This is a genomic window from Mesorhizobium sp. M1312, from assembly GCF_040318115.1.
In the GTDB taxonomy this organism is placed as follows: domain Bacteria; phylum Pseudomonadota; class Alphaproteobacteria; order Rhizobiales; family Rhizobiaceae; genus Mesorhizobium.
Genome location: NZ_JAMYLQ010000001.1, coordinates 509,447 through 561,627, shown reverse-complemented (window position 1 = coordinate 561,627; position 52,181 = coordinate 509,447). Strand labels below are relative to the sequence as shown.

52 protein-coding genes and 2 pseudogenes (1 of these 54 cut by a window edge) are annotated in these 52,181 nt (G+C 61.2%); 27 read left to right on the top strand and 27 right to left on the bottom strand.

Going from position 1 to position 52,181, the window contains the following annotated elements:
- Positions 1 to 264: 264 nt before the first annotated feature.
- A complete protein-coding gene (locus NKH36_RS02705) occupies positions 265 to 429 on the bottom strand; it encodes a hypothetical protein (RefSeq protein WP_352958476.1) in 165 nt (54 codons plus the stop codon).
- Between the two features lie 102 nt (positions 430 to 531).
- On the opposite strand from NKH36_RS02705, the gene NKH36_RS02700 reads away from it, so the two are divergent.
- From NKH36_RS02700 to NKH36_RS02690, 3 genes are all read left to right on the top strand, one after another.
- On the top strand, positions 532 to 825 hold the full coding sequence (locus NKH36_RS02700) for a DUF6894 family protein (RefSeq protein WP_352958478.1): 294 nt from the start codon (positions 532 to 534) through the stop codon (positions 823 to 825).
- A gap of 240 nt (positions 826 to 1,065) precedes the next feature.
- A complete protein-coding gene (locus NKH36_RS02695; RefSeq protein WP_352958480.1) occupies positions 1,066 to 1,362 on the top strand; it encodes a PRC-barrel domain-containing protein in 297 nt (98 codons plus the stop codon).
- Between the two features lie 271 nt (positions 1,363 to 1,633).
- On the top strand, positions 1,634 to 1,945 hold the full coding sequence (locus NKH36_RS02690; RefSeq protein ID WP_352958481.1) for a hypothetical protein: 312 nt from the start codon (positions 1,634 to 1,636) through the stop codon (positions 1,943 to 1,945).
- A 167-nt stretch (positions 1,946 to 2,112) separates the two neighbouring features.
- On the opposite strand, the gene NKH36_RS02685 is transcribed toward NKH36_RS02690, so the two are convergent.
- Entirely contained in the window at positions 2,113 to 3,021 is a 909-nt protein-coding gene (locus NKH36_RS02685) for a PhnA-like protein (protein ID WP_352958482.1), read from the bottom strand.
- 138 nt (positions 3,022 to 3,159) lie between these two features.
- On the opposite strand from NKH36_RS02685, the gene NKH36_RS02680 reads away from it, so the two are divergent.
- Positions 3,160 to 3,675 carry a hypothetical protein gene (locus NKH36_RS02680; RefSeq protein ID WP_352958483.1) on the top strand — a complete coding sequence of 172 codons (516 nt, stop codon included), beginning with the start codon at positions 3,160 to 3,162 and terminating at the stop codon, positions 3,673 to 3,675.
- Positions 3,676 to 4,180: 505 nt separating this feature from the next.
- Here the strand turns inward: NKH36_RS02680 and NKH36_RS02675 are convergent.
- From NKH36_RS02675 to NKH36_RS02665, 3 genes and pseudogenes are all read right to left on the bottom strand, one after another.
- Positions 4,181 to 5,251, bottom strand: a complete 1,071-nt coding sequence (locus NKH36_RS02675; protein WP_352958485.1) for a sensor histidine kinase — start codon at positions 5,249 to 5,251, stop codon at positions 4,181 to 4,183.
- A gap of 287 nt (positions 5,252 to 5,538) precedes the next feature.
- Positions 5,539 to 5,828: pseudogene (locus NKH36_RS02670) on the bottom strand (hypothetical protein).
- Positions 5,829 to 6,029, bottom strand: coding sequence for a hypothetical protein (locus NKH36_RS02665; protein ID WP_287179188.1), 201 nt, complete (start codon positions 6,027 to 6,029; stop codon positions 5,829 to 5,831).
- Positions 6,030 to 6,454: 425 nt separating this feature from the next.
- On the opposite strand from NKH36_RS02665, the gene NKH36_RS02660 reads away from it, so the two are divergent.
- Together NKH36_RS02660 and NKH36_RS02655 are read left to right on the top strand one after the other, a co-directional pair.
- Positions 6,455 to 6,787: a hypothetical protein gene (locus NKH36_RS02660; RefSeq protein ID WP_352958487.1), complete on the top strand. Its 333-nt coding sequence runs from the start codon at positions 6,455 to 6,457 to the stop codon at positions 6,785 to 6,787.
- A gap of 770 nt (positions 6,788 to 7,557) precedes the next feature.
- Positions 7,558 to 7,647: pseudogene (locus tag NKH36_RS02655) on the top strand (formate dehydrogenase); the annotation flags it as partial.
- Positions 7,648 to 7,949: 302 nt separating this feature from the next.
- Here the strand turns inward: NKH36_RS02655 and NKH36_RS02650 are convergent.
- On the bottom strand, positions 7,950 to 8,573 hold the full coding sequence (locus NKH36_RS02650) for a LysE family translocator (protein ID WP_352958489.1): 624 nt from the start codon (positions 8,571 to 8,573) through the stop codon (positions 7,950 to 7,952).
- Positions 8,574 to 8,690: 117 nt separating this feature from the next.
- Between NKH36_RS02650 and NKH36_RS02645 the strand changes: the two genes are divergently transcribed.
- Positions 8,691 to 9,140 carry a pyridoxamine 5'-phosphate oxidase family protein gene (locus NKH36_RS02645; protein WP_352958490.1) on the top strand — a complete coding sequence of 150 codons (450 nt, stop codon included), beginning with the start codon at positions 8,691 to 8,693 and terminating at the stop codon, positions 9,138 to 9,140.
- A gap of 30 nt (positions 9,141 to 9,170) precedes the next feature.
- The gene (locus NKH36_RS02640) at positions 9,171 to 9,539 is read left to right on the top strand and encodes a hypothetical protein (RefSeq protein ID WP_352958492.1); all 369 of its coding nucleotides are present in this window, start codon (positions 9,171 to 9,173) and stop codon (positions 9,537 to 9,539) included.
- A 455-nt stretch (positions 9,540 to 9,994) separates the two neighbouring features.
- On the opposite strand, the gene NKH36_RS02635 is transcribed toward NKH36_RS02640, so the two are convergent.
- The 5 genes from NKH36_RS02635 to NKH36_RS02615 form a co-directional block, all read right to left on the bottom strand.
- A complete protein-coding gene (locus tag NKH36_RS02635; RefSeq protein ID WP_352958494.1) occupies positions 9,995 to 10,489 on the bottom strand; it encodes a group III truncated hemoglobin in 495 nt (164 codons plus the stop codon).
- A gap of 7 nt (positions 10,490 to 10,496) precedes the next feature.
- Positions 10,497 to 11,363, bottom strand: a complete 867-nt coding sequence (locus NKH36_RS02630; RefSeq protein ID WP_352958495.1) for an SUMF1/EgtB/PvdO family nonheme iron enzyme — start codon at positions 11,361 to 11,363, stop codon at positions 10,497 to 10,499.
- Positions 11,364 to 11,440: 77 nt separating this feature from the next.
- The gene (nirK, locus tag NKH36_RS02625) at positions 11,441 to 12,544 is read right to left on the bottom strand and encodes a copper-containing nitrite reductase (protein ID WP_352958496.1); all 1,104 of its coding nucleotides are present in this window, start codon (positions 12,542 to 12,544) and stop codon (positions 11,441 to 11,443) included.
- A 140-nt stretch (positions 12,545 to 12,684) separates the two neighbouring features.
- A complete protein-coding gene (locus NKH36_RS02620; RefSeq protein WP_352959845.1) occupies positions 12,685 to 12,921 on the bottom strand; it encodes an NnrS family protein in 237 nt (78 codons plus the stop codon).
- Positions 12,922 to 13,333: 412 nt separating this feature from the next.
- The gene (locus NKH36_RS02615) at positions 13,334 to 13,780 is read right to left on the bottom strand and encodes a pseudoazurin (protein ID WP_352958498.1); all 447 of its coding nucleotides are present in this window, start codon (positions 13,778 to 13,780) and stop codon (positions 13,334 to 13,336) included.
- Positions 13,781 to 14,057: 277 nt separating this feature from the next.
- On the opposite strand from NKH36_RS02615, the gene NKH36_RS02610 reads away from it, so the two are divergent.
- The 7 genes from NKH36_RS02610 to NKH36_RS02580 all read left to right on the top strand — a co-directional run bounded on the left by NKH36_RS02610 (position 14,058) and on the right by NKH36_RS02580 (position 19,531).
- A complete protein-coding gene (locus NKH36_RS02610; protein WP_352958499.1) occupies positions 14,058 to 15,578 on the top strand; it encodes a PAS domain S-box protein in 1,521 nt (506 codons plus the stop codon).
- Positions 15,565 to 16,182 carry a response regulator FixJ gene (gene fixJ / locus NKH36_RS02605; protein ID WP_352958500.1) on the top strand — a complete coding sequence of 206 codons (618 nt, stop codon included), beginning with the start codon at positions 15,565 to 15,567 and terminating at the stop codon, positions 16,180 to 16,182. The genes NKH36_RS02610 and fixJ overlap by 14 nt, the downstream gene beginning before the upstream one ends.
- 105 nt (positions 16,183 to 16,287) lie before the next feature.
- Positions 16,288 to 16,632 carry a transcriptional regulator gene (locus NKH36_RS02600; protein ID WP_352958501.1) on the top strand — a complete coding sequence of 115 codons (345 nt, stop codon included), beginning with the start codon at positions 16,288 to 16,290 and terminating at the stop codon, positions 16,630 to 16,632.
- 93 nt (positions 16,633 to 16,725) lie between these two features.
- On the top strand, positions 16,726 to 17,382 hold the full coding sequence (locus NKH36_RS02595) for a helix-turn-helix domain-containing protein (RefSeq protein ID WP_352958502.1): 657 nt from the start codon (positions 16,726 to 16,728) through the stop codon (positions 17,380 to 17,382).
- 89 nt (positions 17,383 to 17,471) lie between these two features.
- A complete protein-coding gene (copM, locus tag NKH36_RS02590; RefSeq protein ID WP_352958503.1) occupies positions 17,472 to 19,025 on the top strand; it encodes a CopM family metallochaperone in 1,554 nt (517 codons plus the stop codon).
- Positions 19,026 to 19,082: 57 nt separating this feature from the next.
- Positions 19,083 to 19,370, top strand: a complete 288-nt coding sequence (locus tag NKH36_RS02585) for a CBS domain-containing protein (protein WP_352958504.1) — start codon at positions 19,083 to 19,085, stop codon at positions 19,368 to 19,370.
- Complete coding sequence (locus NKH36_RS02580; protein ID WP_352958506.1) at positions 19,367 to 19,531, top strand: histidine kinase; 165 nt, start codon at positions 19,367 to 19,369, stop codon at positions 19,529 to 19,531. The genes NKH36_RS02585 and NKH36_RS02580 overlap by 4 nt, the downstream gene beginning before the upstream one ends.
- Positions 19,532 to 19,876: 345 nt before the next feature.
- Here NKH36_RS02580 and NKH36_RS02575 read toward each other — a convergent pair whose 3' ends face one another.
- From NKH36_RS02575 to NKH36_RS02525, 11 genes are all read right to left on the bottom strand, one after another.
- On the bottom strand, positions 19,877 to 21,193 hold the full coding sequence (locus NKH36_RS02575; protein WP_352958507.1) for a tyrosine-type recombinase/integrase: 1,317 nt from the start codon (positions 21,191 to 21,193) through the stop codon (positions 19,877 to 19,879).
- 383 nt (positions 21,194 to 21,576) lie between these two features.
- Positions 21,577 to 22,803: a TadE/TadG family type IV pilus assembly protein gene (locus NKH36_RS02570; RefSeq protein WP_352959844.1), complete on the bottom strand. Its 1,227-nt coding sequence runs from the start codon at positions 22,801 to 22,803 to the stop codon at positions 21,577 to 21,579.
- A 450-nt stretch (positions 22,804 to 23,253) separates the two neighbouring features.
- On the bottom strand, positions 23,254 to 23,724 hold the full coding sequence (locus NKH36_RS02565; protein WP_352958511.1) for a tetratricopeptide repeat protein: 471 nt from the start codon (positions 23,722 to 23,724) through the stop codon (positions 23,254 to 23,256).
- Between the two features lie 134 nt (positions 23,725 to 23,858).
- Complete coding sequence (locus NKH36_RS02560; protein ID WP_352958513.1) at positions 23,859 to 24,827, bottom strand: type II secretion system F family protein; 969 nt, start codon at positions 24,825 to 24,827, stop codon at positions 23,859 to 23,861.
- 1 nt (position 24,828) lies between these two features.
- The gene (locus tag NKH36_RS02555; RefSeq protein ID WP_352958515.1) at positions 24,829 to 25,794 is read right to left on the bottom strand and encodes a type II secretion system F family protein; all 966 of its coding nucleotides are present in this window, start codon (positions 25,792 to 25,794) and stop codon (positions 24,829 to 24,831) included.
- Positions 25,795 to 25,797: 3 nt separating this feature from the next.
- Complete coding sequence (locus tag NKH36_RS02550) at positions 25,798 to 27,216, bottom strand: TadA family conjugal transfer-associated ATPase (RefSeq protein WP_352958516.1); 1,419 nt, start codon at positions 27,214 to 27,216, stop codon at positions 25,798 to 25,800.
- Positions 27,213 to 28,424: a CpaE/TadZ family protein gene (locus NKH36_RS02545; protein ID WP_352958517.1), complete on the bottom strand. Its 1,212-nt coding sequence runs from the start codon at positions 28,422 to 28,424 to the stop codon at positions 27,213 to 27,215. Before NKH36_RS02545 ends, NKH36_RS02550 begins: the two co-directional genes overlap by 4 nt.
- A 29-nt stretch (positions 28,425 to 28,453) precedes the next feature.
- A complete protein-coding gene (locus NKH36_RS02540; protein WP_352959827.1) occupies positions 28,454 to 28,684 on the bottom strand; it encodes a hypothetical protein in 231 nt (76 codons plus the stop codon).
- 35 nt (positions 28,685 to 28,719) lie between these two features.
- Entirely contained in the window at positions 28,720 to 30,156 is a 1,437-nt protein-coding gene (locus NKH36_RS02535) for a type II and III secretion system protein family protein (protein WP_352959826.1), read from the bottom strand.
- Positions 30,157 to 30,196: 40 nt separating this feature from the next.
- The gene (gene cpaB, locus NKH36_RS02530; RefSeq protein WP_352958521.1) at positions 30,197 to 31,123 is read right to left on the bottom strand and encodes a Flp pilus assembly protein CpaB; all 927 of its coding nucleotides are present in this window, start codon (positions 31,121 to 31,123) and stop codon (positions 30,197 to 30,199) included.
- A gap of 804 nt (positions 31,124 to 31,927) precedes the next feature.
- Positions 31,928 to 33,055 (bottom strand): PQQ-dependent sugar dehydrogenase, encoded by a 1,128-nt coding sequence (locus NKH36_RS02525; RefSeq protein WP_352958523.1) that lies wholly within the window; start codon positions 33,053 to 33,055, stop codon positions 31,928 to 31,930.
- Positions 33,056 to 33,344: 289 nt separating this feature from the next.
- On the opposite strand from NKH36_RS02525, the gene NKH36_RS02520 reads away from it, so the two are divergent.
- From NKH36_RS02520 to NKH36_RS02510, 3 genes are all read left to right on the top strand, one after another.
- A complete protein-coding gene (locus NKH36_RS02520) occupies positions 33,345 to 33,770 on the top strand; it encodes a globin family protein (RefSeq protein WP_352958524.1) in 426 nt (141 codons plus the stop codon).
- Between the two features lie 65 nt (positions 33,771 to 33,835).
- Entirely contained in the window at positions 33,836 to 34,162 is a 327-nt protein-coding gene (locus NKH36_RS02515) for a hypothetical protein (RefSeq protein WP_352958526.1), read from the top strand.
- 242 nt (positions 34,163 to 34,404) lie between these two features.
- Positions 34,405 to 34,944 (top strand): DUF2380 domain-containing protein, encoded by a 540-nt coding sequence (locus tag NKH36_RS02510; protein ID WP_352958527.1) that lies wholly within the window; start codon positions 34,405 to 34,407, stop codon positions 34,942 to 34,944.
- A gap of 123 nt (positions 34,945 to 35,067) precedes the next feature.
- On the opposite strand, the gene NKH36_RS02505 is transcribed toward NKH36_RS02510, so the two are convergent.
- The 5 genes from NKH36_RS02505 to NKH36_RS02485 form a co-directional block, all read right to left on the bottom strand.
- Complete coding sequence (locus tag NKH36_RS02505) at positions 35,068 to 36,666, bottom strand: indolepyruvate oxidoreductase subunit beta family protein (RefSeq protein WP_352959825.1); 1,599 nt, start codon at positions 36,664 to 36,666, stop codon at positions 35,068 to 35,070.
- Positions 36,659 to 38,812, bottom strand: coding sequence for a thiamine pyrophosphate-dependent enzyme (locus NKH36_RS02500; protein WP_352958529.1), 2,154 nt, complete (start codon positions 38,810 to 38,812; stop codon positions 36,659 to 36,661). Before NKH36_RS02500 ends, NKH36_RS02505 begins: the two co-directional genes overlap by 8 nt.
- A 46-nt stretch (positions 38,813 to 38,858) precedes the next feature.
- On the bottom strand, positions 38,859 to 39,338 hold the full coding sequence (locus NKH36_RS02495) for a MarR family winged helix-turn-helix transcriptional regulator (protein ID WP_352958530.1): 480 nt from the start codon (positions 39,336 to 39,338) through the stop codon (positions 38,859 to 38,861).
- The gene (locus NKH36_RS02490; RefSeq protein WP_352958531.1) at positions 39,338 to 40,909 is read right to left on the bottom strand and encodes a phytoene desaturase family protein; all 1,572 of its coding nucleotides are present in this window, start codon (positions 40,907 to 40,909) and stop codon (positions 39,338 to 39,340) included. The genes NKH36_RS02495 and NKH36_RS02490 overlap by 1 nt, the downstream gene beginning before the upstream one ends.
- A 313-nt stretch (positions 40,910 to 41,222) precedes the next feature.
- Entirely contained in the window at positions 41,223 to 42,014 is a 792-nt protein-coding gene (locus NKH36_RS02485) for a cyclase family protein (protein ID WP_095487752.1), read from the bottom strand.
- Positions 42,015 to 42,136: 122 nt separating this feature from the next.
- Here NKH36_RS02485 and NKH36_RS02480 point away from each other — a divergent pair, with 122 nt between their 5' ends.
- The 9 genes from NKH36_RS02480 to NKH36_RS02440 all read left to right on the top strand — a co-directional run.
- A complete protein-coding gene (locus NKH36_RS02480; protein WP_352958533.1) occupies positions 42,137 to 43,711 on the top strand; it encodes a phytoene desaturase family protein in 1,575 nt (524 codons plus the stop codon).
- 109 nt (positions 43,712 to 43,820) lie between these two features.
- Positions 43,821 to 45,347, top strand: coding sequence for an ABC transporter substrate-binding protein (locus tag NKH36_RS02475; protein WP_352958535.1), 1,527 nt, complete (start codon positions 43,821 to 43,823; stop codon positions 45,345 to 45,347).
- 70 nt (positions 45,348 to 45,417) lie between these two features.
- Positions 45,418 to 46,425 (top strand): ABC transporter permease, encoded by a 1,008-nt coding sequence (locus tag NKH36_RS02470; RefSeq protein ID WP_352958536.1) that lies wholly within the window; start codon positions 45,418 to 45,420, stop codon positions 46,423 to 46,425.
- Positions 46,418 to 47,266 (top strand): ABC transporter permease, encoded by an 849-nt coding sequence (locus NKH36_RS02465; protein WP_352958538.1) that lies wholly within the window; start codon positions 46,418 to 46,420, stop codon positions 47,264 to 47,266. The genes NKH36_RS02470 and NKH36_RS02465 overlap by 8 nt, the downstream gene beginning before the upstream one ends.
- Positions 47,263 to 48,153, top strand: coding sequence for an ABC transporter ATP-binding protein (locus NKH36_RS02460; protein WP_352958539.1), 891 nt, complete (start codon positions 47,263 to 47,265; stop codon positions 48,151 to 48,153). The genes NKH36_RS02465 and NKH36_RS02460 overlap by 4 nt, the downstream gene beginning before the upstream one ends.
- The gene (locus tag NKH36_RS02455; protein WP_352958540.1) at positions 48,146 to 48,976 is read left to right on the top strand and encodes an ATP-binding cassette domain-containing protein; all 831 of its coding nucleotides are present in this window, start codon (positions 48,146 to 48,148) and stop codon (positions 48,974 to 48,976) included. Before NKH36_RS02460 ends, NKH36_RS02455 begins: the two co-directional genes overlap by 8 nt.
- A 106-nt stretch (positions 48,977 to 49,082) precedes the next feature.
- Positions 49,083 to 49,694, top strand: a complete 612-nt coding sequence (locus tag NKH36_RS02450) for a VOC family protein (protein ID WP_352958542.1) — start codon at positions 49,083 to 49,085, stop codon at positions 49,692 to 49,694.
- A 109-nt stretch (positions 49,695 to 49,803) separates the two neighbouring features.
- Positions 49,804 to 52,098: a bifunctional salicylyl-CoA 5-hydroxylase/oxidoreductase gene (locus NKH36_RS02445; RefSeq protein WP_352958543.1), complete on the top strand. Its 2,295-nt coding sequence runs from the start codon at positions 49,804 to 49,806 to the stop codon at positions 52,096 to 52,098.
- Positions 52,095 to 52,181, top strand: partial view of an SDR family NAD(P)-dependent oxidoreductase gene (locus NKH36_RS02440; RefSeq protein WP_352958544.1) — the start only. It continues 687 nt past the right edge of the window; only the first 87 of its 774 coding nucleotides appear in the window; the start codon lies at positions 52,095 to 52,097; the stop codon falls past the right edge of the window. Before NKH36_RS02445 ends, NKH36_RS02440 begins: the two co-directional genes overlap by 4 nt.

Genomic DNA, 52,181 nt, shown 5'->3' with positions numbered 1-52,181 from the left:
CTTCAGGTCTCCCTCAATGCTGGGACACCCACTTAAGTTCCTGGTGGGTGTCACGTGGCCCGCATTTCGAAGAATAGCACTCGGCCGCCGGAACATCGGGCCCGCGCTCCGCCAGAGTGGTTCGGGCTTTCGCGCTGATGCCTCTTGGGCAAGTCGTGCCTCCCGCAACCGAGCTGTCTTTGCCTCGCGCGCTGCGCGCTCCAGACCCATGACACCCGTTTGGCGCGCTCGTCCCTGTCTTTGTCAAACCTCCTGGTGTTCACATCAGCCCTCCGCCTTGAAGTTCTTGGCTTCCTTCTCAGCCTTGGCCTTCCCGTGCTTCTCAGCCAGGTCTTTGGCCTGCCTTGGCGAAACGTCGGTGGTTTCCGCTAGATGCATCGCCTCCTTGTCAGAGAGGCGATTGTCCTTCTTGCTTTGCTTGATGGCCATATCCGTATCTCCAAATTTGTGGAGACAAAACGGCTGGAATGGGAGTGCGTCCCGGAACGGAACGTTTGCCTCGGCATTCCTGTCTCGAATGGGGAGACAACGATGCCAAAGTTCCGCTTCGAATTCCATGAGTTCGCCAAGACCGAGACGCTGGAGGTCGAGTTGCCGGATGTGGACGCTGCACGTAATCAGGCCATTCAAGAAGCACGCGAGGCCCTGGTCGACGGTGCAATCGAGGGCGTGGACCGAACTGGCTCAATTACGAAGGTATATGACGAGGCTGGCTATCTGGTTGCTACGGTCAATTTCGCCGATCTGATGAGCAATGAGCCGGAGTTGGAGCCCACACGCGACGAGCCGCCGCCGGAAGAGCCGGGCGTGATCCGATCGGGTTGACCTCGCGCAGCAGTGATGATCGATCCGTTCCTAGCAATTCTATAAGCGTGAGAGCCTGATCCCGGGTGTCGGCTGTAGTACGCTGATGCGAGCCTGCGGCTGGTGCTTCCATTGAAGGCCGCAGCTATAATCTCACGCAGCTTCACCAGCGTACTGTTACTCTCCATAAAGCCGCAATAGTCGTCGGAACGGTTGGCCCGGTCGGCGGTTACCTCAGACTAAATAAGAGGAGACCCCACAATGGACCACACCAATCACGTACGGCTTACGAATGCGGAACTGCGCGCTGACTTGATTGAGGGAGCGACTATCTACGGTCGCGATGATGAGGAAATCAGTTCGGTAGACCACATCCATGGAACCGGGGACGACGCCCAGGTCGTTTTCGATGTTGGCGGCTTCCTCGGCATCGGCTCAAAGCGCGTGGCGCTGTATGCCAGTCAGCTCGATTTTATGCGGGATGCAGACGGCAATGTGCATGCCATCACGCAAATGACCACCGACCAGTTGAAAGACTTGCCCGAGCACTTTGACTGACGTGAACTCCTAATGTGCCTCGCCCGCCGTGCCGAAAGGAGCGGCGGGCTTTTTTGTCTCCGGATGGAACAACTTGGCCATGTTCGGTCCCTGCAGCATCCAAGCCCGCTGCGAGATCGGATTGCGCCCTCCGATCCGATCGGCCCGCGTCTTCCGAGGGGCGCGGGCTTCTGCATGGGTTTTGCGTTATCGACTGGCGAGCGACAGCCTTGGTCAAAATTTTACATTAGAAACTTGGAACATAAGTGAGGCGGAAAACATAGTTGGCGCCATGGACAAGAACGACGGCGATAATCTTCCTGAGTGGTTTCCGGGCAACCTGCCCGAGGATCCAGTGATCCGAGCCGATATCGCGAAAAGGATTTCGAGAGAGACCGACGGTAAAATTGGGCCGGACGGTTTGGTGGTCACAAAGGCCAGGCGGGATCGCAATCTGGTTGAGGAACTGGAAAAAGCTGACGCCGCCCTCGACAGCCAACCGCCCGTTGTTCCCTTTTTCCTGGTTCTGTGTTGGGCTTGGCAGGGTACACCCTTGCTGGTTGGTATTTTCAATGGCGTGCTTGAGTTCCCTTCTCTCATTTAACTGACAGGCTCGATCGGTTGGTGCTCCGGTTTCGCATGGTGAAGCACCTGGCCGAGATCGCGCATGTCGAAATTTTGTCCGCACACTGGGCAATGCTCGAAGTGTTCCGCCTCGGGCTTGATTGGCTCGGAAGGGTTGCCGGTGTCTATCGTCCCCTGCTCGTTACGTTACAAACCGCGCCGCGAAGGTATGAGACGGTCTGCAAAGACTGGGTGAACCACCCCGGAACGGCCACCAAACCAGCCCGCAATCGCGCCAAGCACAAGGGAGACGAATGCCAGAAGCGCGCCGGTCGATGCGACCGAAGCAGCGGTGTCTGCGGCTTCCGCCGCTTGTTGCTTCGCCTGCTCGACGGCTTGATGATATTGCTGTTCCATCTGCGTCACCTGTTCCGTGGCTTGTTCGAGAGGGATACCACGTGCCGTCGCCAGTGCTTGTGCTGCGTTTTGACGGGCTGAATTGACATCCGCCTCGTTGCCCATGACGAGCGCACGCATTGCACTGATGGCCGCACTGTTAAGCGCCTCCGGGTCCGTACCGGTCGAGCGCACCTGAGCCTCAATGGCTTCCAGAGGATTGGCCTCTGCGACAATCGGGGCCGCAGTCTGCGCCACGGTCTCGCCCAAGCCGCCGACGGCGCTTGCGATACCGCTAAAAGCTCCGCCAACAATCATGCCAACGGTGCTGGTGAGGAAATATAGCACCAGCAAGGTTGTGAGTGCCCAGGTTGTCAGCCCATGGAGCGCGCCCGTGGTGGGGAGCGTCTTGCCGGACATCCGAGCCGCGATGTAGCCGCCGACGAACGCAGCAACAATGCCAGACAGGACGTACCAGATACCGGCTACAATAGAAAACGTCGATGCCTCGGGATTGTCACCGGTCCCGGGATCGAGCGTGGCGATGCCGATACCAGCACCCAGCATCGTCAGCAGGACTTGCGTCACGAGAGCCACAACCACTCCGGCGAGAATGGCCCCCCAACTGACTTCGTTCAGAAAGATCGCGTGAGCATCATCATTTGCGGTCGAGTAAGCCAAATTTTCTTCTTGGCGGGGGTTGGGAATTGTGTCGCTCATCACTGTTGTCCTTATTATTGCGGCAAGCTCCTAGAACCAGCGCTGCGATGATGGCCTTCATTGCTGGGGCTGACGGCCCTCGGCTCCCTAACCGCAGGGAGAGAGAAAGGTTCCGATTTGCCGTGCGGACAAATGATCATGAAACGCGCATTGAGTATCCTATGCCCGTTGCTGGTCTCGTTCGAGGCGCAGGCGATTTCGCGTTACAACTCGACCAGCATGAGCTGTGACGAGGTCAGGGCAACGATCGCCGGCGACGGCGAGGCGATAACGCGCTATCTCTCGAGGCGCGACCCGAGCCTGCAGCTTTACGGCCGCTATGTGCGCAACAGGCTGTTCTGCAACACGATTCGCTGCACAGCCGATAGGTTCAAAGCATGGCCCGCGCTCAGGCTTTTTTCCCAAGGGCACAAGGTCTGCGAGTTAGCTTGCCCGCCAATGACGAAGCGCCCTCTACTGACGAAGGCGCTCCCGCGGCAGCTCAGCAGCCCGATCGCGGGGCGTCGGCTGATTAGTCTAGTCGGGCGCTACTTTTTGACGGAGCGCATCGCAAATCTGGAAAGCCGCATCGCCAGCCGGGATGAGGAGATTACGGCGCTCAAAGGCCAGGGCTTCATTTTGCCGTCGTCGAATCTCTACTCTGCAAGTGGCTGACGAGCAGGACAGAACACCCAGCGCACCTGACTACGCTGTCGTCCGGCGCTTGAAGCCCGAATTCTAACTCGAAAACGCTAGTCCTGGTCTGTGCGGTCGAGCGTTCGCAACCGGCGCCTATCCAAATTTGCAGAATGGCCGGCGCCGCTTTGGGGGGCGGGGTAGATTGCCTGATTAGGGCGCCGGCCGGGCGGGTTGGGGTCCGCCGCCGTTGGATATTCTGATTTTGGCAAATCAAGTAATTTCGTTATCGCGGAATGTCAGGGACCCGGTCGACAACGCTCAGTCCTTTGCTCGTCACCGTCTTGCACAGAGCCATCTGCTGGGCTTTCTAACCCGGCCGTGGCCGGCGCCACTGTGGAGCGGTGCCTCATGTTTGCTGCGAGAGCAATGCCCGTTTCCATGCTAGTCCACCATGTCACGCAACGGCTTTTTGCGCTTCGGTGGCCTGTACTTCTCGACTAGCCTGACCTTGTCAAGTCACCAGTGGTCCCAGGTCGATCGTCTACGCCGCCCGTGGCACGCGCGAGGTGAACGTCGCCCTGGTCACCGACACGCTGGTGCCCTTGGTGTCGCTGATGACCTCGATCCTGGCCTCCAGCTGCTTGACCAGCGCCTCGATGATGGCTGTCCCCAAGCCCGCGCTCGACGGCTCGCTGGTGAGTTTGCCGGTGCCGTTGTCCGACACTGTCAGCTTCCAGTCGCCGCCGTCGGTTTCGTAAGACACCTGGATCAGCGCCTTGGCCTTCTCCATCGGAAAGGCATATTTGATCGCGTTCAGAACGAGCTCGGTGACGATCAGGCCGAGGCTCACCGCCTTTTGCGAGTCTATCCTGCCGCCTTGTGCCGTGACGTTAACCGCGATCGGCTGGTGTTCACCAACCATCGAGACGGCCAGGCTGCTGCACAGCTTCGACAGATAGGACACGACGTCGATCTCTTCGACGCCGGTCGTGGTGTGGAGGTGGCGCTGCACTTCGGCGACCGACAGAACCCGCTGATGGGCATCCTTCAAATGCTGACGAGTTTCCTCTGATGTGACGGAGCGGGCCTTCAACAAAAGGATGCTGGCGATGATCTGCAGGCTGTTTGCGACCCGGTGCTCCATTTCGCGCAGCAGCACATCCTTTTGCCGCAGCAGGTCTTCGGTGCGGCCGAGAAGCTCTTCCTTTTCCCTCTCGATGGTACGGCGGGCCGTGATGTCGTTGAAGGCGAGCAGGATGGTCACGGCTGAACTGTGGTCGTAGAGAACCTTTCGGGCGTTGAGCAGCATTGTTCGCGGTCCGATATTCGGGAAATCATGCTCGACCTCAAAACCGTCCATGGCGGTCTTCTCGGGGATGATCGTCTCCAGGAGCAGGCGCAGTGCCGGAATGTCCCACTGGCCGTCGCCGAGCGCATAGAGCAGCGAGCCGCGCGTCTGCTCGGGGTCGACCTTGAAGGTCTGGTAGAAGGAGCGGCTGGCCGCCAGCACGCGAAACTTCTCGTCAAGGACGACGAAGGGCTCGGCGATCGTGTTGACGATGGCCTGCGCTAGCGTCTGCACATCTTCGATATTGGCAATGGGATGAAACAAGGCTTGCAGCCGATCCGGGGATTTTGCCCCTCTTGAGGGCCTATACACTGTTGCCGGGCCGATGTCGCGAAATGAATCAGCCGCCAAGCGGCCGGCATCGATCAGGCTGGAGGTCCACAAGCTGCCGAGGAACTGAAGCGCTCGCCTTGCGGGAAAGTGGCCGGCGCCACTTGGGGGGCGTTGGGGTAGATTGCCTTGTCGGGCGCCGGCCTAGCGGATTGGGGTCCGCCGCACGAACTAGCTAACAGAGGTTGGGGCGGGCGGTAGGTACGCGATCGCGGAAGTCCCTAGGCGCTGCCGTCCGTCTCGCTTTCTTCATCGATCGTTCGGACTGGCAGATAAGCGTTTGTCTCCAGCCATTCGCGCAGCACGATCTGAATCAGGTCGGATCTGCCAATTTTCATTTCAGCCGCAATGGACTTCAGAGCGTCCTCCGTTGCGGGCTCCAGCGGCACGCCGGACACGTTTCTAAGCATCAATGCAGCGCGACGTAGGATGATCTGCAGATCCGCTCGTGACATGTCGCGATGCGATCGGCGGCGCTTTCAAGCTCTTCCGAAACAGATAGGCGGGTCATTCAGGGGGCGCTGTCGCTGGCTAGCGCCTTCTTCAGATCTTCCAATGTCGTCACGCCCTGACCGAATAGCGCCAGAACGCGGCTTGCTAGGTTCTCGCGCTCCACACTGTCGGGCGGGATGCCTATGGTCTGGCAGTGCTCGTCAAGCGCTCTGGTGATGATAGAGAGCTGGTCTGGGTCGACTGTACCAAGGAACGGCATTTGACACCTCACAGGCGAAAGCGCTGTCCTCTTCCAATCATCCGTATGCCCCTCAGAGAGCGGATGACCATTTCAAAATAAATCGCTCCAAAAACTTCGCAACAAAAATTATTTGAATGAATTAGTACGATCTGTCAGACGCGCGGCGCCGCACCTGAGTTGATGAACATTAGCGAGTTATTAGCGACGGAACCATAGCCGGATGGTTGCGTTACCCCGCTAGTGTGGACTCTGCAAGTGACTGACGAGCAGGACAGAACCCCCAGCGCACCAGACGCCGCTGTCGTCCGGCGCTTGGTCAGAGAGGCGAATATAACCGAAGAGCAGGCTCGCGAGCTTATCGCTCTTCTGGGGACCGACTGGCCGTCACTTATGCGGGAAGCCCGATTCTAACTCGAAAACGCTAGTCGCAGTGAGTTACGGCAATGGACCCGTGGCAAATCGATAACGTGTACGTTGAGAGTGTGCGGTTGCAGGCTAAAGCCACGCGGACCTCGATTGCGGGCCTGCGCTCCACCATGGAAGAGAGCCGGCGCATTCTCGCTCGATCCCAAGAACTGTTGCGCCGCATCCATCAACAGGAAAGTTGCGCCATACAGATGCAGGCGACGACAACCTACATAGTTAGCGTATTCGAAAAGCCGCATTGGCGCACGGTCTACACCACCAAGGTCAAGGCCAAGGCAGAAGCCATGGCAAAAGAGATCGGCGAGGGCGCGCAGATCGAAGAGATCACGCCGAAGGTGAAGAAGTGCTAAGCGGCCGGATATATCTTTCAGCCGACGGAACGTTTGTACCCGCCCGCCGTTATTGCCATGATACCCGCATAGGGATCATAAAGGGCCTTGCCCCTCTTGGCCCTAGTTTGAGTCCGCTGTCTCCCGGAACTGTCCAGTTGCGCAACGTTCGCGCTTTGGATCCGTCGACAGCGGACCCGACGATCCTGTCAGCTAAGTCGTTGTGTTTTCGCCGACGACCGCTGGTCTGCCCGTTCGATCTGATCCTGGCAAGATATTGTCGCACAGACGGTCATCGGACGATAGTTTGGGCGGTATGAAAGGACCCGTTGCGCCGATCTCGCCTAGCCAATCCTCATGGCCATCGTTCAGCTTGGCTTTCAGAGCGTCAGGCTCAATTACCCGGATTGGAACAGGCTCATAAGCCACCGCCCGAAGTGTTCCCTTGCCGGGTGCCATTCGGTGATTCCTGCTTCGTCGCAGTAGCCTTTGAGTACGGCAGCGAGCATTGAAAGCTGCTTGGAATCGATTGAAGTCTGTCGTGTGACATTCGCTTTTCCCTTATTATGGGCGAAAGCGTGATCGACTCTTCCAAGTCGCCAGCGCCCGTTCTGAAGTCAAAGAAAAAGCGCGGCATTGGCTTTAACTCTGCCGTCCCGCTGAGCGAAGCGCATTGTCTCTCTTCACCAAGACCTCGCGCGCACCGCTCAAACGAATGGCAATTTTCTGTCTGAATGCGCTTAGGGTCATTCTCGGAAACCCACGCATTGTGTCGCGTGGGAGACATAGTCAAGCTCGCCGGCGCCGGCGCGCATTCCTATAGCGCGAGAGACGCCACGCGCGGTTCGGAAGAAGCGGCACGCTTCAAGGCCAAGACGTGAGGCAAAGAACGGAACGAGCCGAGCTGGAACGGCAAGAACGTTCCGAGATGATCCGGACCGCAGAAGACATTAGTCTCGCGGGATAGTTGATGAGGAGTCCTCCAACCAGGGTTGAGACGCGCGGAATCTGGATGCCAAACCAAAGAAGCCGAAGGAAGATTTCTGTGACAGAGATCGCCGCGGTCAGGACAGACCAACGATTCCGCCTAGTGCGAAAGCAATACGGGAAGTCCATTGGGAGATAGGCGAGACGGATGGTCACGGCTTTCTCACTGTTGTCCGAAAGAACGTTTGCACTAGCATCAGCGCGCTGTGGAGTAGGCGAACCAAATAGCTACTACCGCAAGAACGCCTGATAGGAAACGCCGCACGATCTTTTCCAGCCGTGGATCGTTGAGAACTGGCTCGAGCGCACCGGCGAGTATGACAATCGCGGAGTGCACAAAAGTCGCAACCCCCACGTAGATCGCGGTCAATGCTTGCATCATCAATGGGAGGCTTTGGTCGATAAATGTGGGAAGGACGGCCACATAGAAGATGCCCGCCTTGGGATTCAGCAGGTTCGTGACGAGACCACGAGTGAAATGCTTGCGCTGCACCTCATGAGGTTCGGCAACCAAATCGGTTCCGGATATCCAACCCTCCCAGGCAAGATAGAGGAGGAACATGACGCCCGCCCACCGGAGACCTTCATACAGGAGATCCGACGCTTGAATGGCTTCGGCCACGCCAACTGCTGCAATGACTCCGATGATCGCGAGTCCCAATGCGACCCCGGCGACTGTGGCAAAACCCGCACGCCGTCCATCACTAGCGGCAACAAGGGCCAGGTAGGTCATGTTGGGTCCCGGCGTCACTTCGATAAGCAGTGACGTGAATAGGAAAGAGAGGGCAGAACTGGGCTGGATTATCGATGCATCCATCATCGGATAGCGCGTATCGCGTTTTGGAGAGCACAGGAAGCGGGACGATGCGCGTTGGTTGCGATTGCATTACTATCGGTTCGGCCCACTAGATCCGGCGCAAACTGCGGAGCATGAATTGTGATCATCAGGGAATTGACGCTGCAGGAATGCAGAACGCTCTTGTCGTCCTCGCGGTTGGGGCGTCTAGCATGCACGAAAGATAACGTACCGTACGTGGTACCAATCTATTTCGCCTTCTCCGGAACGCATCTCTACAGCTTTTCGATGCCGGGACAAAAAATAGACTGGATGCGCACGAACCCCAACGTTTGCTTGCAGGTCGATGTATTCACGGACGGCAGGCAATGGACGAGCGTTGTGGTTAATGGTGTATTTGAAGAACTTCCCGACAGGATTGGTTCAAAGCAGGAGCGGGAACATGCGTGGTCGCTTCTCAAGCCCCATGCGAATTGGTGGGAGCCGGGTGGGCTAAAGCCAATTGCCCAGCCTGTTGCAGGCGCCTCACCGCATCTGTTCTACCGTATTTGGATCAGCAGCATGACGGGTAGACAGGCTGTCGATGGATAAGCTCACCAAGGAGAAGGGTATGGCGGAGACGTGCGGGTCGCGTTCTTCCCGACCATAAAAGCCTGCGGCTGTGTTCAGCTCGCCGTTCGGGCAAGCAGGTTCCTGACATTGGAGACTTGCCAGCGTCCGCCGCGCGCTGTGCAAACGCCGCGATTGTTCAAGGGCGATTGCCATGCCACGCAGGCTGGTGATGCCAGACCGCTGAATGGACGCGATGATCGGCAGTACGGTCTGGGCAAATCGGTCAGCTTCGTGAATCGATATCTGTCGGCCCTTCGCCGCAGCTTCCGCGGTATTAGTTGGTTGCCGAGTTTCATGCCGGTGGTCTTGCGAGAGGCGAGGGCGGCTTCGGTGCGCTCCGAGATCAGCCGAAGCTCTTTCTCGGCCAAGGCGGCGTAAAGGTGGAGCATGAACGGGTCGGCATCGGCGCCGAGTTCGGCCACGATAAACGGCACCCGTGCACCATCAGGCCGGCAATGAAAGCGACGTCTCGGGATAGCCGATCGAGCTTGGCCACGACGACGGGACATTTGGCCTGGCGGCAAGGGCGAGGGCGGCCGTGAGTTGCGGGCGTCGATCGAGAGCATCCGCGCCCTTTCCGGTTTCGTGCGGCAGAGAGATACCACGACCGAAGGACCGGTCTTTGCGCCAACGCAAATAGTGGCCTCAATCTTTCTGTTGGCCGATTGTCGGTGAGGGATGACCGTTCGGCCGCAGTTCAACCGCGATCAAATCGCGGTTTGCGCGAGCATGAGGCGGGAGCGAAGGTTTGCGATCTGTCCCCCGCAACCACGGGATCTCGGAAGCGGCGCTGTATCCTGGAGGGCGAAGCATGGTGGGATTCGTTTCGGCTTCTAAGGTGTCCGGTCGAAGGATTCGGCCGGGTCCGGAAGGCGGAAGAACATGGCAATCTTCAGGCTTCTCGCGATGCGTTCGGCGCGCTCGACGAAGACGGCCGCGGTATCCTGAGAGAAGAGTTCCCCGGCGGTCTTGCCGAAGATGCGGAGCCAGATGTCGAAGTCCTGTTCGGTCACGTCCTTGAGCTTAATATGAACAGGGACGGGCCGACCCTGGTAGTCGCCTGATTTCAGGATGACCGAGCACCAGAAGTCCGTCATCTTCTCCAGATGCGGCTCCCAGTCGCCAGGAATCTCACGCGCGAAGATCGGGCCGAGCCGCTCGTTCCGGCGGAGCCTCGTGTAGAACACCCTTACCAATATCCCGATGGTCGTCCGGGTGACGTCGGCGTCTGCGAGAGCCTTCTCGGCGACGGGCCGGGCTTTATCGATAGACTGGTTCATGAGTGACCCTGTGCAATGTCCGTGGCGTCGAAGGGCGACATAGTTCACGCGGCTTTCAGGAAATTCCAAGGAACCGAAGAACGACCCGGCCCAACCCGGGCTCCTGGCGTACGAGACGGAAACCGAGATTGTCAGGCGGTGTCCCGACGGCGCAGCCGCCGCTTTTCCCATCCCGGATGAAGTTCGACATGTAGGTCCGGTGAAACCCTTCGACAACGTGGACCCCGCAATTCTCAACCACGCTGTCGACGCCCTCGCCGTCGGTGCTCAACGTCGCGTTGGCGTAGCAGGTCGAGGTCCATTCCCAAACATTTCCCGCGATATCGGCCACGCCCTTCGAGTTGGTGCCGAACGATCCGGGCGCTCTTGCCTCCGGGTCCGGCCTGCGGTCGAGTTCCGATTCGGCCCGGTAAAGTGCCAGCCACCGCTGCGCGGGATTGGAAGGATCGGCTTCGCCGGCTTCGATGTCTCCGCGGAAGCGTTCGCTCGCGGCGAATGCCCATTCCAGGTCCGTTGGCAGCCTCCATGTGTCGCCTGTCACGTCTGAATACCAGGCGGCATATGCTTCGGCATCGATATGGCTCACGCCTGTAACGGGACGATCTCCACCCTTGGCGGCGTCTGCCGGCCCGCATCCCAGTGCCTCGACGCAGCGCCCGTAGGCAGTAGAGCTCACCTGATATTTCATGATCTCAAACGGATGCGGGATTTTGGCGAGGGCTTGCGGCGCCGCTGCTGGATGGCCATCCCTCAGGAATTCCCCGGGCTGAGGATGCCGGAACGAGCCTGGCGTGATCATTACGGTCTCGACCATCGCGATGGGCGGCTGGCGGTCTTCAGCGCGGTCCGCTCCGCCTGCGGACGCAACCGTAATAACTGCTGCTGCGACACACGACATGACGGCGAGCTGGCGAAACGACATGGACCTCCTCCTGAACTCAGACGCGACCTTGTGGGTTTTCCTCGAGATCGCGTCTGCCGTCATTTTCCCGGCTTCCGTCAGTTGGTCGGGATCGGGCCCGGAGCGGCAACCTGCTTCATGAGGTCATCATCCCATTCTCCTTCGACCGTGAAATGCGCGGTCGCGCCGAGCTCGACGGCCTCGATCAGATTGTGGTTCACGTAGGCGTAGATGCCCGGCTGCAGGAAGGTATAGAGGGCGGCGCCCGCCGACCCGCCGCGGATGAACCATGTCTCCAGGTCCTTGGCGGGCGGGTTTGCGAACTTGCCCTGTTCCCAGACATAGTCGCCATGCCCGCCGATCAAATGCGGCCGCGTATCGCGGTTGGCTTGCGAATGGACCATGAGAACGGTTTCGCCGACCTTGGCCTTCAGGGCGTTCTCGCCTGTCAGCGAGCCGACCGCGCCGTTGAACACGACGTGGGTCGGGATCAGGCCGCGCATCACGGTCATGGTCTCGTCATAGCTTTCGCCCAGGGATTCGTACTTCTTGAAGGCCCCGGTTTCGTGGCGCGGAATGTAGAACTCGTTCTCTCCGACGTAATAAATCCGGTCGTAGCGGACGGGTTCGCCCTCGTCGTTCTTCAGGCCGTCGCGGGGCAGCACCATGACGGTTCCGCTCATGCCGGAGATAACATGCCAGGGGATCATGCCCTCCGGCGCGCAGTGGTACACGAAGGTTCCCGTCCGTGTGGCCTTGAAGCGCAAGGTGACCTGTTCGCCGGGATTGACGTTGGTCAGTGCGCCGCCGCCGAGAGCGCCGGTCGCTGCGTGGAAATCGATGTTGTGCGGCATCTCGTTGGTCTCGGGGTTGACCAGCGTCAGTTCGAGATAGTCGCCCTCGTGCACGACCATCATCGGACCAGGGATGGAGCCATCGAAGGTCATGCCCCGCAGCGTCGTGCCTTCGCCATCGATGACGACAGGCTTTTCCTCGATCTTCATGGTGAACTCGACGACCGTGGGTCCGCCTTTGGCGACCTGGTCATGGGCGTGCACGAAGGGCGGCGCAATGAGGTTTACCTTCACGCGCGGAAGTCCTGTCACGTCTTTTGCTGCGGCCATGGCCGGAAGAACCGAAACGGTGGCTGCGGCAGCGGCGGCCATTGCGGTTCCCATGAGGGCTTCGCGTCTCGTAAGCATTTCGATCTCCTTCGCGCATCGGCTTCTTTGATGCATGCACGATTACATCGTTGGCGGGCTTCGTCTTTGCGCTGGCGCAAACCTTCGACGATTGTGCGATCCTATTTGCAGAATGCCGCAGGGTCGGCATCATCAATCCGCTAGCGCAACTTGGCACCGAGCAGCGCTCTTCCGTGGACAGCCGCGAAACCAAGGAATGCCGTGGCCCACAGGATGCCCGCGACAGCGATCATCTCGGCATGCGGAGTCAGGGCTCCAAGGACTCGGACCGACCCGGCAAGAAAGATCGCCGCGAACAGGACCACTGTGCCGGCTCCGGCTTTCAACTTCCGTCCGGTATGTCCGAGCGTTGCCCTGACCATCACCGCCATTGTCATCGACCCGACGGCCCCGCCGCCGAAGGCGTGGATTCCGGCAGCCTGGGGCACGGCATCCGGGGAGAAGGCGACCGGACAGTCAAGGACCCGTTGGTCGCCATCCTTGCATCCTATGGTTTCGTGCCGCTCGGCTTCCTCCTGCTCGCGCTGTCGGTCTTCAGCCCGACGCGCAATCGGATCGACTGGCAGGGCGCCGCGACGGAAAGCAGTGCCCCAGAAACGAGGTTCCCCGGCAGGACCGTCCACGAGGCGAGCGACGCGGCCGACGAAGCTATCGTGAGAATGAGGATCGGAGTCTCGGAATTGCCATTTTACCCTCATGAAAAAAGCCGGACGAACCACCTCCCTGGTCCATCCGGCCTGCGCCGCCCGGCAAGCCGAAGCCGCGGGCATTGCTGTTTCAGAGATCGGTTCAGTTCGAAGCCACGACCTGGCTGAACAGATCGGCGAACGTCGCTTTCGCCTTTCCGGTCTGCTTGACCGCCTTCGCGGCCTCCTCGTTGACTGGCTGGCCAACGACGATTAGCGCCACCATGCCCATACCGTAGTGCGGCGCGCATTTGACGCCGTAAACGCCCTCCTGGGTCAGGGCCACGATGATCTCGGTATTCATCTTTCCCTTGAAGGCCTCGGCGCCATCCGGCAGCATGCCCTTGATGGTTTCGGCGTTGTGAGACTTGTCGGTCGGCACGAATTTCACCGTGTCTCCGGGAGCCGCTTTGACGTAGGCGGGCTGGAAGACCATCGACCCCTTCTCGCCCTTGTTGAGCATCGTGATCACATGTTCTTCGGCGCTCGCTCCGCCCGCAAAGGCGAGTATGCTCAAAGCTGCAGGGGCGGCAATCAGGGGAAATCTCATGATTTTATTCCTTTGTGTTCATCACGGCATCAACCGTTGCCCGCAATCTACCCGACGGCACGGCATCGGGATTTGCGCTGGCGCAAACCCGCGAACGTTATTTTGAGCGGTCCGTGCGTCGAGGCGCCTCGCAGTCTTGCGGGAGTTTTACCCGTCGCTCTTTCAGGGGTTCTCGCTGAATCGCTTGCTGGCGGAATATCAAGTAGAACGAGGATTGCGGGTTCGTGGTCCATGCATCGAGCCGTGAGCAGTTCACTTGCCGATCGGTAGTTATCTGATGCCTGCGCGGGACATCGCCGGAATAAAAGGACGCTTCACCCAGGCAGTCCTGTCCAGCCGCTTCGAGGGGAAGAACGGCTACGTCCTTGCGATTGTCGCGGTCGCGGCCGCCTTTCTGCTCCGCTTTCAATTGCAAGGCTTGCTCGATGACAGGGCGACGTTCACGCTGTTCTCCCCGGCGATACTGGTGGCGTCGATCGCCGGCGGCATCAGACCGGGAATACTGGCCGTCGCGCTCTCGCTGGCAGGGGCCTTCTGGCTGGACGGGCTGCAAACCGAGCGCTCCAACAATCCGGTGGATCTTGTGATCTTCGCCGTCGTCGGCCTCACCATCGCGTGGATGGGCGAGATGCTTCACCATGCGCGCCATGCGATCGATACGGCCGACAGCGCACTGGACGCCCGCGAGGCTCATTTGCGGTCGATCCTCGACACGGTCCTGGACGCGACCGTCGTGATCGAGAAGGACGGCGCCATCGTCTCGTTCAATGCCGCGGCCGTGCGCCAGTTCGGCTATTCGGAGGCGGAGATCGTGGGCCAGAACGTCCGCCTGCTGATGCCCGAGCCATACCGCCGCGAACACGACGGATATCTGAACAGGTACCTGGAGACGGGGGAAAAGCGGATCATCGGCGTCGACCGTGTGGTCGTCGGTCGGCGCAAGGACGGCTCTACCTTTCCGATGAAGCTGGCTGTCGGCGAGATGAGTTCCGGCGGCAAGACGTATTTCACCGGGTTTATCCGCGATCTGACGGAGCGGGAAGAATCCGCCGCGCGCCTGCAGGAAGTCCAAGGTGAACTCGCAAGGCTCGCGCGCGTGAACGAACTCGGCGAGATGGCCTCGACGCTTGCCCACGAGTTGAACCAGCCGCTATCGGCCATCGCCAACTACGTACAGGGATGCTCCCGGTTGCTTCGCGACATGGACGACGTGGTCGCAATCAAGATGAGGGGGGCGCTCGAAGAGGCAGCCAAGCAGTCCCTGCGCGCCGGACAGATCATCCGGCACCTGCGCGAGTTCGTGACCAAGGGCGAAACGGAAAAGGCTCCGGAGAACATCCGGCGCCTCATAGAAGAAGTTGGAGCCCTGGCGCTTGTCGGATCGCGCGAGCGGGGGATCCGCACCGTGTTCGACTTTGCCTCGGTCAGGGAAACTGTGATGGTCGACCGGATTCAGATCCAGCAGGTCCTGATAAACCTGATGCGCAACGCCATGGAAGCGATGCGCGACAGGGAAAAACGTGAACTCGTCGTGCGGACGCAGCCTGCGGGGCCGGGCGGGATCGCGGTGGTCGTCGAGGATACGGGCACGGGCATTTCCGAGGAGATCGCTTCGCAGCTGTTCAAGCCGTTCGTAACCACAAAGCCCAGCGGAATGGGGGTTGGCCTGTCGATTTCCAAGCGCATTGTGGAAGCGCATGGAGGCGAGATTTCGGTCAGCCGCAACGCAGCCGGCGGCGCGACCTTCCGGTTCACGCTCCCGACAACCGAGGAAGAAAGCGCCAATGCAGACGGGTGACTACATCGTCCACATCGTCGATGACGAGGAATCCGTCAGGAAGTCGCTGGCGTTTCTGCTTGGGATGGCTGGTTTCGCGGTCCGCATGCACGACAGCGCCACGGACTTCCTTGCGGCTGCTCCGGCCATAAGAAACGGGGTGCTCGTGACTGATCTCCGCATGCCGGACATGTCGGGGGTGGAACTGCTGCGCAACCTCCTGTCCGCGAAGGCCACGCTCCCCGCGGTCGTCATCACAGGCCATGGCGACGTTCCCATGGCTGTCGAGGCGATGAAGGCGGGCGCCATCGACTTCATAGAAAAGCCGTTCGAAGACGTCGTCATCATCGAGGCGATACAGCGCGCGGCCGAACAACTCGTGGAAAAGCCAGCGGACCATGACGTCTCGGCAATCCATTCACGGCTGGAATGTCTTAGCGACCGGGAGCGGCAGGTGCTCTCCGGAGTGGTCGCGGGACTGCCGAATAAGTCGATCGCATACGACCTCGACATCAGCCCCAGGACGGTCGAGGTCCACCGCGCGAACGTGATGGCCAAGATGCAGGCGAAAAGCCTGCCACAGCTGGTCCGAATGGCGCTGGCAGCGGGATTTGGACCCGACTAGATCGCCTGAAAGTTTGACCTGGCGCAAGGCGCATACCTGGCATTGGTGTTTCGATAAGAGCGACTGACGGGAAATGTCTCGTTTGCATCGTTCAGGAACCGCGTCTTGGTCGCCGCCAAAACCATACTCCTCGTCGCTTCCGAAAGCGCCTTCAGGCGCTCGCTCGAGTTCGCCTTGGAAGTGGAGGGGTTTTCGGTCGAATCGCATGCGCTGCTGTCGGAAGCCGAAGAATCTCCCGCAGCCGCCATTGCCCTCTGCGCGGTTGTCGACGAAGGGGTGCTGAGGAGCAGAGCCGGACCGCCCGTGTCGCTCGCGAGGATCACAAGGCCCGTCATATTGCTGGCGAACGAACTCTCGGCGACAGTGGCATGTAAGGGATTGACGATCCTGACCAAGCCGTTGCGGGGCAATGACCTGGTCGATGTCCTTCACGGGCTTTCCGCCGTTTGACCGACCCTACGTGAATTCCCGTAAGGACATAACCGAATTTCGCGAAAGATGGTTTCGCGCGAATGCTGTTCCTTCAGAACCGAGAGAACAGCAATGAACGCCATCGTCCGCTCCGACCATCCTTACGAGCTCCTTTCCGCCGCAGCCGCCATCGGCTCAGGCGCTCCCGCCTCCGTCTTCGCGCGCCCGCACCCCATGTCGTTCTTCACCGCGGGTTCCGAAATTTACGCGCAGGGCGAGAATGCGGGCAGTTTCCACCATATCGAGTTCGGGGCGGTCCGCATCTACCGCCTGCTTGCCGACGGGCGCCGCCAGATAACCGCGTTTCACTTGGCAGGCGAAACCTTTGGTTTCGAAGCCGACCGCACCCACCATTTTTTTGCGGAAGCGATTACGGCCACCGGGCTGCGGACCCATCGACCCTCCGCGGGCGAGGACATGTCACGCGAATTGCTGCCGCTGGCGCTGCGCTGCATGGTTCGCGCCCAAGAACACCTCCTCGTCGTCGGCCGCCAGAAATCCGCCGAGCGCATCGCCGCGTTCCTCGTGGACATGTCCGAGCGCCAGAGAGAGCTTGCCCAGATCGAACTGCCGATGTCCCGGCAGGACATCGGCGACTACCTCGGACTTACCATCGAGACCGTGTCGCGCGTGCTGTCCAGATTGCGCGACAAAGGAGTCCTAAAGTTTCATGGCCTTCGCGTTCTCGAAATCCGCAAGGTCGAAGCCCTGCGCGTCATGTGTGAATGACGGAGTGGTCCCGGCAATCCGGCCGTTGAACTGATTTTCCCGCACGCAGAATGAACTCGCTACCGTGTCCACCTACTCCCGAGGCCGAAATGTTTGCACTTCCAACCTTTGACAAAGTTTTCCCGACCATAAGGCAGAGAGAGCCGGGATGGATCGCCACTCTATCGTGGTGGGCGGGTGTCGTAGGATTCCTAAGCCTTGGGGCCACATCGCAAGCCGACGCGCACGTAAAATGGTTTGCCCCCTATATCGTGGGAGCATCACCTGCGCCGGTTGGCGATACGCTGGCCAACGTCTGGTTCTGGACAGCCACCGTCCTGGTGCTCGTATTCTTCGTCGCCACGCGCGCGGTCGAGAAAAGCCGATTCGGCGAGACGGTGCTTGCCGGAATGGACAGGGTCTCCGATCCGCTCTGGAATCGCCTGGATGACTTCGTTCGGGTGGTCATCGGCGCATTTTTCGTGGCTATCTTCGCTGTCGGCGGCGTCTACCTCACGCCTGACCTGACAACGCCCGCGGAATGGGTTTCCTGGCTCCAGCTGTTGATCGCGTTCGGGGTGTTCTCGAAGCGCACCATGCCGTTTTCGGCGGCGGGAATCATCCTGCTCTGGGTGCTTGCGCTGCGCGACTACGACTTCTTTCACCTGCTGGACTACCTCGCGCTCGGTGTTGCGGTCGCCGGCTATCTCGTTCTCGCGTCGTCCAGCAATCCGGAGTGGCGCAAGCATCGGTTCGAAATTCTGCGCTGGGGTGTCGCCATCGCCCTGATGTGGTCGAGCCTCGAAAAATTCGCCTATCCCGATTGGTTCTACCCGCTCGTCGTCGAGAAGCCATTCCTGACCTTCGGCCTGCCTCGCGACGTTTTCATCCCGATGGCCGGCGTGGCCGAGTTCACCATGGGCTTTGGCCTTATCTGGACCCCGCTCATCCGCAGGCTCTCGGCGATCACGCTGTTCATCATCTTCAACGCCGCGGTCTATCCGTTCGGCCGGATCGACATGATCGGCCACGCGCTGATTATGGCGATCATAGTGGTCATCGCCGCCGACCACACCAGGGAAATGCACTTCCTCCCCAAGCTAAAGAAGTCGCTCCAGAGTATTCCGATTGGGCTGGCAACGGCGCTGATGTTGTTCGCAGGCGGCTACTGGGGCCTTCATCTGACATTCTATGGCACCAACAGGGTTGAGGGACCGGCGGCGGTCGAGATCGCTACCCACTCCTATAATTCCGAGCAGCCGCATGGACCTCAGGCAGAAGGCGGCGTGGGCGCGCCGCCGACTTCAAACGCAGACGGAGCCGGATCCGATCACGGCCATGCGGTCGTAACACCGAAGGACGAAAGCGCCGCAACTGCAGAGTATGAAGCGATCATGTCGAAGACGCAGGAGCAGGTGATGAAGGGAATGCGTCATCCGGATCCAGACGTCGCCTTCGTCCTCGGGATGATCCCCCATCACCAGGGAGCGGTGGACATGGCACGGGTGCAGTTGAAGGACGGCATCGATCCTGAAAATCGCGCATTTGCAGAGCATCTGATTGAAGAACAGGAACAGGAAATTACTCAGATGCGCAGATGGCTCCAGCAGAAGGGGATCGAGGCCGACTCCTATCAACAAACGAAGCGGTTCCCGGAGGATTAGGTGAATCCTACAGAAACATGGAAATGGCCTTGAGAAACTTAGGCTTGGGAGAGACGGATGTTCATTGAGAAAATGGTGACCACCGCACGGGAATGGCTCGTCACGGTCCCGCACGATGCTCCGTTGATCGATGCGGCGAGGCTTCTGCGTAGTACAAAAACGGATCTCGTGGTCGTCTGCGGTTCCAGCGGGTGCCTCTCGGGTGTCATCACCAAAACCGACGTGGTGCGCCAGATCAGCCGCTTGCCAGGGTTCAAGCTGCCGGTCGCGGTTTCCGCAATCATGACTGACGATGTAGTTTCCTGCCAGCCAACAGATCAGGTCTCGACATCTGGGCGATCATGAAGGAACGCCGCCTGAAGAACATCCCCGTCACGGATGCTGCATCCGTCCCGATCAGCATCCTCAACGCGCGAGACGCCCTCCAGGCGCTCCTGACAGAAGTCGAGCATGAGAAGCACTGCTGCGCGATTACGGAATGTGCGTCGGCTACCATTGAGAAATGAGCGACGTCGTTCGCGGAGGATATCTACCGAATTCTAGTCGCCTGTGGCGGATTGGAGCAGTTCCGGGAAGGTCAGCTTCTGGCGCAATCTCGCCCGTGGCGTTGACACCGGTGATGTCCGCTTTTGGAGGACGGCAGGGGCCGGCTGAATGACTGAGATGAGGCGCAAAGCTGCCGTCCACGTCGCGGCAGACGTCAGTCGTCTTTGGGTCATGGGCGTAAGTTCAGCCGAGGACAGCCAACTTCCGCTTGGGGTCGGAACAGGTAATCCGCACCGGGCACCAAGCGTCTGATTTTTACTAGGTCTTAGCGATCTGTTTCACGGAGACTGGCGAGCGACCCAAATTTAGGCCCTCAAAGGCACGACGTTCGATGCAGCAGGTTCGATCAGCGCGCGAACCTTGTTCGACCATGCAGTCAGCGCCGCGCGCTTCTCATCCGCGTATTCATGCCGATTGTAGACAGCGGCCACGCCGCTGATTTTCCCGCTCTTGTGATTCAGCACCGCCTCGACAACGTGCACCGCAAAGCCTAGCGCGGCCATGCCTGACGCCGCCGTGCGGCGCAGATCGTGCAGCCGCCATTCGGGTATCTCGACTTGAGCAGGATCAGCCCCCCGCGCGTCTGCCTCTTTGCCGGCAATCTCGAGCATGGCCGAGTCAAGCCGCTTCTTGGCCTTCGAGTACCCCGACACGCTTGTGGTTCCGGTTGTGGTGAAAAGGAAACCGCCGCTCACCTTCGGCAACGTCTCCAGGATCGCAACGGCGTCCGCTGACAAGGGAACGAGATGCTCGTTGCCGTTCTTGGACCTTTCGCGCGGGATCAGCCACGACGGCTTGTCACCCGAGAGCAAGAATTCCTTGCGCACCGCGCCGGCGACCTCCTCACGCCGCTGGCCGGTGAGCAGGAGCATTTGCCACACCGACCCAAAGGGATAACCAAAGCCTTCCGTTGCCTTCCAGAACCACCGAATTTCGTCATCGGTCAGGACACGGTCGCGCGAAACGATCGCAGCCGGCGCCTTGACGCCCTTTGCCGGCGACGACGACAGGAGGCCGCGCTCGACCGTCCAGTTGAAGAACTTGCTTATGATCGCGAGTACTCGGTTCGCTGAGGCCGGCCCGCCGCGCTCCTCGACGTCGTGCAACACATCGTTCACATCGGCCTTTGCGATACGCTTGATCTTCTTGTCGCCCCACGCTGGCCGCAGATACAGATCGATGAAGCGCCGCGTCTCACGCGCGGTCGACGGACGGTTTTTCTTGTCGACGTGTTTCTCCAGGAAATCGTCCAGCGCAGCGCCTGCGGTATCCGCACCGGACGCAGACGATGCCAAGGCGCGCTTCTTCTCCGTCGCAGGGTCGCGGCCCTCCTTGAGGGCCTCCAGGATCGTGCCAGCGGCAACACGGGCCTCCGCGAGCGTGTGGCCGTCGCCGAGATCAGGTCGGCGCCCTTCCGGCAGCGGCACGGCCCTCTCGACCAGCGCAGGGCCGATGGTGAGCTTCTTCGGTTTGCCGGCAAGGCGATACCGCAATGCCCACGACTTCACCCCGGACGGCTGAACGACGAGATAGAGGCCGGGAGAGGCGGCGTCCGGGAATTCAACCCGTGCTTCACTCGACTTTGCGGCTGCAACGAACTTGGATGTGAGCGCCTTCGCCATGATCAACCCCTTCCCCTGTTACCCCGGCACTCCAGGGTAGCGACTGGGGTAACGGATTGAGGTGATAAATAGCGTTATAACGGGAGCACATCAATCCCTAACATTAGGCGGCGAAGACAATCAATTCCCGCATTTTCAACCATTTCGAACAGACCCGGCAGGTATGAGCCGTTATCCCACGTTAGACGATAGCACATCATTCGTAATGATGGGGTCAGGTGTTCGAGTCACCTAAGCGGCACCAAGCTTTCCAAGGGGTTGCGGACCAAAGTCGGTCCTCACCACACCGCAAATTCGAGATCAGGACACATTTCGGGACACAAAACCGAGCGTAGATGGTGCGTGGGGCGGCCAATGGGAGGTCTCGAACGTTCGCGACTGCCTTACATCGAAAAGTAGAACGGGCCTGCCACTCTGGCTTCGCGTCCCCCCAGTTCCGCACTGCAGTCGGACTTGATGTTCGAATTGCCGCTCATCTTGATCGTGTCGGCAACGATGCGCATGCAGCTGCTGCTAGTTCCGTTGTTACCATTGTAGGTCAAGTCGCCATAGGGGAAGTATAGAACGCCGTTCAGATCAGTGGCGCCATTCCCATTAAACAGGTGGGACGATGTGTTCGCTCGTGCCGACATCATCAGCATGCCGGCATAGTCGCCTGTCTGCGGCGCGCTTAATGACAACGAGCCGTTGCCGTTCACTGTTATGCCGCCATCAGCCATGAAGATGGTCACGCCGGCGCCGGTCACTGTGCCTTTGACGGAAAGAGAACCTTCGACATAATAGAGGCCCGGCTCCAGGGTTTTGTCGCCGCTCAGATCGAGATTTCGATACCGCCCTGGACTGACTGTCAAGTCGCCAGCTTTCGGATTAGGATACAAGATTGGTGGTACCGGTTCCACCAGGTTACCCCATGGGTCAGGCAGTCGCCACGCATTGACGCGATTTTGCTCACAATCGGTGATCAGTCCGCTGGTCGCCACTATTCCGCCAGATGATTGAATGCAGTCCGCCTCAAGGGACGCGTCGCCGCCAACATAGATGGAATCCGGAGCCGACGAATTGGAAGCGATAACGCAGCCATCCATGATGACTGTGGTGCTCCCGGCCGCCTCGAAGGCGCGCGGCGCGGCCCGGTTGAGGGCATAGACGCACGCAGTATCACCATTGTTGGACGTTATGCGGGATCGGACGAGAATGTTGGTGGATGACGGTCCATCGCCGCCGATTGAGCGCGGAATAAGATAGGTGTAGTTGAGGCTGGATTCAGTCCTGAGGCTCTGGCTTCCGTCGCTTTCCGTCGCCAGACCGTGATAGACGAGCGAGGGTATGTTATCCGCGCTTGCATCGACCGATGCCAAGTTGGCTTTGAGTAGCTTGTCGCCAAGCGCCTGTAGCTCACCATCGCTCAGGCCCGAGTTGACCTTAACGGCGATCTCCATGCTTGCTGCATCCAGAGCCGATTGAAGCCTGCTCCGCTCGCGGTTCATGTTCGCGAGATCCACCGCGGCGCCGACTGCTGCAATCATAGGAAGTAGCATAACAACGAGACCGGTCGCAAAGTTACCGCGGCTGTCTCGAAAGAACCGTTTCACAAGCGGAATTTGGTGCATCATGCCGGCAAAATGCATCCCTGCGGCAAAGAAGTTGTTTCATTCATCACTAAACTCTTAAGTAGGACGGAATTCATCTCACAGAAAAGCTGCCGGACGGTCAAACCGCTGTCCGGATGGAGGATGCCGCCGTTCCTAGGCCGCGAATGCAGTGCGCTCTCAGCGAGCGGATGCAGGTATCGCTCGACTGTGCACAGCGCCGAACGGTTACCCATCGCTAATTCTATTGAAAAATAAGCATTCGAAATGGGTGATCGCCAGCACCACTCGTCACCTATTCCAGTTTAGAAGGCAAGTTTTGGCGCTGAACAACACGCCAGATCCGTTCTACGCCACCGTTTCGCTCCAGAACCGATCTAGCCAGGCTTTCTACAATTTTTCGCGTTGGACCCCGCGGGGGTCTGTAAAGCCAACTGCAATTCGTTGGATCCGGCGACGGTTCGAACGCTGCTACGGCTTGTTCATCAGTGCGAGGTTGGCATCGACCAAAGAGGTATCGGTCATTCCTGCCTTGGCCTCCAGAAGCAATTCGCGGGCTTTTTTCTTGTTGCCGCGCAACAATTGCGAATACCCCATATTGTTGACGATGTGGGCCCGGCGGCCGGCAACCACAACAAGCTGATCGTAAGCGCGGTCGGCAAAGTCGAAGCGGCCGAGCTGGTCGTAGGAGGCGGCAAGTCCCAGCCAAGCCTCGGCATTGTCGGACCGAAGTTCCACCGCCTTGCGGAAGTGCTTTTCCGCCAACCCATAATTGGCTTCGCGGAACTGCGTCTTGCCAGATACGAGATCAGCCCCGCTGATGTCGGTCGTCGCCGGAGCGATCGACGTGGTCTCGGTGACGTCGACGCTGCTCGTCGTGCATGCCGTCACAATCGTCACGACTGCGACCGCAGCCAACGCGGCGAATTTCGATTGCCCCATAATCTGCCCCATCCGGCCGCTTGGCGGGCCGTCTCATCAAGCATCATAGCGGGTTCGGCTTAAGCTTCGGTGGCGGGTTTCGAGCAAATATTAGGAGAGCCGAACATATTGGGTTAACTATCGACTGGAGCGGATCAATCGCCTGCCGTCATTTTCACGATGATCGGGATGATGGCGATCATCAGCACGACTGGCAGGATGCAGACCGTAACCGGCACCGACATCTTTGCCGGCAGCGCGTGCGCCTTTTCCTCAGCTATCGACATGCGCTTGTGACGCATTTCGTCCGAATAAACCCGAAGCGCGCCCGAAAGGCTGGTGCCAAGCTCCTTCGATTGCTGAAGCAGCGTGGCGAAGGAGCGCACCTCGTCGAGGCTCAGGCGATCAGCCAACGATTTCAGCGCATCGTCAAGGCTGCGCCCTGCCCTGAGTTCGAGCGAGACAAGCTGAAGGTTCTGGCTGAGCGACGGATAAGTGATAAAGAGCTCTTTCGACACCCGCTCGATCCCGGCCTCCATGCTCATGCCGGCGTCCGCGCAGACGATCATCAGGTCCATGAAATCGGGAAAGCCATTGCGGTATTCCCGCATTTTCGTACGGACCTGCGAGGTCAACACAAGACCCGGCAGAAAATAACCGGCGCCACCGGACATGATGATAAAAGTCCAGCGGCTCGTAACTGCCGATTCACCGCCAAACCAGCGGACGACCAGAAACGCAACAAGGGCTCCAGCCAGGAAGCCGACAAAGCGGATGACAAAAAACCTGCCGACCGCGCCTGGATCCATGTGACCAGCCTGGATGAGTTTCATCCGCAGCCGCGCAACGTTTTCCGGATCGCTTTTGGCGTAGAATTCATGGGCGGTTTTCATCGCCTTGTCGCGGACGGCGCTGGCGTTCCGTTTCGGCGCGGCGGTCGGCTTGGGTGCCTCCGCAACCTCGGAGACTTCAATCTTGAGCCGGCGCTTCAAGTCGCCGCGTCCTCCACGCGCGGTACTCCACTGCCAGAGGATCGCTACTCCTCCCACGGCGAGCAGCAAAAGCGCCACCGGCGCCAGCGACGTCGGGCGAAGGGAGGCAAGGAGGCCGATCAGGGTTTCCATGTCAGAATTTGAAGTTCGACATCTTGAACATCATGGCGTTGCCCAGCATTAGCCATAAGATCGAACCGCCCAACAGATACCAAGTCATCGGCTCGCCCCAGACGCTCTCGTAGAATTGCGGCATCATGGTCATGATGCCGACCATCAGCAGCGCCGGTACGGCGGTCAGGATGTAGGCCGACATGCGGCCCTCGGTCGAGATTGCTCGCACTTTGCGCCGCAGCTTTCCGCGCTCGCGGATGACCGACGACAGACCATCCAGGATTTCGCGCAGATTGCCGCCTGAGCTGCTCTGGATCGACACAGCGGTGACGAACAGCGGCAGGTCCTCGTGTCCGACGCGCTCGAACAGCGAATGCAGCGCGGAAACCAGGTCGGAGCCATAGGTCAATTCGTCGGCGATCACGCCGAATTCGGTGCCGATCGGATCGGCCATTTCACGCGCCACCATCGAGATCGCCACCGGAACCGGATGCCCTGCCTTGAGGCTTCGCGTGATGAGTTCCAGAGCTTCTGGAAGCTGCATTCCGAACATCTTATGCCGCCGCTTGCGCAGGAACCGCAGGGTCATGATCGGAAAGACCAAACACATGACCGGAAGCACTGCCAGTGCAATGATCAGCGGCAGGCCGTAGGAAACGGCAAACAGGCAGATGCCAAGCGCCAGACCCGACGTGATCAGCAGAAATTTCGGCAGTGGTAGGACCATGCCGGACTGGATCCGCAGCTCCCGAATCCGGTCGAGCGAAAGCATCGAAGCACCGCCTTCCATCCCACGCTCTTTGCGCAGTTGGATCAGCACCTGCTCTTGGCTGAGCTTTTTCTCCTGCAGCTTCATTCGCCGATTGATCGCCATACGGCGATCCCGGTGCCCGGCGTAAAGCAGGTAAAACGCTTCGGCGATCATGATGCCGGTCAGACCGGCGCCGGCATAAATCACATAGATGGCGCTGAATCCCTCGAGCATTGATTATTCCTGCTGTCTGCCAGGCTCGAAATACCGCCCAGGAAATTCGATGCCCATCGCCTTCAGGTCTTCGAGGAAGCGCGGGCGCAGGCCCGTCGCCTCGAAGTGGCCAAGGATCGTCCCGTCCGCTTCTATGCCGGTGCGCACGAAGCGAAATATCTCCTGCATCTGGATCACGTCGCCTTCCATCCCGGTCACTTCGGCGACGCTCGTGACCTTGCGCTTGCCGTCCGAAAGCCGGGTAAGCTGCACGATGATGTCGAGCGCGCTTGCGATCTGGCTGCGGATCGACTGCACGGTCATTGGCATTCCGGTCATGCCGAGCATCTGTTCGAGACGGGAAATCGCGTCGCGCGGCGTGTTGGCATGAATGGTCGCCATCGAGCCTTCGTGGCCGGTGTTCATCGCCTGAAGCATGTCGAAGGCTTCCTCGCCGCGGCACTCGCCGAGGATGACGCGGTCCGGCCGCATGCGCAGTGCGTTTTTGACCAGATCGCGCTGCTTGAGTTCGCCGTGACCTTCGATATTGGCCGGCCTTGTCTCCATGCGCGCCACATGCGGCTGCTGCAATTGCAGTTCGGCCGCATCTTCGATGGTGATCAAGCGCTCGTCTTCGGGGATGAAGGCCGACAGCGCGTTCAGCATCGTCGTCTTGCCGGTGCCGGTGCCGCCGGAAATAATCGTCGTCTTTCGGGCATGGACTGCGGCGGCAAGGACTTCGGCCATGTTCTGCGTGACCGCACCGAATTCAACGAGCTTATGCAGACCGAGCTTATTCTTGGAGAATTTGCGGATGGATACCAGCGGCCCGTCGACACCGACCGGTCGGATGGCGGCATTGAAGCGTGAGCCGTCGAGCATGCGCGCGTCGACCATCGGCTGGGATTCATCGACGCGGCGGCCGACGGCCGCAACGATCTTGTTGATGATGCGTATGAGGTGAGCTTCGTCCTTGAACGGAATATGCACCTGCTCGAGCTTGCCATGCCGCTCGACGAAGCAACTGCGATGGCCGTTGATCAGGATGTCGTTGATGGCTGGGTCATTCAGCAACGGCTCGAGCGGACCGAGGCCGACCATTTCGTCGACAATGTCATCCACCAGCGCGTCGAGTTCGGCGACATTGACCGCAAGCCGTTCGCCGCGCGCCTTCTCGGAGACGAAATCATGCACCTGCCGCTGCATCTCGTCGCGCGGCAGGCGCTCGAGCGCTACGAGGTTGATCTCTTCGATCAGCATGCGGTGGATGCGCATTCTCGCGTCGAGGACCTTCGTGGGCTTTGCCGGTCCCACCTCGGGTTTCGGCGGGGCCGGCTTGCGTGTCGTCGGGATGACGACCGGCCGATGCTGGATTGGCGCCTGCTCCTGCCGGCTTTCCGGCGTGGCATCGCGTTTCTGGAGCGTCGAAAATCGGCTGATCACCCGGCTCTCCTCAAAAGACTTTTGCCGAGCCCGAACAGTGAACGCTTTTTCCGCGTTTCCGCCACGACCTCATCAGGCAGGACTATTCGCCTGAGATCGTTGACGACATTCGCGTTGGGATCGACCTCGTGCAGCGGAACGCCGCGATCGACGGCCTCACGCACCAGCTTGTAATTGTTCGAGATGCCGCCGACGAAATGCTCGCCGAGGAATGCCTGGACGTCGGCCCGCTTGATGCCGCTTTCGAACAGTCGTTGTTCGAAGCGGTTGACGATGACGTTTGGCTTCACCTCCTTGCCCACCGTCTCATAAACGGCCTGGATCAGCCGCTGCGTATGGCGCAGGCACGGCACGGTCATTTCGGCGACGATGTAGAGCTTGTTTGAGCCCAGCAGCACGGTCTCCGTCCAGGGAAACCACGTGCGCGGCATATCGATGACGACATTGTCGAAATAGGCGGAGACGAGGTCCAGCATGCGGACAACCACGTCGGCATTGAACGTGCGCGTCTCCGCTGGCCGCGCAGGCGCAGCCAGCACGCAGAGACCGCTCGCATGTTTCGAGAGCATCACGTCAAGAAGCTGGCGGTCAAGGCGTTCCGGCTGATTCTCGATTTCGTTGATGTCGAAGCGTGGCTCGAGGTCGAGATATTCGGCGCATGAACCTTGCTGGAAATTGAGATCGACTACGCAGGTCGACGATCCGCGCGTTACCGAATGGTGGAGCTGGAACGCGGTTTGCAGCGTCAGCGTCGTGGTGCCTACCCCCCCGGCGGCGGGCATGAACGTGTAGATTTGCGACTCGGTGTTCTCTTCGCGCCCCGGTCCCTCAAGCGCGCGAAGGCAGGAGCGAACAAGATCGGCGGTGGTCAGCGGCTTGACCAGAAAATCGGCGACCTGAAGCTGAACCAGGATGCGCGCGGCGGACGCATTGAATTCCTGAGTCACAACGATGATTGCAGCGCGCCTCTCGAGCCGCCGCGTAATGCGCTGCAACGCCTCGATCTCGTTGAGCTTGGCCGCATCCATGTCGACGATCACCGCGCTGCAATCAGCCTCCTGGATTTCGCCGCGTAACTCGGTGACGTTCTTCTCGACCGTAACAAGCGCAACCGCCTCCGACGAGGCGAACGCCGTCCTCGTTTTCTGCACAAAGCTCTTGTCGGTGGAAACAAGCACGATCCGCTTGGTTTTTCCGGGATTTGCCATTCTTCTCGCCCGCGCGTTTGGTGGCCTGATCAGTAACCGGCCGTGGGTTGCGATGCTTTTTCCTCGACCGCCTTCGCGGCCGCGCTTGGCTGGGCGCCGCGGTTTGCTGGCACCCGGAGCCGGGTGCGTTCGACGCCCTCAGGCCACGGATCGACCATCTGCATCACGGCGTTGGCCGCCATCGCATTGCCCGCGCCTTGGGTCAGCCCATCGAGACGCATTGTCTCCTCGGTGGCACAACCGCTGGCAGAGGCAAGCATTGCGACGGCGCCGACCGTTGAAAGCGTTCGCATACTCATTCCTTTGGGAGATCGAGGAAGTGGCCGACTTTTGTGGCTGGAGCGGCAGCGTCGGTTGCGGTCCCGCCATTGTGGGCGGCGTCGGCGGTTTTCACCTCCTCCACATTGCCCAGAAAATAATCGACATTGCTTGCCGGCAAGGTGCCGTCAGCGGGCGTCAGCGGCTTCTTCGATGGGTCCATCGGCTTAACGAGGTACGGCGTGACGATGATGACCAGGTCCGTTTCGCGCCGCTGATACGCTCTGGAACTGAACAGCGGGCCGAGCACCGGCAACTTGCCCAGACCTGGAACGCGCTGCTGAACCATGTCGTTCTCGCTTTGCAGCAAGCCCGCCATCATGAAACTCTGACCGCTTTTCAGATCGATCGACGTGTGCGCGCGCCGCACCACGAAACCCGGGATGGAGATATTGCCGATATTGTAGGAAGCCGATCTATCGATCGAGGAGACCTCCGGCTCGATGTCGAGAGCGATCAGGCCGTCGCTGAGCACGGTCGGTGTGAAGTCCAGACTGACGCCGAACTTCTTGTATTCGACTGAGATCTTGCCGTCCTCTTCCGAGACTGGGATCGGAAACTCGCCGCCCGCCAGGAAGCTCGCTTTTTCACCCGAGCGCGCAATCAGGTTCGGTTCGGCAAGACGTCGCGCGACACCGCGGTCTTCCAGAGCCTTGATGGCGACATCGATTGACACGCCGTTGGAGAGAAGGCCGCCGATGAGCTGTGCCGCGGGAGTCGCCTTAGAAACCGAAGGGGTGGAGTTGAACGAAACGCCGCCATTGCTGCCGATGTATGTCACGCCGATTTTGGTGCCGAGTTCCTGTCCCACCTGCCGGTTGATTTCGACGAAGCGCACATTCAGCTGAACCTGCTGCGACGAGGAAATATTGACCGAGTTGATGACCGTTTCTTCGCCCGAAAAATTGGTGGCGATCCGAGTCGCCTTATCAACCGCCAACGCATCTTCGGCTGAGCCGGACAGAACAAGCCGGCCATTCGCCGAGCTAACCTTTATGTTGGCCCCCGGCACGCTGTCGCGGATGGTGCTGGCCAAACGGTCGGTGTCGAGCGTCACCTCGATGTCCATCGTACCGACCAGTTTCTTGTTTTCGTCGAAGAGAGCGATGCCCGTGGTGCCGAGATTACTGCCGAGCAGGTAGAAGGAGCGGTCCGTCAGCGGCTTGACGTTGGCGATCTCTGGATCGCCGATGACGATCTCGTAGAACGGCACATCGGTCTTGATCGTTCTGGGCTTTCCCCTCGCGAGCTTGATCGACATGTTTTTGGTCGAGGTAATGTAAACCACGCCGTTGCCGGCCTCAGCGTTTCCAACGCCAACCAGAAAGTGTCCCGCGGCAAACGAGATCGCCAGCAAGGCTATTCCGGCAGCATGCGCGCCGCTCCGACACAAATTGCCCACCCACCCAAACATTGCCTGTCCCCAAAAATCCGGCACCCCTGCCGGTGTCGTGTCATTTGTCCGGCGCAACAACCTGATAGGATTGCGGGTTGGTGCCGCGCGTCACGATCACGGTCTTGAATTTTTGCGCTTCCGGCCCCTCTGCGGCGATCGCCTCGATGACTGCGCCCGCAGCATCCGACGCGCCGGCCGCCACCGAGCCGCCGAATGAAGAGATGGTCGTCAAACCGTCTGTCGAACCACCGCCTTCGCTTGAGGCGCGCAGCGACAGCGACAGCGTCCCCACCGTGCGGGCCAGCGCCACCTTCTGCGCGCCCTCGGCATTGACCTCGATGGTTACAGAATTAGCGATCTGCGGACTGATCTGCCGCTCGTCGGCGCCCTGGCCGACGGTCAGCACCTTGGCGCTCTCGACCACGATCTCGCTGGTCAGCGTCGAACCGGCCGCGCCTTCGGCATTTTTCGCGACTTCGGTGATGGCGCCGGCGTCGCGCGTCAGCACCACGTCGACATGGTCGCCGGGCATCACGAAGCCGCCGACGCCGGCTATTTCGTCGGTGCGGATTGTCACCGCCCGCATGCCGGGCGAAAGCAGGTTCGACAGCGTCGCGCGCCCATTGGGACCCGACAGTTTTGCAAGCAAAAGCGGCTCGTTGATCTCGAGGGGTGAAAGCACGACACGACTTCCCTCGGCCAAAGCTTCGTTGATCGTCGTGAAGGCGCCCTTCGGAAGCGAATCCTGCGGCCACGGAATTTCCGCCAGTTGCGTCCGCTCTAGCGCCATGCCGAAGCGCAGCGGCGCCCTGGCGACGACGATAGTCTGAAACTGCATCGCCGGCGGCGCGGGTGTCGGAACTGCGAGCGAAATCCCTCCGGCACGAGCGTTTGCTTCGCTCTTAATCCAGAGATCGGCGGCAAAGATGGAGGCCGCGCCGAACACCGCGGCGATGCCGATCATTGTAATGGCTTTGCCCTTCACGCCCGATACCTCAAAATGCACCCTTCTTGTCTTTTGTCTTTGTCCGGACGCTACCGGGCGATTCTGAACAATTAGAAACTTCGCTTATTCGAATTGGAGCTATCGTTGCGTCTGGTTACCGAACCCTTGGACCTTTTTCCGCAATTTGAGTGAGCGCCATTTACTTTTTGGGTCGAAATTCACTTGGCTTCGACGTTTCCGGCACGCCGTCACGTTGTTGGTTACCCACACGGTCAATGCGGCCAGAAGCAATCGACAGTTTTCAGGAACGAGTTCATCAGAGCTCTGTAAAATGTTTCGGTGGCAGGACTTTCTGGCGTTTTATCTCGGCGTGCAGGCTGTTTCGGCTACACGGACCATGCAGTTGGATATCTGGGCTGACCCATGGCGAAACCGACCTTGTACGGTGATGGTGACAAGTTTGAATGTATGCTTTCCGTCGCCATATTCTTAATTGTATTTACGTGCGCGATCGTCATCTTGCTTTTAAACATTGATTCTATCAGAATGGAAATATCGTATTAAAAATTGTTTTCGGACGAGCAAGACTGGCGATAGCATCGGACCATTTTCTATCTTACTAGGATTCTTTTCGCTATTCTCTGTTTCGGTGCTTTCGATGTTAATGATTTTGCTTTTAATTTGTCGCTGCTCTATGAAAGTTGTCCACGTCGTGTCTGAAGTATTCCGCGACGACCGTCCTTAACTCGATCACTTTAGATAGAGCCGGCCTCCAAGAAGTTGGATGTCACAGCGCGATCAACCCCAACGTTTCAGAAAATCACGTCTGTGGCGCCGCATGGATCACTGCGACGCTGCCGGCGACAGTCGCAATATTCTTGCCGCCGGCTCGTCGGTCAACGCCATTACCGCGCCGTCGGGAGCCTGCACCACGTCTCGGATACGCCTGCCGAGCGAGAGGACTTCCTCGCTGGCGACCTGCTTTCCGTCGATCCTGACCCGAACGATGCCTTCCGCCGACAGTCCGCCAATCAGGAGGTCGCCTCGCCAATCGGCAAACATGTCGCCGGTGTAGAAGGTCATGCCGGAAGGCGAGATGACGGGCGTCCAGCTATGGATGGAGCCGGCAAACTCCGGCCGGGTCGACGGATCGGGGATGGGTTCGCCTGAATAGTGCCGGCCCCAGCTGACCATGGGCCAGCCGTAATTCCTGCCTGCTTCCGGAATGTTCAGCTCATCGCCGCCGCGCGGCCCCATTTCCGCCGTCCAGAGCACGCCGGTTTCGGGATGGAGCGCTGCGCTTTGCACATTGCGGTGGCCGTAGGACCAGATCTCGTCGGCGCCGTCCTTGCCGACGAAGGGATTGTCGTCAGGCATAGACCCATCGGGATTGATGCGGACGACCGTCCCGAGATGATTGTTCGCGTCCTGCGCCTGTTGTGCCTTGCCGCGATCGCCGAGCGTGACGAAGAGCTTGCCGTCCGGCGCGAATACCAGGCGGGAACCGTAGTGGTGCCGGCTGGACACGGCTGGTTCCTGCCGGAAGATCACTTCGAAGTTCGAAAGCGCGCTGCCGTTCTCGTTCAGACGTCCACGACCGACGGAGGTGGCCGCGCCGCCGCCGCGTTCCTCCGAGTAGGAGAGATAAACCGTCCGGTTGTTGGCAAAGTCCGGATCGAGCGCCACATCCAGCAGCCCGCCCTGTCCGCTGGCGAGGACGTCCGGCACACCGTCGATCGGATCGGAAACTGCCCCCTCGGTCGAGACGAGCCGCAGGCGCCCCGGACGCTCGGTGACCAGCAACGCGCCGTCGGGCAGGTAGGTCGCGCCCCAGGGATGCTCGAGCCCTTCGGCAAAGGTCTCGACCGCGATGCGGCCGGTCTCGCTCTCGATGCTGCCGTCCTGCGCGAGCGTGGTCGAGGGCGCACCTAAGGCAAGGAGCAAAGACGAAGCAATGAATATCCGCAGCATGATTTCTCCATCCGAACGGGTATAGGGGAGGAGCCGCCGGCTCCCCGATATAATGACCGACTGCCGATGCGGTTCCAAGCTGGCGCGCGCCTAGATTTTCAACGATGACCGACGGAATGAGCCCGGCGCATGGGGCACTTCAGCACGCCTTTACAGAAAAAGAAGACAAATGAGCGCGAACTGAAAACTAATTGAGACACAACTGAAACACATTTAGGCGCAGGCGACATGCACGCGAAACGCTTTGGGGCGATGGTCACCCCAAGCCAGGAACGCAGGAGCGTCGCCGATGACACCCGACCAGATCAGACTTGTCCAGGACAGTTTTCGCGAGGTCGTCCCGATCCGCGTGGCCGCCGCCGCGCTGTTCTATGAACGCCTGTTCGCGATCGACGGGGATCTTCGCGCGCTGTTTCCGGTGACCGACATGACCAAGCAAGGCGCCAAGCTGATGGCGAGCCTGGGCTTCGTCGTGCACGGACTGGACCGTGCCGACACCATCCTCCCGACGGTGCGCGTGCTCGCCAAGCGCCACGTGACCTACGGCGTCGAGGAGCGTCATTACCCGATCGTCGGGCAAGCGCTCATCGAGACGCTGGCCGCCGGCCTCGGCACGGCTTTTACGCCGCCGGTCCGCGAAGCTTGGGAGGCGGCCTACGGGTTGCTCGCGAGTGTGATGATCGCGGCTGCCCGCGAGGATCAACTCGCAGCGTGACCTGATGGGATGCAGCCGAAGGCGAGCATCCAGCGGAACAACAATTCTAAATGGAGAGAAATACGATGTTCAGATACACAGTTCTTGCGGCGCTTTGCGTGGTGGCAGGTTCCGCTTCTGCCGGCGAACTCATGGCCCGTCAGGGTGGGAGCGTCGATCTCGGCAACTTCCACGGCGTCGTCTACTATACGGAGGCGGACGACGGCTACCGGGTGGTCACCACGATGGCGGCGGGCGAAGAAAACCTGCCAGTACGCTTCGTCGCGACCCTCACCGAAGGCCAGGCGTTCGTGATCTCGGTCCCGGGCGAGTTGGCGGGGGCCGGCCAGGCACTCGAAATCTCACGCGCCCAAGGCAAGCTCGTTGTCGCCAAGGTAGAGTCCACCCAGTAAACGGCTCCACGACTGAATTGCGGCTTGCGCGATTTCGGCTCCTCGCGAAGTCGGACGAGCGACGGCCGAGGCGGCGCAGCACCAAGGAAACAAGCGCACAAGGCTCCTAATCGACCGCAACGGCAGAAAGTTGACGTTGCGACGCAACGGGGTAGTCTTGCGCTTGCTCCGCGCCTCCAACAGCGCGAAGAGACAACCGCACCGCCATTGGGACAACTATCGTCCCAACCTCGGAGAACGAGATGCTCAAGGTGCAATGTGCAGAAGTTCGATTTCGACTTTTTGAGTGCGGGCGATTTTTCGTGATCCTAGTAGGTGCTGGCGTATTTGCGTCGGCGGCTTTTGCCGATGTCGTCGAACCAAAAACCCTCGCTGTCGCGGATTTCGAGTTTAGGGATACGTCCGGCGAGGTCAGGGACCAGACTGCCGAACACGAAGCGCGACTGAAGGCCTTTGGCGTTGCCTTGCAGGCTGGTCTTTCGGACAATCAGAAGATCGATCTCGTCGCGTTACCCTGTCAGGCAGAACGATGCACCGTCAAGGACCCCGGCCTTGTCGATCTCTCGAAGCGGGCAAGAACACTTAGCGCGAAATATCTCCTGATCGGTCAGATGCACAAGATGAGCACGCTGGTTGGCTGGGTGAAGTTTGCAGTGCTGGATTTGAACAACAACAAGCCTATCTGCGATCGATACCTGACGTACCGGGGAGATACCGACGAAGCGTGGCGACGAGCAGCAGAGTTCACGGCGCGTGACGTCGAGAAGCATTGCATTCCGTAGCTATCCACAGGAAACCCGTCGACCGAAATGGGTCGCAGCAACGCAACAGCGTCGGTGATCAGACCGGCAGGAATGCGATGGCGTCTATGTTCGAGTGACGCAAGCGTCACGTGGATCTGCCTATCAGCTGGACGAACCCGGACCATCGCCCAGCGACGCCACGGTCTTCAGCGCGCCGTCGAGCAGGTCGCCCTTCTCGTCCTTCAGCGCGGCTTCGCGCAGGCGCCTGATCCAGTCGGCGGCGTCGTCCCGGTCCTTGAGCAGGTCGAGCGCCGACAGCACCCGGTCGAATTTCGACTGGGCGCGGACGTGGGTATCGCTGTAGCCCTTGATCAGCCGGCGGCAGTTGAGGATCTCGACGGCGAGCGCATAGTCTTTCGGCACATACCCAAGCGCCAGCGCGTACCAGCGCTCGAGATGTGCGGTCTCGACCTTGTGGCGCAGCAGGCGGCGGCGCCAGCGGCGCAGGCCGCCAATGAACCACAGCGCGGCGAAGCCGGCGAAACTGTCGGTGCGGATGCGGCGGCCGTGGTTAATGCGGTGGTCGAGAAAGGCGGCAAGCTTCGGCCGCGCCTCGATGTAGCTGCCGAGGCCGGCCGGCAGCGTGCCGCAGAATTCCTCGATGCGCGGATGGAAATATTCGGTCACCTGCAGGATCGAGCCGTCCTTGACGCCAACCTCGCGGCGCACCCGCTGGTCGCGCGTAGAGCGCGTCTTCAGGTCGGCGACGCGGATCATGTCGTCGTAGCACATGGCGTTGGCCAGATGCTTTGCCGCTGATATCGACAGCGCGTAGTCATGCTCGGCGCTGTCCACGGCGACGGCCCGGTCGAGCCGGTCGAGATACTCGCCGCCATAGGCGATATCCTGATAGTCGACGACCTTTTTCAGACCGCGAAGCGTCATGTCGTGCAGGGGAAGCGGCAGCGCATCGACGCGCGCCGCAAGGTCCTGCCAGCCCTTCAGCAGGCTTTCCGGGCCGCTCACCTCTGCCGCAGCGCCCGAGCCGGGTTCGGCAGCTTTCGGTTCCGCAGCTCTTTCGCCCAGAGGCGGCGTGTTCGTGATGCCACGGGCGCGATCAAAGGCGGCGCCGAAGGCGGCGAGACTGGCCTTCACGCCGCGGCCGCCGGCGCCAATCGCCTGCTCGTAGCTCTCGCGGGTGAACGGCAAGTCATCTGACCCCGCCAGCGCGCCGAGCAGGCTGGCCGAGATCATCGAGCCGTTATCTGCAGCAATCTTCTCCATGTCGAAGGCGATGAAGCGCTTGGCTGCCGCTTCCGCTGTCGCATGCACCTTTGACGACGAGGCGCGGCCGTCGCCGGGCTCGATCTTTTCCGACACGGCGGCGATGCGGTGCGACGAGGCAATCAGCGTGGTGCGCTCGGGCGTGACGAAGCCGCGGATGATGGCGCGGCCGGCTTCCATCAGTTCGGCGGCGATCAGTATGTCGACGTCGCCCTGGGAGGGCGATAGCGCGAAGACCGGCAGCCGGCCGGTGTCGCGGCACATTTCGACATAGTAGATGGTGGCGCCGGTGCGCTGGGCGACGCCGGCGACCGAGGTCGATTGCGCGAAATAGCCATTGCGCTCGGCGACGTCGGTGATCCAGTCGGCCAGCACGCCACCGCCCTGGCCGCCGACCGCCAGCACGGCAAGCTTGATAACGCGCTCGTCTTCGGGACCGTCGGCTTTCGAGCGCGATGAGGGGACGGCGTCAAGCATCGGCGAATGTCAGGCGCCGGCTTTCACGGCGCCGCTGCAGGAGGCCGATCGTGGCGCGACGCGCGGCTTCCAGGAAACGGTCCCAGCGGCTGGGATTGTGCACCACGTCGGCGCGGTAGAAGGATGGGCACAGCACCGCCGCATCGGCGACCTCGCCGCAATTGCCGCAGCCGACGCAGCTCTGGTCAATGTGCGCCACGGGATCGTCACGCAGCGGATCGTCCAGCGACTTCACCGAAAGCGACGGGCAGCCGGACAGCCGCATGCAGGCATGGTCGCCGGTGCAGATGTCCTCATCGACACCGAATTTCGGCTTGACGATCCTTGTCCCGCCCTTGATCGCCTTGTCGACCAGCGGCTTCTCGCGGCGCTGCCGGTTGAGCATGCATTCGGACGAGGCGACGATGACTTTCGGGCCCTTCTCTTCCGTCGTCAGCGCCTCGCGCAGCGTGTCCTGCATCTTGGTCACGTCATAGGTGCGGTCGATGTGGCGCAGCCATTTGACGCCCATGCCTTTCACCGCCTCGGTGATCGGGTGCTTTGTCGACTTCGTCTTGTTGCCGGCGCGAGATGAAAGAATGTCCTGCCCTCCCGTCGCCGCCGAATAGAAATTGTCGACGATGACGATGACACCGTCATTCTTGTTGAACACGGCATTGCCGATCGACGAGGTCAGGCCGTTGTGCCAGAAGCCGCCGTCGCCGACGAAGGAGATCGACCGGCGCTTGGCGTCGGGCGAATTGAATGCCGAAGCCGAGGCAGGCCCCAGCCCGTAGCCCATGGTGGTAGCGCCGAGCTCGAAAGGCGGCATGATCGAAAACAGATGGCAGCCGATGTCGGAGGCGATGTGGTGCTTGCCGAGCTCCTGCTCGACCAGCTTGGTGGCGGCGAAGATCGGCCGTTCCGGACAGCCGACGCAGAAGCCGGGCGGACGGCCGGGAACGACATTGATCAGGTCGGCGGTGTCGAGCCCGTCGCCGACCTTGTTTGGCGCGCGGACCTCGCCCGGCAGCAAATGCGGGATGGTGGCGCGCAGGAACGAGCCGATGCCGTCGAGCATGACCTGGCCGGTGTATTCGCCGGCCATCGGCAGATGTTCCTTGCCGACGAGTTTCGTGCCGCGCCCGGCCTTGTGCAGCATCGCGGCAAAGGCCTGCTCGATATAATTGGGCTGGCCTTCCTCGACGACGAGCACGGCGTCCTTGCCCTCGCAGAAGGCCAGGAACTCGTCGTCGACCAAGGGATAGACGGCGTTGAGCACATAGAGCGGCACGTCAGTGTCGCCATAGGTGTCGGCAAGGCCGAGGCGCTGCAGCGCCCGGATGACCGAATTGTACATGCCGCCCTGCATGACGATGCCGACCGAGCCGTGCTCCGGACCGAAGAACTCGTTGATCTTGTTGGTGCGGATAAAATCGACCGCCGCCGGCCAGCGTTTCTGCACCTTCTCCTTCTCATGCAGGAAAGAGGCGGGCGGCAAAACGATGCGGCCGGTGTCGCGGCGCGGCGCGTCGAGCGCATCGGCCACCGTCATCGCCGGGCGCTTGTTGTCCTTGGCGATGAAACGGCCATGGACGTGGCAGCAGCGGATGCGGACCTGCAGCATCACAGGCGTGTTGGAAATCTCCGACAGCTCGAAGCCGTCCTCGACCGCCCTGACGATCGACGGCAGGTTCGGCCGGGGGTCGAGCAGCCAGACCTGGCTCTTCATGGCAAAGGCGTGGCTGCGCTCCTGCATGATCGAGGAGCCTTCGCCGTAGTCTTCGCCGACGATGATCAGCGCGCCGCCGGTGACGCCGCCGGAGGCGAGATTGGCCAGCGCATCCGACGCGACATTGGTGCCGACCGTCGACTTGAAAGTCGCCGCGCCGCGGATCGGATAATGCACCGATGCCGCCAGCATGGCGGTGGCGGTGGCTTCCGAGGCGCTCGCCTCGAAATGCACGCCGAGCTCGCCCAGAATATCCTGTGCGTCGGCCAGCACATCCATCAGATGGCTGATCGGCGCGCCCTGATAGCCGCCGACATAGCCGACGCCGCATTGCAGCAGCGCCTTGGTGATGGCGAGAATGCCCTCGCCGGAAAACTCCTCGCCGGCGCCGAGCCTGAGCTTTTCGACTTCCTTGGCAAAAGACCGTTCGGCCATTTTTTTGCTCCTTCCGTTACCGCCCGGATGGCGGCGCGTAAGATAGTCAGATGTCGTGCTTGCGGATGTTCTTCAGCATCTTCTGCAATGTCGCGATCAGCGCCGCATATTCGGCATCATCGATGTCGTCGAACATGGCCTCGAACGCATCGTGCATGGCCGGCCAGGCGCGGGTGAACTCGGCGCGACCGTCGTCGGTCAGGAACACATGGCGGATGCGGCTGTCGGTGACTCCCTGCTCCCGCCGCACAAACCCTTGCCCTTCCAGCGTGTCGAGCGTCCGGCTCAACGTGGATTGTTCGATGACCGTGTAGACCGAGAGATCGTTGACGGTGACGCCGTCGGCGACCGACAGCACGGCGAGTGTGCGCACCTGCGGAATGGTCAGGCCCTGCTTGCGAAAATCGTCGCGCAAGGTGGCGTTGTAGCGGCCCATGATGCGGTTCATCAGATAGGGCGCGAACTGCTGCAAGCCGATCTGGCCCAGTGTCGAGATGCGCTGGCGCTTTTCAACTTTCTGTTCCATCACAGCCTCCCCGCCAGCAGGAAGCCGGAGCCGCCGCTAAGCCCGGCACCGGGGTGGGTCGAGGCGCCGATATGGTAGAGGCCCTTGATGCCGGTGTCGTGATTGCGGCTCGTCTTGAACGGCCGCCACAGGAACGACTGGTCGATGGTCGAGGAACCGCCATAGGGGTCGCCGCCGACCAGATTGACGTTCATCGTTTCCAGATCGGCCGGCGAATAGGCGCGGCGTGCAATCACGCTGTCCTTGAAGCCCTCGATGTGGCTGGCGAGGATCGCTTCGGCGCGATCGGCATAGGCCTCGCGCAGCGCGTCGGTCCAGCGGCCGTCCGCCGGTGTCTGCAGTTTGCCGGCGGCATCGCCCTTGATATGGCGTGGGGCCTCGGGCAGTTGCAGCCACAGGATCGCCTTGCCGTCCGGACAGCGCGAAGGGTCGAGCGCATGCGGCTGGCCGACGCAGATGGTCGGCACCTCCGGCAGCATGCCGCGCGTCGCCTCGTTGCAGGCTTTCGACACGCCGTCGAGCCCGGGCGTCAGGTGCAGCAGCGCGACCTTGTCGAGGCCGTCGCCGCGCCATGCGGGCGGCTTGTCCAAGGCATAGTGGATCTGGAAATTGCCCTTGCCGTAGCGGTATTTTTGCGCGGCCTCGACGTCGGCTTTCGGAGCCGCGGCGCCGAGCAGCCGCTCGTAGAGCTGGGTCGGGGTGACCGAGCAGATCACGCTCTTTCTTGCCGTGACCGTTTCGCCAGAAGCCAGCCGCACGCCGGTTGCTCGGCCATTCGTCTGGATGATGGAAGCAACGTCCCCTTCAGTCCGGATCACGCCGCCGCGCTCCTTGATCAGCGCTTCGAAGGCGGACAGCAGATTCCCAGCACCGCCCTTGACTATCGGCGCGCCGGCAGCTTCGAGCGCGAAGGCGATAACCCTAGCGATCTGGCCGGAGAACGCGTCGTCAGGCCCAAGGCCGGCATGCAGCACCCAAGGCGCCCATAGCGCACGGGTGATCTCCGACTGGTAAGTGTTCTCCAGCCAGCCGCGCGCCGGCACCAGCGCGTCGCCGAGAAAGGCGGCAAGGCCGCGCGGGCCGCGCCGCCAGGCTTCGCCCGCCAGTAGTTTGGCTGTCGGGTAAGACCACAGGCTGCCACCGAGCAGCCCGAACAGCAGGCCGGCGTTGCGCTCGATCTCGCCGACGTCGCCGCCGTACTGGTCGCCGTCGCCTGCGGCAAGCGCATTGGCAGCCGCGACGTTGGCGGCACGGTCGGTGCGCAGGATGGCATGGCTGCCGTCCGGGCGCAGCACGCCGGTCGGCGTGCCGGTGTTGCAGAATTCCAGGCCGTGCCGCGCCAGGTCCCTGCCCAGCGCCGCATAGCCCGGCGAGGTGATGAACAGGACGAAGGTCGTCGCCATCACGTCATGGATGAAGCCGGGCGCGGTGATCTCCTCGGTGCGCATGCAGCCGCCGATGCGGTCGTTGCGCTCGAGCACCAGCACCTTGGCGCCCTTGCCGCCAAGCATCGCCGCGCAGACCAGCGCGTTGATGCCGCTGCCGACGATGATGTGATCGATATCGCTCATCGATGCTTGCTCTCCGCCGGCAGGAGATGGGATTCAGGTAAGAGGTCGGGCGCTCTACGGCGCCCCCCTCTGTCCTGCCGGACATCTCCCCCACAAGGGGGGAGATTGGCAGCTTCGGTGCCCCGTTTATTCCTGCGACGTTGGCGATTGGCGAAGGCGGCGATGATAGCCGATCTCCCCCTAAGTGGGGGAGATGTCCGGCAGGACAGAGGGGGGCGCCGTAGAGCCGCAGCGCTGCAAGGCTGCTGCTCCCAAATCGTCACTACAGCGTTGCATGCGAGCATGATCTTCTCCCGAAGACCGCCACCTCGTCCTAATGCCGTGGCACCAGCGCCAGTGCGCGGATCGGGCTGCCGGTGCCGTGCTCGATCTTGAGCGGTGCTGCGATCAGGATTGCGCCCTTCGGCGGCAGCCGGTCGAGGTTGCAGAGGCTGGCGAGCCCGTAGCGGTTGGCCTTGTGCATCAGGCTGTGCGCCGGGAATGGCGGCTCCATTCCCCCTGCTTTGCCGGCATCCGTGCCGATCGTCTCGCTGCCCCAGCCCTTGATGTCCTTGCTGATCAGAAACTGGATGGCCTCGGCCGTCGGTCCGGGCGTGTGCGGCCCGGTCTCGTCGGCGTTGAGGAACTCGGCTTCCGAGCCGTTGCGCTTGTACCAGTCGGTGCGCATCACCACCCATTCGCCGGCATTGATCGTGCCGTGTTCGGCTTCCCACGCCTTGATGTGGTCGACGGTGAGCAGGAAATCGTGATCGGCAGCGGCTTGCTTCGAGCAGTCGATGACATTGACCGGTCCGACGAAGTTCTGCGCCGGAATGGTGTCGGTGGCGCCGTCCGGATAATCCTTGCCGGTGATCCAGTGCTGCGGCGCGTCGAAATGCGTGCCCGAGTGTTCGCCGAGCTTCAGCCAGTTCCAGGCCCACCACGGACCATTCTTGTCATAGGCCGAAATGGCATGGATCTCGACCTTCGGCGTATCGACGGCGAGTTCCGGCGGCAGCTTGATCAGCGGCGTATTCGGCCCAAGCGGCGCCGTCAGGTCGACCACCTGGATGGCGCCTGAAAGAAGCTGGCCGGCGACCTCGCCGAGGAGTTTTTGCGTGTCCATGGTCTTTGTTCCCTCTTCTTGGATGGTTCTGAAGGCTCGTTGCGGCCCTTAATATCCTACTAGACGAAAACATATGCATCTGCAATTATCTTTAAGCATAAAGGAAATGGGTTGGGTGGGATGTGAGCGAGTTTGACGCCATTTTCGTCGGGGCAGGCCACAACAGTCTGGCATGCGCCGCGCATCTGGGGTTGAAAGGCTGGAAAACCGGGATTTTTGAGCGCAGCGCAACAATCGGCGGCGCCGTCCAGACCCGCGAATTCACGTTGCCAGGCTTCCGACACGATTTCGGCGCGATGAATCTGAGCCTGTTCGCCGGCTCGGCCTTTCACAAGAAATATGCAAATGAATTGAAAAAACACGGGCTGGAATTCGCGCCGGTTGCCGATTGCTTCGCCAGCGCCTTTCCCGACGGACGCTGGTTCGGCGTCAGCAACGATCTGGAAAAGACCGCAGCGCGCATGGCAGCTTTTTCCTCAGCCGACGCCGCCACATGGCGGCGGCTGGTTGACGCCTTCCCTGGAGAAGCCGCACATCTGTTCCGGCTGCTGGGAGCGCCGATGGGCGGCCGCGCGCTGGCCGGCACCGCCTGGAACCTGTGGCGCAAGAAGGGTTTTGCCGGCGCGCTCGACACCGGTCGGTTGCTGCTTTCCTCACCCCGCGCGTGGCTCGAGGAGAATTTCGAGTCGCCGCATGTCAGGGCGACGCTGGCCACCTGGGGCATGCATCTCGACTTCGCCCCCGACATCGCCGGCGGTGCGGTGTTCCCCTATCTGGAATCGATGGCAAGCCAGTGCTTCGGCATGGTGCTCGGCAAGGGCGGTGCCGACACCATCATCCGCGCCCTGTCGGGCATGATCACCGTTGCCGGCGGCAAGATCGCCAGCGGGGCTGAGGTGGCCGAGATCACGGTTTCCGCCGGCAAGGCGACCGGCGTGCGGCTTGCTTCCGGCGAGACCCATACAGCCACCAAGGCTGTTATCGCCGGCGTGGCGCCGAAGGCGCTGCCCGGCAAACTGCTGCCGAATGGTTCTGGCGACGCCAGTTTCGACACGGCGATGAAAAAATTCCGCCATGCGCCGGGCACGATGATGATCCATCTGGCGCTGGACGATCTGCCGGATTGGCGCGCCGGCGCCGAGCTTCGGCAATTTGCCTATGTCCATCTGTCGCCTTCGCTCGACGCCATGTCGCGGACCTATCAACAGGCGACATCAGGCATGCTGCCGGACGAGCCTGTTCTGGTCGTCGGTCAGCCGACCGCGGTCGATGCGTCGCGGGCGCCGGAAGGCAAGCATGTGCTGTGGGTGCAGGTGCGCATGCTGCCCGCCGAAATGTCAGGCGATGCGGCGGGTAAGATCGCGCCAGCCCACTGGAACAACGTCAAGGAAAGCTATGCCGAGCGCGTTCTCGACATCATCGAGACCTATGCGCCCGGTCTTCGCCGGAAAATCCTCGGCCGCGCCGTGTTCTCGCCCATCGACCTCGAACGCGAGAACCCCAACCTCGTCGGCGGCGACCAGATCTGCGGCAGCCACCATCTGGCGCAGAATTTCCTGTTTCGACCGGGGCGCGGCTACGCCGGCTGGAACACGCCGGTCACGAATTTGCATCTCACCGGCGCTGCAACATGGCCGGGCGCCGGCACCGGTGCGGCCTCGGGCTATATGCTCGCCCAACAGCTTGGCGGGAGGTAGAATTCAAAACACTTGCGGGTGAAGGAGAGGCAATGCGCGGTTGCCCTAGGAGCCTGAACCCACCGAACGACAACGACACCGCGCACAGAAAACCAACAGGGGAACGACCATGACAATCAACAGACGAGAATTGCTCGGATATGGCGCAGCAGCACTTGGCGCCACCGTTATCGGCCTGCCGCAAATGGCCAAGGCAGCCGGCGAACTGACCATCGCCTACAACGTCAACCTGCCGTCCTGGGACCCGACCACCGGGCCTTCGGCGGTCAATCCGACGATCCAGGGCCTCTACCAGTCGGTGTTCGACCAGTTCATTCCGCAGAAGCCGGACCTGTCCTTCGCGCCGGGCCTGCTCACCGAATGGGGCTGGAACGAGGACCGCACCAAGATCATGATGACGGTGCGCGACGGCGTCACCTGGCATGACGGTTCGCCGGTCTCGGCCGAAGACGTAGTCTGGTCGCTGCAGCGGGCGGGTGACGAAAAGACCGGGAATCCGATCCAGTTCGTCTGGAAGAACGTCAACAACTTCAAGATCGACGGCAACAAGATCACCGGAGATGTCGTGCAGTTCGACCCGGTGTATTTCAAGTGGATGTCGTTCTTGACCGGCTACATCATGCCGAAGGCCTATTACGAGAAGGTCGGCGCCGAAGGCTTCGAAAAAGCCCCGATCGGCACCGGCCCCTACATGGTCGACAAATTCGAGCGCAACGCCTTCCTGCGGCTCAAGGCCAATCCGAACTATTGGGGCGGCAAGCCGGCCTTTGAGAATGTGACGATCAAGTTCGTCACCGATGCGGCGAGCCGCGTTGCCGAAATCGAGTCCGGTTCCTCGCAGGTGACGCTCGAAATCCCCTATGAGGAATATGACCGCCTGATCGCCAACGACGGGCTTGCCGGCTCGTGCAAGAATGTTTCCGACATCGGCATGATCTTCTTCAACGACATCGACGTGATGCTGGACAAGAACGTGCGCCAGGCTGCGGTGATGGCGATCGACAGGAAGTTGCTGGTCGATCGGCTGCTGCGCGGCTACGGCCAGCCGATCGACACGCTGGAGACGCCGGAATACGCCGCATACGATGCGTCGATCAAAGTCGAGCACAATCCGGAAAAAGCCAAGGAATTGCTGGCCGCCTCCGGCTATTCGCCGGAAAAGCCGGTCAAATTCTCGATACAGACGACCAAAGGCTTCAAGCCTAAGGATTACGAGATGATCCAGGCGATCGTCGGCATGTGGCGCAAGGTCGGTATCGAGGCAACGATCGAGGTCTACGAGATCGCCAAGCATTACGAACTGCGCGCCGCCGACAAGCTGGCGCCGGCCGCCTTCTACAATTGGGGCAACGCCATCGGCGATCCGACGACGTCGACCGGCTTTGCCACCTATGGCCCGAGCCCGCATTCGGTGTGGGACAGCCAGGATCTGATCGACATGATCAACCCGCTCTGGGGCGAGAAGGACGAGGCCAAGCGCATCGCCGGCTGGAAGGCTGTCGACAAGTACATCGCCGAACAGGCCTATGTGCTGCCACTGATCCAGTATGCGCAGCCGATCGTTCATGCCAAGGGCGTCAATGTCGTGCAGCATATATCCGGCGCGTTGTTGCCGGCCCTGATGACCCCGGCCTGACATCGGCCAGGGATTGCCGCGCGCCGTCCGCAACGACGGCGCGCATTTTCCGCCAGGCATACAGGCGACCATGCTGCTGCAAAGATTCCTGATCCGTCTTCTGACGATGGCGATCACGCTGTTCGGCGTCGCCGTCGTGGTCTTCGTCGTCATCCGCATCGCGCCCGGCGATCCGATCGCGATGATGCTGCCGCCCGGCGCAACCGATGCCGACATCGCCCGGCTGCGTGCGCTCTATGGGCTCGACAAGACCATCGTCCAGCAGTTCTTCATCTGGCTGTCGGGCGTCATCAGAGGCGATTTCGGCACCTCGATCTCGCTTAGGCAAGACGTGCTGGGGCTGGTCTTCAACCGGCTACCGGCGACACTGGAACTCGCCATCGTCGCGTTGCTGATGGCGCTGGCGATCGGCGGCACGACGGCGATCCTTGGTGCGCGCGAACGCGGCACGGCAGTCGAAGCCGGCATCGACATCGCCAGCGGTGCAGCGCTTTCCATTCCCGACTTTTTGTGGGGCCTGGTGCTGATCCTTTTGTTCGGCGTGCTGGTGCCGGTGTTCGACATTTCCGGCCGGGTTTCGCCGCAGCTCGACCTGCCCTTCGTCAGCCAGTTCTACCTGTTCGAGAGCATCGTGCGGCTGCGCTTCGACCTGACCAAGGACCTGCTCGGGCACATGCTGATGCCGGCCGTGGCACTGGCGCTGCCGCTCGCCGCGATCATTTCGCAGCTCCTGAAGCAGTCGCTGAAGGAAGTGCTCGACCTCGATTATGTCGTGCTGGCGCGGGTGAAGGGCTTTTCGGAAACGCAGGTCATTTTGCGCGAGGCGCTGAAGAACGCCGCGCTGCCGACGCTCACCCTGGTCGGCGTGCAGTTCACCTTCCTGATCGGCGGCACGGTCATCGTCGAACGGCTGTTTTCCTATGAAGGCCTCGGCAACATGGCGATCGACGCCGTCATCAACCGCGACCTGCCGCTGATCCAGGGCATCGTTCTGGTCTTCGCGCTGCTGTTCGTGCTGATCAACCTCACCGTCGACATGATGTATGCGCTGCTCAATCCGAGACTGCGCCATGGATGAGGGCCGCATTTCAAGACATGGCTCGGGCGCAAGGCTTTGGCTGGCCGGAGGCTGGCTGCTGCTGGCTTTGCTTGCCGCGATCTTCGCGCCGCTGATCGCACCGCAGGACCCGCTGGCGCAAGACCTGATGTTCGAACGCCTGCCGCCCTTTTGGATGAGCGGCGCGGAGCCCGGCTTCTGGCTCGGCACCGACAGCCTCGGCCGCGATCTCCTGTCACGGCTGATCTTCGGCGCCCGCATCGCCTTCATCGTCGCCTTCGCGGCGGCTTTGGCCGCCTGCCTGGTCGGCTCGACGCTCGGGCTGATCGCAGGTTATTTCGGTGGCTGGGCCGATCGCATCATCTCGCGCATCGTCGACGTCTGGATGGCGTTTCCGCCGGTGCTGTTCGCCATCCTGCTGGTTGCCGTGCTCGGCACCGGTCTGAGCTCGGTCATTATCGCCATCGCGGTTATCGACTGGACGCGCTTCTGCCGGGTGATCCGTGCCGAGACCATGGGCCAGGCGCGCATGGACTATGTCGAGAACGCCCGCATCGCCGGCTATGGCCGCATCGGCATCATGCTGCGCGAAGTTCTGCCCAATGTCGTGCCGTCGATCGTGGCGCTGCTGTCGCTCGAAATGGGCATCGCCGTGATCGTCGAGGCGATCCTGTCCTTCGTCAATCTGTCGATCTCGACCGACGACCCGACCTGGGGCGGCATCATCGCCGAAGGTCGGCTGTCGATCCATCAGGCCTGGTGGGTGCTGGTGTTTCCGCTGGTCACTCTGATCCTAACGGTGTTGTCGTTCAGCCAGTTCGGCGAGGGTCTCAAGGCACGCTTCGATCCGGTGCTGCGATGAGTGTAGCCGTCAAACCCTGCCTCGATATCCGCAGCCTGAGCGCCGTGCTGGCGAATGGGCAGCGCGTGCTGCGTTCGGTGTCGCTCTCCGTCCAACCTGGCGAGGTTCGCGCGCTGGTCGGCGAGAGCGGCGCCGGCAAGACGATGATCGGCAAGGCGGTGCTCGGCGTGCTACCGCCCAGCGTGCGCATTGTCGAAGGCGATATGCTACTCGAGGGCGAGAACCTCGGTCGGCTTCAGCCAAAGGCGAGGCGCACGCTGATCGGCGCCCGCACCGCGCTGATCCCGCAGGACCCGCTGACCGCGCTCAACCCGTCGCGCCGCATCGGGCCGCAGATGACCGACCGGCTGGTGCGCATCCTCGGCTGGAGCGGGCAGCGAGCCGACGTCCGCATCCGCCAGTTGCTCGACGAGGTTCAGATCCGCGATCCGGACCGCGTCCTCAAATGCTATCCGCACGAGCTTTCCGGGGGCATGCGCCAGCGCGTGCTGATCGCCGCCGCTTTCGCCGCCGAGCCCAGGCTGATCGTCGCTGACGAGCCGACCACGGCGCTGGATGTGACCGTGCAGAAGCAGATCCTGCGCTTGATTGCGCAATTGCAGCGTGAGCACGGCACGGCGATCCTGTTCGTCACCCATGATCTCGGCGTCGTCGCCAAGATCAGCCAGAAAGTTTCGGTTCTCTATGCCGGCAAGGTCGTGGAGGAAGCCGAGACGGCAGCGCTGTTCGCGGCTCCGCAGCACCTCTACACGCGAGCGCTGATGGCGGCGACACCGCGCTATACCGATCCGTTCGCCTCGCTGAAACCGGTGGACGACGCGGTATTGGCCGGACTGGCCTCAGAGATCGCCGCTGCCGACCAGGCCTGGAGACGGCCACATGGCTGAGCCGCTGGTTTCCGTGCGCGGGCTGAAGGTCGCGCTGCCTGATATGACCCGTAAGCCGCTGATCGGCCGGGCGCCGATGGTGGAGATCCTGAAAGGGCTGGATTTCGACCTGCCAAGGGGATCGGTGACGGGCATCGTCGGCGAATCCGGATCGGGCAAATCGACTCTCGGCCGCGCTTTGGTGCGCCTCTTGGAGCCCAGCGCCGGCAGTATCACATTCGACGGCCGCGACATCACGCATCTGCCGGAGGCCGAGCTCAGGCCACTGCGCCGCAACCTGCAGATGATCTTCCAGGATCCGATGTCGTCGCTCAATCCGCGCCGCACCATTTTCAGCATCATCGCCGCCCCCCTCAGGCAAAACGGGCTTGGCGACAATCTCAAGGCGCGTGTCGCGGAGGCTTTGCAGCGCGTCGGCCTGCCGCAAAGCTTCGCCAGCCGCTATCGTCACCAACTGTCGGGAGGCCAGCGCCAGCGGGTCGGCATTGCCCGCGCTTTGGCGCTGTCGCCGAAATTCGTGCTGGCCGACGAGATCGTCTCCGGCCTCGACGTCTCGACGCAGGCGCAAATCCTGACGCTGCTGGAAAAGCTGGCCGCCGAAATGGGCCTCACAATCGCCTTCATCAGCCACGACCTGTCTGTCATTCGGCGGCTTTGCCGGCAAGTGATCGTCATGCGCGAAGGCGTGATCGTCGAGGCAAGCGCCACCGACGCTTTGTTCGCGAACCCGCGGCAGGCCTACACGCGCGATCTTCTCGCAGCCATCCCGCTGCCCGAGATCGATGACGGCTGGCTGCTACCTGCGGCGAAGGCGCCGGCATGACATCGGTCGCAACGATCATTCACAGCACATCTCATTCGCACGCCGAAGAGCGGGCCTCGGGCGTGCGCCCGGCAAGTCACCCATGTCCCGCGAGAGGATGACTGAGATGAAGAATGCACTCCTAACTGCAACGCTTGCGGCCGCCGTCCTGGGCACTATCGGTGGAACCATCAGCACAGCCTCAGCCGATTCCATTCCTGGCATGCGCGGACACGATCACACCGGGGTTACCGTCCCCGACATGAAGCAGGCCGTCGACTTCTTCACCGAGATCGTCGGCTGCAAGAAGGCGATGTCCTTCGGCCCGTTCGCCGACGACAAGGGCACGTTCATGCAGGATCTTCTGGGCGTCGACCCCAAGGCGGTGATCGAGGAAATCACCCTGGTCCGCTGCGGCCACGGGTCGAATATCGAGCTGTTCAAATACACCGCGCCCGACCAGAGGGACCTGCAGGCCCGCAACAGCGACATAGGTGGCTTCCACATCGCCATCTATGTCGACGACATCGCTGCCGCGAAAGCCTATCTCGATGAAAAGGGCGTCAAGACGCGGATGGGCCCGTTGCCGGTTACCGAGGGTGCGGCGGCCGGCCAGAGCATCCTTTATTTCCAGGCGCCCTGGGGCCTGCAGCTGGAAGCGATCAGCTATCCCAACGGCATGGCCTATGAAAAGGACGCGGAGACAGTGCTGTGGAGCCCGAAGAGCCCAGAAAAGTGACTTGGGAAACCACTCTGAGGCATGTCGTTTCAATTATGAAACTTCAAGCTTGAAATAATTCACCTCAGGCGCGATACTGAAGGCAGGAAGCGAAGAGGAGATCGCACGAATGAAGGTTGCGGTTCTCGGCGGCGGACCAGCCGGCCTCTACTTTGCCATCTCTATGAAGCTCAGGGACGCCGCACACGAGGTGACGGTGTTCGAGCGCAACCGTGCCGACGACACGTTCGGCTGGGGCGTGGTGCTGTCGGCCGAAACGCTCGACAACCTGACTAAGAACGATCCGGTCAGTGCCGTCTGGATCAGGAAGCACTTCGCCTACTGGGACGACATTGCCGTGATCCACGACGGGGTGCGCACGGTCTCGACCGGTCACGGCTTCTGCGGCATCGGCCGCAAGCGGCTGCTCACCCTGCTGCAGCGGCGGGCGCGCGAGCTTGGCGTGAAGCTGGTCTTCGAGACCGATATCGCCGATCCCAAACCCTACATGGAGATGCACGATCTAGTGGTCGCTGCCGACGGGTTGAATTCGAAGGCACGGGGCGCCTTCGTCGACGTGTTCAAGCCCGATATCGACACCCGCAAATGCAAGTTCGTCTGGCTCGGCACGCAACAGAAATTCGATGACGCCTTCACCTTCATCTTCGAGAAGACGGAGCATGGCTGGGTATGGGCGCATGCCTACCAGTTCGACAAAGACACCGCGACCTTCATCGTCGAATGCAGCGAGCAGACCTGGGAGCGCTTCGGTTTTGGTGCGATGTCGCAGCAGGAATCGATCACCGTCTGCGAACGGATCTTCGCCAGGCATCTCAGCGGCCACGCGCTGATGACCAACGCCAACCATATCAGAGGTTCGGCCTGGATCAATTTTCCGCGCGTGCTGTGCGAGCGCTGGTCCTACAGGAATCTGGCGCTGATGGGCGACGCGGCGGCAAGCGCGCATTTCTCGATCGGTTCCGGCACCAAGCTGGCGCTGGAAAGTGCGGTGGCGCTGGCCGACTATGTCGAGTCCGAACCCGACCTCGAGGCCGCGTTCAGCAAATACGAGGATGCCCGCCGCACCGAAGTGCTGAAGCTGCAGTCGGCAGCGCGCAATTCGCTCGAATGGTTCGAGGAGGTCGAGCGCTATCTCGGCCTTGATCCGGTGCAGTTCAACTATTCGCTTTTGACCCGCTCGCAGCGCATCAGCCACGAGAATTTGCGGCTGCGCGATGCCGGATGGCTGGCCGGCGCCGAGGAATGGTTCCAGCGCCAGGCAGGCGCCGGCGGCAACAGCCTGCGACGAGCGCCGATGTTCGCGCCGTTCCGGCTGCGCGACATGGCGCTGCAGAACCGCATCGTCGTCTCACCGATGGCGCAATACAAGGCCGTCGACGGCTGTCCGACCGACTGGCATTTCGCCCATTATGCCGAACGGGCCAAGGGCGGCGCCGGCCTCGTCTATATCGAGATGACCTGCGTCAGCCCGGAAGGCCGCATCACGCCGGGCTGCACCGGGTTCTATGCGCCCGAGCACGAAGTCGCCTGGAAGCGGCTGGTCGATTTCGTCCATACCGAGACGGAGGCGAAGATCTGCGCGCAGATCGGCCATTCCGGCGCCAAGGGTTCGACCCGGCTCGGCTGGCAAGGAACCGACGTGCCGCTGACGTCAGGCAACTGGCCTGTGATGGCGGCGTCGGCGGTGGCATGGTCGCCTGAGAATCAGCTGCCGAAGGCGATGGACCGCGCCGACATGGATCTGGTGCGCGATCAATTCGCCGCCTCGGCCGAGATGGCGGCGCGCTGCGGCTTCGACATGCTGGAGATCCATGCCGCGCACGGCTATCTCCTGTCCTCCTACATCACGCCGCTGACCAACCGGCGCACGGACGCCTATGGCGGCTCGCTCGAAAACCGCATGCGTTATCCCTTGGAAATCTTCCATGCGGTGCGTGCCGCATGGCCGGCCGAGAAGCCTGTTTCAATGCGCATCTCCGCCAATGACTGGGTCGGCATCGAAGGCGTGACACCGGCCGATGCGGTCGAGATCGCACGGCTGCTGCATGAGGCAGGCGTCGACATCTGCGATGTGTCGGCCGGCCAGACTTCGGCCGATGCAAGGCCGGTGTACGGCCGCATGTTCCAGACGCCGTTTTCCGACCGCATCCGCAACGAGGTCGGCATGGCGACCATGGCGGTCGGCAACATCTACGAACCGGACCACGTCAATTCGATCCTGATGGCCGGCCGCGCCGATCTCGTAGCGATGGCAAGGCCGCATCTCGCCGATCCCTATTGGACACTGCATGCCGCCGTCAGGCTCGGCGACCGCGGCGTCAAATGGCCGGATCCCTATCTGCCTGGCCGCGAGCAGATCTACCGGCTGGCCGAACGCGACGCGGCAGCAGGGCTGAAAGTATGAGCGCCGTCGCAACGATAGCGGGACGGCACGCGCTGGTCACCGGCGGCGGCTCCGGCGTCGGTCGCTCCATCGCGCTGGGGCTG

Bases quoted from the DNA above. Each gene is read 5' to 3' on its own strand.
- NKH36_RS02705 (WP_352958476.1), bottom strand. From the start codon at position 429: ATGGCCATCAAGCAAAGCAAGAAGGACAATCGCCTCTCTGACAAGGAG.
- NKH36_RS02700 (WP_352958478.1), top strand. From the start codon at position 532: ATGCCAAAGTTCCGCTTCGAATTCCATGAGTTCGCCAAGACCGAGACG.
- NKH36_RS02695 (WP_352958480.1), top strand. From the start codon at position 1,066: ATGGACCACACCAATCACGTACGGCTTACGAATGCGGAACTGCGCGCT.
- NKH36_RS02690 (WP_352958481.1), top strand. From the start codon at position 1,634: ATGGACAAGAACGACGGCGATAATCTTCCTGAGTGGTTTCCGGGCAAC.
- NKH36_RS02685 (WP_352958482.1), bottom strand. From the start codon at position 3,021: ATGAGCGACACAATTCCCAACCCCCGCCAAGAAGAAAATTTGGCTTAC.
- NKH36_RS02680 (WP_352958483.1), top strand. From the start codon at position 3,160: ATGAAACGCGCATTGAGTATCCTATGCCCGTTGCTGGTCTCGTTCGAG.
- NKH36_RS02665 (WP_287179188.1), bottom strand. From the start codon at position 6,029: ATGCCGTTCCTTGGTACAGTCGACCCAGACCAGCTCTCTATCATCACC.
- NKH36_RS02660 (WP_352958487.1), top strand. From the start codon at position 6,455: ATGGACCCGTGGCAAATCGATAACGTGTACGTTGAGAGTGTGCGGTTG.
- NKH36_RS02650 (WP_352958489.1), bottom strand. From the start codon at position 8,573: ATGATGGATGCATCGATAATCCAGCCCAGTTCTGCCCTCTCTTTCCTA.
- NKH36_RS02630 (WP_352958495.1), bottom strand. From the start codon at position 11,363: ATGTCGTTTCGCCAGCTCGCCGTCATGTCGTGTGTCGCAGCAGCAGTT.
- nirK (WP_352958496.1), bottom strand. From the start codon at position 12,544: ATGCTTACGAGACGCGAAGCCCTCATGGGAACCGCAATGGCCGCCGCT.
- NKH36_RS02620 (WP_352959845.1), bottom strand. From the start codon at position 12,921: ATGACAATGGCGGTGATGGTCAGGGCAACGCTCGGACATACCGGACGG.
- NKH36_RS02615 (WP_352958498.1), bottom strand. From the start codon at position 13,780: ATGAGATTTCCCCTGATTGCCGCCCCTGCAGCTTTGAGCATACTCGCC.
- NKH36_RS02610 (WP_352958499.1), top strand. From the start codon at position 14,058: ATGCCTGCGCGGGACATCGCCGGAATAAAAGGACGCTTCACCCAGGCA.
- fixJ (WP_352958500.1), top strand. From the start codon at position 15,565: ATGCAGACGGGTGACTACATCGTCCACATCGTCGATGACGAGGAATCC.
- NKH36_RS02595 (WP_352958502.1), top strand. From the start codon at position 16,726: ATGAACGCCATCGTCCGCTCCGACCATCCTTACGAGCTCCTTTCCGCC.
- copM (WP_352958503.1), top strand. From the start codon at position 17,472: ATGTTTGCACTTCCAACCTTTGACAAAGTTTTCCCGACCATAAGGCAG.
- NKH36_RS02585 (WP_352958504.1), top strand. From the start codon at position 19,083: ATGTTCATTGAGAAAATGGTGACCACCGCACGGGAATGGCTCGTCACG.
- NKH36_RS02580 (WP_352958506.1), top strand. From the start codon at position 19,367: ATGAAGGAACGCCGCCTGAAGAACATCCCCGTCACGGATGCTGCATCC.
- NKH36_RS02575 (WP_352958507.1), bottom strand. From the start codon at position 21,193: ATGGCGAAGGCGCTCACATCCAAGTTCGTTGCAGCCGCAAAGTCGAGT.
- NKH36_RS02570 (WP_352959844.1), bottom strand. From the start codon at position 22,803: ATGCACCAAATTCCGCTTGTGAAACGGTTCTTTCGAGACAGCCGCGGT.
- NKH36_RS02565 (WP_352958511.1), bottom strand. From the start codon at position 23,724: ATGGGGCAATCGAAATTCGCCGCGTTGGCTGCGGTCGCAGTCGTGACG.
- NKH36_RS02560 (WP_352958513.1), bottom strand. From the start codon at position 24,827: ATGGAAACCCTGATCGGCCTCCTTGCCTCCCTTCGCCCGACGTCGCTG.
- NKH36_RS02555 (WP_352958515.1), bottom strand. From the start codon at position 25,794: ATGCTCGAGGGATTCAGCGCCATCTATGTGATTTATGCCGGCGCCGGT.
- NKH36_RS02545 (WP_352958517.1), bottom strand. From the start codon at position 28,424: ATGGCAAATCCCGGAAAAACCAAGCGGATCGTGCTTGTTTCCACCGAC.
- NKH36_RS02540 (WP_352959827.1), bottom strand. From the start codon at position 28,684: ATGCTTGCCTCTGCCAGCGGTTGTGCCACCGAGGAGACAATGCGTCTC.
- NKH36_RS02535 (WP_352959826.1), bottom strand. From the start codon at position 30,156: ATGTTTGGGTGGGTGGGCAATTTGTGTCGGAGCGGCGCGCATGCTGCC.
- NKH36_RS02525 (WP_352958523.1), bottom strand. From the start codon at position 33,055: ATGCTGCGGATATTCATTGCTTCGTCTTTGCTCCTTGCCTTAGGTGCG.
- NKH36_RS02520 (WP_352958524.1), top strand. From the start codon at position 33,345: ATGACACCCGACCAGATCAGACTTGTCCAGGACAGTTTTCGCGAGGTC.
- NKH36_RS02515 (WP_352958526.1), top strand. From the start codon at position 33,836: ATGTTCAGATACACAGTTCTTGCGGCGCTTTGCGTGGTGGCAGGTTCC.
- NKH36_RS02510 (WP_352958527.1), top strand. From the start codon at position 34,405: ATGCTCAAGGTGCAATGTGCAGAAGTTCGATTTCGACTTTTTGAGTGC.
- NKH36_RS02505 (WP_352959825.1), bottom strand. From the start codon at position 36,666: ATGCTTGACGCCGTCCCCTCATCGCGCTCGAAAGCCGACGGTCCCGAA.
- NKH36_RS02500 (WP_352958529.1), bottom strand. From the start codon at position 38,812: ATGGCCGAACGGTCTTTTGCCAAGGAAGTCGAAAAGCTCAGGCTCGGC.
- NKH36_RS02495 (WP_352958530.1), bottom strand. From the start codon at position 39,338: ATGGAACAGAAAGTTGAAAAGCGCCAGCGCATCTCGACACTGGGCCAG.
- NKH36_RS02490 (WP_352958531.1), bottom strand. From the start codon at position 40,909: ATGAGCGATATCGATCACATCATCGTCGGCAGCGGCATCAACGCGCTG.
- NKH36_RS02485 (WP_095487752.1), bottom strand. From the start codon at position 42,014: ATGGACACGCAAAAACTCCTCGGCGAGGTCGCCGGCCAGCTTCTTTCA.
- NKH36_RS02475 (WP_352958535.1), top strand. From the start codon at position 43,821: ATGACAATCAACAGACGAGAATTGCTCGGATATGGCGCAGCAGCACTT.
- NKH36_RS02470 (WP_352958536.1), top strand. From the start codon at position 45,418: ATGCTGCTGCAAAGATTCCTGATCCGTCTTCTGACGATGGCGATCACG.
- NKH36_RS02465 (WP_352958538.1), top strand. From the start codon at position 46,418: ATGGATGAGGGCCGCATTTCAAGACATGGCTCGGGCGCAAGGCTTTGG.
- NKH36_RS02460 (WP_352958539.1), top strand. From the start codon at position 47,263: ATGAGTGTAGCCGTCAAACCCTGCCTCGATATCCGCAGCCTGAGCGCC.
- NKH36_RS02455 (WP_352958540.1), top strand. From the start codon at position 48,146: ATGGCTGAGCCGCTGGTTTCCGTGCGCGGGCTGAAGGTCGCGCTGCCT.
- NKH36_RS02450 (WP_352958542.1), top strand. From the start codon at position 49,083: ATGAAGAATGCACTCCTAACTGCAACGCTTGCGGCCGCCGTCCTGGGC.
- NKH36_RS02445 (WP_352958543.1), top strand. From the start codon at position 49,804: ATGAAGGTTGCGGTTCTCGGCGGCGGACCAGCCGGCCTCTACTTTGCC.